General features: G+C 46.6%; 51 protein-coding genes (2 of these 51 cut by a window edge). 17 read left to right on the forward strand and 34 right to left on the reverse strand.

Annotation, left to right across the window (positions count from 1 at the left end; all coding sequences use genetic code 11):
• From V144x_RS05465 to V144x_RS05500, 8 genes are all read left to right on the forward strand, one after another.
• Nucleotides 1-1,393, forward strand: partial view of a PSD1 and planctomycete cytochrome C domain-containing protein gene (locus V144x_RS05465; protein WP_197998772.1) — the 3' end only. The gene continues 1,676 nt to the left of window position 1, outside the view; 1,393 of the gene's 3,069 nt are visible here — the last part of the coding sequence; the start codon falls outside the window, past its left edge; it ends in the stop codon at nt 1,391-1,393.
• A 59-nt stretch (nt 1,394-1,452) separates the two neighbouring features.
• Nucleotides 1,453-2,880: a DUF1501 domain-containing protein gene (locus tag V144x_RS05470; protein ID WP_144982536.1), complete on the forward strand. Its 1,428-nt coding sequence runs from the start codon at nt 1,453-1,455 to the stop codon at nt 2,878-2,880.
• 185 nt (nt 2,881-3,065) lie between these two features.
• Nucleotides 3,066-5,186: a flagellar biosynthesis protein FlhA gene (flhA, locus tag V144x_RS05475; protein WP_232102723.1), complete on the forward strand. Its 2,121-nt coding sequence runs from the start codon at nt 3,066-3,068 to the stop codon at nt 5,184-5,186.
• 110 nt (nt 5,187-5,296) lie between these two features.
• On the forward strand, nt 5,297-6,649 hold the full coding sequence (gene flhF / locus V144x_RS05480) for a flagellar biosynthesis protein FlhF (RefSeq protein WP_144982539.1): 1,353 nt from the start codon (nt 5,297-5,299) through the stop codon (nt 6,647-6,649).
• Nucleotides 6,650-6,742: 93 nt separating this feature from the next.
• Complete coding sequence (locus V144x_RS05485) at nt 6,743-7,726, forward strand: P-loop NTPase (RefSeq protein WP_144982542.1); 984 nt, start codon at nt 6,743-6,745, stop codon at nt 7,724-7,726.
• A 672-nt stretch (nt 7,727-8,398) separates the two neighbouring features.
• Nucleotides 8,399-9,175: a FliA/WhiG family RNA polymerase sigma factor gene (locus tag V144x_RS05490; RefSeq protein WP_144982545.1), complete on the forward strand. Its 777-nt coding sequence runs from the start codon at nt 8,399-8,401 to the stop codon at nt 9,173-9,175.
• 249 nt (nt 9,176-9,424) lie between these two features.
• The gene (locus V144x_RS05495) at nt 9,425-10,384 is read left to right on the forward strand and encodes an AAA family ATPase (protein ID WP_144982548.1); all 960 of its coding nucleotides are present in this window, start codon (nt 9,425-9,427) and stop codon (nt 10,382-10,384) included.
• Complete coding sequence (locus V144x_RS05500; RefSeq protein WP_144982551.1) at nt 10,381-11,691, forward strand: DUF58 domain-containing protein; 1,311 nt, start codon at nt 10,381-10,383, stop codon at nt 11,689-11,691. The genes V144x_RS05495 and V144x_RS05500 overlap by 4 nt, the downstream gene beginning before the upstream one ends.
• Here the strand turns inward: V144x_RS05500 and V144x_RS05505 are convergent.
• Nucleotides 11,688-12,179, reverse strand: a complete 492-nt coding sequence (locus V144x_RS05505) for a YybH family protein (protein WP_144982555.1) — start codon at nt 12,177-12,179, stop codon at nt 11,688-11,690. The genes V144x_RS05500 and V144x_RS05505 overlap by 4 nt on opposite strands.
• 399 nt (nt 12,180-12,578) lie before the next feature.
• On the opposite strand from V144x_RS05505, the gene V144x_RS05510 reads away from it, so the two are divergent.
• Nucleotides 12,579-13,142, forward strand: a complete 564-nt coding sequence (locus V144x_RS05510) for an FHA domain-containing protein (RefSeq protein WP_144982558.1) — start codon at nt 12,579-12,581, stop codon at nt 13,140-13,142.
• A 52-nt stretch (nt 13,143-13,194) separates the two neighbouring features.
• On the opposite strand, the gene V144x_RS05515 is transcribed toward V144x_RS05510, so the two are convergent.
• The 15 genes from V144x_RS05515 to V144x_RS05585 form a co-directional block, all read right to left on the reverse strand.
• Nucleotides 13,195-15,303 (reverse strand): YfhO family protein, encoded by a 2,109-nt coding sequence (locus tag V144x_RS05515; RefSeq protein ID WP_144982561.1) that lies wholly within the window; start codon nt 15,301-15,303, stop codon nt 13,195-13,197.
• Nucleotides 15,304-15,400: 97 nt separating this feature from the next.
• A complete protein-coding gene (locus V144x_RS05520) occupies nt 15,401-16,618 on the reverse strand; it encodes a beta/alpha barrel domain-containing protein (RefSeq protein ID WP_144982564.1) in 1,218 nt (405 codons plus the stop codon).
• Nucleotides 16,619-16,696: 78 nt separating this feature from the next.
• Nucleotides 16,697-17,623 (reverse strand): malate dehydrogenase, encoded by a 927-nt coding sequence (locus V144x_RS05525; protein ID WP_144982567.1) that lies wholly within the window; start codon nt 17,621-17,623, stop codon nt 16,697-16,699.
• 62 nt (nt 17,624-17,685) lie between these two features.
• Nucleotides 17,686-18,576, reverse strand: a complete 891-nt coding sequence (locus tag V144x_RS05530) for a class II aldolase/adducin family protein (protein ID WP_144982570.1) — start codon at nt 18,574-18,576, stop codon at nt 17,686-17,688.
• Nucleotides 18,577-18,631: 55 nt separating this feature from the next.
• Nucleotides 18,632-18,913, reverse strand: coding sequence for a EutN/CcmL family microcompartment protein (locus V144x_RS05535; protein ID WP_144982573.1), 282 nt, complete (start codon nt 18,911-18,913; stop codon nt 18,632-18,634).
• Nucleotides 18,914-18,933: 20 nt separating this feature from the next.
• A complete protein-coding gene (locus V144x_RS05540; protein ID WP_144982576.1) occupies nt 18,934-19,632 on the reverse strand; it encodes a hypothetical protein in 699 nt (232 codons plus the stop codon).
• Nucleotides 19,633-19,657: 25 nt separating this feature from the next.
• The gene (locus tag V144x_RS05545; RefSeq protein ID WP_144982579.1) at nt 19,658-19,915 is read right to left on the reverse strand and encodes a EutN/CcmL family microcompartment protein; all 258 of its coding nucleotides are present in this window, start codon (nt 19,913-19,915) and stop codon (nt 19,658-19,660) included.
• A 68-nt stretch (nt 19,916-19,983) separates the two neighbouring features.
• Complete coding sequence (locus tag V144x_RS05550; RefSeq protein WP_144982583.1) at nt 19,984-21,414, reverse strand: aldehyde dehydrogenase EutE; 1,431 nt, start codon at nt 21,412-21,414, stop codon at nt 19,984-19,986.
• Between the two features lie 71 nt (nt 21,415-21,485).
• Entirely contained in the window at nt 21,486-22,004 is a 519-nt protein-coding gene (locus V144x_RS05555; protein WP_144982586.1) for a hypothetical protein, read from the reverse strand.
• Between the two features lie 24 nt (nt 22,005-22,028).
• Nucleotides 22,029-22,343 carry a EutN/CcmL family microcompartment protein gene (locus V144x_RS05560; RefSeq protein ID WP_144982589.1) on the reverse strand — a complete coding sequence of 105 codons (315 nt, stop codon included), beginning with the start codon at nt 22,341-22,343 and terminating at the stop codon, nt 22,029-22,031.
• Between the two features lie 47 nt (nt 22,344-22,390).
• Complete coding sequence (locus V144x_RS05565) at nt 22,391-23,581, reverse strand: acetate/propionate family kinase (protein ID WP_144990706.1); 1,191 nt, start codon at nt 23,579-23,581, stop codon at nt 22,391-22,393.
• Between the two features lie 99 nt (nt 23,582-23,680).
• Nucleotides 23,681-23,950, reverse strand: coding sequence for a BMC domain-containing protein (locus V144x_RS05570; RefSeq protein ID WP_144990708.1), 270 nt, complete (start codon nt 23,948-23,950; stop codon nt 23,681-23,683).
• 138 nt (nt 23,951-24,088) lie between these two features.
• Entirely contained in the window at nt 24,089-24,385 is a 297-nt protein-coding gene (locus V144x_RS05575) for a BMC domain-containing protein (protein ID WP_144982592.1), read from the reverse strand.
• Nucleotides 24,386-24,520: 135 nt separating this feature from the next.
• Nucleotides 24,521-25,225: a phosphate propanoyltransferase gene (gene pduL, locus V144x_RS05580; RefSeq protein ID WP_144982595.1), complete on the reverse strand. Its 705-nt coding sequence runs from the start codon at nt 25,223-25,225 to the stop codon at nt 24,521-24,523.
• Between the two features lie 57 nt (nt 25,226-25,282).
• The gene (locus tag V144x_RS05585) at nt 25,283-26,044 is read right to left on the reverse strand and encodes a DeoR/GlpR family DNA-binding transcription regulator (protein ID WP_232098895.1); all 762 of its coding nucleotides are present in this window, start codon (nt 26,042-26,044) and stop codon (nt 25,283-25,285) included.
• Between the two features lie 506 nt (nt 26,045-26,550).
• Here V144x_RS05585 and V144x_RS05590 point away from each other — a divergent pair.
• Nucleotides 26,551-28,071 (forward strand): TolC family protein, encoded by a 1,521-nt coding sequence (locus V144x_RS05590; RefSeq protein WP_144982598.1) that lies wholly within the window; start codon nt 26,551-26,553, stop codon nt 28,069-28,071.
• A gap of 58 nt (nt 28,072-28,129) precedes the next feature.
• Nucleotides 28,130-29,497: a multicopper oxidase family protein gene (locus V144x_RS05595; RefSeq protein ID WP_232102725.1), complete on the forward strand. Its 1,368-nt coding sequence runs from the start codon at nt 28,130-28,132 to the stop codon at nt 29,495-29,497.
• A gap of 41 nt (nt 29,498-29,538) precedes the next feature.
• On the opposite strand, the gene purN is transcribed toward V144x_RS05595, so the two are convergent.
• A complete protein-coding gene (gene purN / locus V144x_RS05600) occupies nt 29,539-30,207 on the reverse strand; it encodes a phosphoribosylglycinamide formyltransferase (protein ID WP_144982601.1) in 669 nt (222 codons plus the stop codon).
• A gap of 37 nt (nt 30,208-30,244) precedes the next feature.
• Complete coding sequence (locus V144x_RS05605; protein WP_144982604.1) at nt 30,245-31,138, reverse strand: hypothetical protein; 894 nt, start codon at nt 31,136-31,138, stop codon at nt 30,245-30,247.
• A gap of 385 nt (nt 31,139-31,523) precedes the next feature.
• On the opposite strand from V144x_RS05605, the gene trxA reads away from it, so the two are divergent.
• On the forward strand, nt 31,524-31,850 hold the full coding sequence (trxA, locus tag V144x_RS05610) for a thioredoxin (RefSeq protein ID WP_144982607.1): 327 nt from the start codon (nt 31,524-31,526) through the stop codon (nt 31,848-31,850).
• 191 nt (nt 31,851-32,041) lie between these two features.
• Nucleotides 32,042-34,075 carry a coiled-coil domain-containing protein gene (locus V144x_RS05615; RefSeq protein WP_144982610.1) on the forward strand — a complete coding sequence of 678 codons (2,034 nt, stop codon included), beginning with the start codon at nt 32,042-32,044 and terminating at the stop codon, nt 34,073-34,075.
• Nucleotides 34,076-34,099: 24 nt separating this feature from the next.
• Here the strand turns inward: V144x_RS05615 and V144x_RS05620 are convergent, their stop codons facing one another.
• The 10 genes from V144x_RS05620 to V144x_RS05665 form a co-directional block, all read right to left on the reverse strand.
• Complete coding sequence (locus V144x_RS05620; protein ID WP_144982613.1) at nt 34,100-34,288, reverse strand: hypothetical protein; 189 nt, start codon at nt 34,286-34,288, stop codon at nt 34,100-34,102.
• Between the two features lie 259 nt (nt 34,289-34,547).
• Nucleotides 34,548-34,961, reverse strand: a complete 414-nt coding sequence (locus tag V144x_RS05625) for a VOC family protein (protein ID WP_144982617.1) — start codon at nt 34,959-34,961, stop codon at nt 34,548-34,550.
• Between the two features lie 33 nt (nt 34,962-34,994).
• Nucleotides 34,995-36,140: an aminofutalosine synthase MqnE gene (gene mqnE / locus V144x_RS05630; RefSeq protein ID WP_144982620.1), complete on the reverse strand. Its 1,146-nt coding sequence runs from the start codon at nt 36,138-36,140 to the stop codon at nt 34,995-34,997.
• A gap of 118 nt (nt 36,141-36,258) precedes the next feature.
• The gene (locus V144x_RS05635; protein ID WP_144982623.1) at nt 36,259-37,122 is read right to left on the reverse strand and encodes a UbiA-like polyprenyltransferase; all 864 of its coding nucleotides are present in this window, start codon (nt 37,120-37,122) and stop codon (nt 36,259-36,261) included.
• A 149-nt stretch (nt 37,123-37,271) separates the two neighbouring features.
• On the reverse strand, nt 37,272-38,144 hold the full coding sequence (locus V144x_RS05640; RefSeq protein WP_232098892.1) for a DUF1570 domain-containing protein: 873 nt from the start codon (nt 38,142-38,144) through the stop codon (nt 37,272-37,274).
• A 59-nt stretch (nt 38,145-38,203) separates the two neighbouring features.
• Nucleotides 38,204-38,530: a hypothetical protein gene (locus V144x_RS05645; RefSeq protein ID WP_144982626.1), complete on the reverse strand. Its 327-nt coding sequence runs from the start codon at nt 38,528-38,530 to the stop codon at nt 38,204-38,206.
• Nucleotides 38,531-38,651: 121 nt separating this feature from the next.
• The gene (gene fmt, locus V144x_RS05650) at nt 38,652-39,653 is read right to left on the reverse strand and encodes a methionyl-tRNA formyltransferase (RefSeq protein ID WP_144982629.1); all 1,002 of its coding nucleotides are present in this window, start codon (nt 39,651-39,653) and stop codon (nt 38,652-38,654) included.
• Between the two features lie 137 nt (nt 39,654-39,790).
• A complete protein-coding gene (gene def, locus V144x_RS05655) occupies nt 39,791-40,381 on the reverse strand; it encodes a peptide deformylase (protein ID WP_144982632.1) in 591 nt (196 codons plus the stop codon).
• 290 nt (nt 40,382-40,671) lie between these two features.
• Nucleotides 40,672-40,959 (reverse strand): hypothetical protein, encoded by a 288-nt coding sequence (locus tag V144x_RS05660; protein ID WP_144982635.1) that lies wholly within the window; start codon nt 40,957-40,959, stop codon nt 40,672-40,674.
• Nucleotides 40,960-41,043: 84 nt separating this feature from the next.
• A complete protein-coding gene (locus V144x_RS05665) occupies nt 41,044-42,054 on the reverse strand; it encodes a hypothetical protein (RefSeq protein WP_144982638.1) in 1,011 nt (336 codons plus the stop codon).
• A 635-nt stretch (nt 42,055-42,689) separates the two neighbouring features.
• Between V144x_RS05665 and V144x_RS05670 the strand changes: the two genes are divergently transcribed.
• On the forward strand, nt 42,690-43,634 hold the full coding sequence (locus V144x_RS05670) for a sugar nucleotide-binding protein (protein ID WP_197998773.1): 945 nt from the start codon (nt 42,690-42,692) through the stop codon (nt 43,632-43,634).
• A 71-nt stretch (nt 43,635-43,705) separates the two neighbouring features.
• On the opposite strand, the gene V144x_RS05675 is transcribed toward V144x_RS05670, so the two are convergent.
• Both V144x_RS05675 and V144x_RS05680 read right to left on the reverse strand, forming a co-directional pair.
• On the reverse strand, nt 43,706-45,142 hold the full coding sequence (locus tag V144x_RS05675; protein ID WP_144982644.1) for a DUF1501 domain-containing protein: 1,437 nt from the start codon (nt 45,140-45,142) through the stop codon (nt 43,706-43,708).
• Between the two features lie 70 nt (nt 45,143-45,212).
• On the reverse strand, nt 45,213-48,323 hold the full coding sequence (locus V144x_RS05680) for a PSD1 and planctomycete cytochrome C domain-containing protein (RefSeq protein WP_232102726.1): 3,111 nt from the start codon (nt 48,321-48,323) through the stop codon (nt 45,213-45,215).
• Nucleotides 48,324-49,024: 701 nt separating this feature from the next.
• Between V144x_RS05680 and V144x_RS05685 the strand changes: the two genes are divergently transcribed.
• Nucleotides 49,025-50,182, forward strand: coding sequence for a DUF1559 family PulG-like putative transporter (locus V144x_RS05685; protein ID WP_144982647.1), 1,158 nt, complete (start codon nt 49,025-49,027; stop codon nt 50,180-50,182).
• A gap of 116 nt (nt 50,183-50,298) precedes the next feature.
• Here the strand turns inward: V144x_RS05685 and V144x_RS05690 are convergent, their stop codons facing one another.
• From V144x_RS05690 to V144x_RS05705, 4 genes are all read right to left on the reverse strand, one after another.
• Entirely contained in the window at nt 50,299-51,747 is a 1,449-nt protein-coding gene (locus V144x_RS05690) for a DUF1501 domain-containing protein (RefSeq protein WP_144982650.1), read from the reverse strand.
• 17 nt (nt 51,748-51,764) lie between these two features.
• On the reverse strand, nt 51,765-54,758 hold the full coding sequence (locus tag V144x_RS05695; RefSeq protein WP_197998774.1) for a PSD1 and planctomycete cytochrome C domain-containing protein: 2,994 nt from the start codon (nt 54,756-54,758) through the stop codon (nt 51,765-51,767).
• 121 nt (nt 54,759-54,879) lie between these two features.
• Complete coding sequence (locus V144x_RS05700; RefSeq protein WP_144982656.1) at nt 54,880-55,299, reverse strand: hypothetical protein; 420 nt, start codon at nt 55,297-55,299, stop codon at nt 54,880-54,882.
• Nucleotides 55,300-55,379: 80 nt separating this feature from the next.
• Nucleotides 55,380-56,309 (reverse strand): DUF1559 domain-containing protein, encoded by a 930-nt coding sequence (locus tag V144x_RS05705; RefSeq protein WP_144982659.1) that lies wholly within the window; start codon nt 56,307-56,309, stop codon nt 55,380-55,382.
• A 324-nt stretch (nt 56,310-56,633) separates the two neighbouring features.
• Here V144x_RS05705 and V144x_RS05710 point away from each other — a divergent pair, with 324 nt between their 5' ends.
• Together V144x_RS05710 and V144x_RS05715 are read left to right on the forward strand one after the other, a co-directional pair.
• A complete protein-coding gene (locus tag V144x_RS05710) occupies nt 56,634-57,170 on the forward strand; it encodes a sigma-70 family RNA polymerase sigma factor (RefSeq protein ID WP_144982662.1) in 537 nt (178 codons plus the stop codon).
• On the forward strand, nt 57,170-57,671 hold the 5' end (the start) of the coding sequence (locus V144x_RS05715; protein WP_144982665.1) for a LamG-like jellyroll fold domain-containing protein. The gene runs 1,196 nt beyond the window's last position; only the first 502 of its 1,698 coding nucleotides appear in the window; its start codon is at nt 57,170-57,172; its stop codon lies beyond the right edge, outside the window. The genes V144x_RS05710 and V144x_RS05715 overlap by 1 nt, the downstream gene beginning before the upstream one ends.

The raw sequence follows: 57,671 nt of genomic DNA on the forward strand, positions 1-57,671 counted from the left end.
GAATCGTCATGCCATTATCAGATTGAAAGAGCCATTAACTTCTTCAGGGCCTATGAGACTACGGGTGATGTTAAAACAGACCCGTGATTCGAAATATAATGTTGGTCGTTTTCGTCTGGCAACGACGACAGTGCATCCGCGCGTTTTGAATATTGACACTGCTGTGGCTGCGATCTTGAAGCAGCCGGAAGAAAAATGGAATGCGAAACAGAAGACGACTTTAGAACAAGCATTTTATCAGTCGGATGCCCAATGGTCTGATCTGAATCAACAACTGACAAAGCTAAAATCAGAACAGACGAAGTTGAATAAGAGTATCGTGACAACGATGGTGATGAAGGAGTTACCCAAACCACGCGAAACGTTTATTCTCTTGCGAGGAAATTTCCTGTCGCCGGGAGCACGAGTGACACCTGGCGTTCCTGCCGTATTACCGCCGATGCCTCCGGCTGTAAAATCACCAACGCGCCTTGACTTTGCCAAATGGCTCACCAGTAAGCAGCAACCGCTCACGGCCCGCGTCACTGTGAATCGTTATTGGCAACGTTTCTTTGGTAAGGGACTTGTGGAAACGGAAAATGATTTTGGAACTCAAGGTACAATGCCTTCGCATCCACAGCTTCTCGATTGGTTGGCACATGAATTTATGCGGGCCGATTGGAATGTAAAAGGCTTACATCGGTTGATTGTGACGTCAGCCGCCTATCGTCAGACCTCAGACTTTAATCAAGAATATCAAGAACGAGATCCTCGTAATCTCTTACTATCCAGACAGAATCGATTTCGGCTGGAAGCAGAATCAATTCGAGACCTTTTTCTGGCCAGTAGTGGTTTATTAACCAGGAAAATTGGAGGTCCTAGTGTTTATCCACCGCAACCAGAGGGAATCTATGTTTTAACTCAGAACAAAAAGAGTTGGCCAGAGGAGAAAGGTGTGAATCGATATCGTCGTGGCATGTATACCTATTTTTGGCGATCAAGTCCCTATCCCATGTTGCCAACTTTCGATGCACCTAACAGCAATACGACATGCACACGTCGGGTCCGTTCAAATACCCCTTTGCAGGCCCTCACGTTAGCCAATGATCAATCACTGTTTGAACTGATTCAAGGATTCGCTGTTCGCATACTGCAGGAAGGTCCTGGTTATGATGAAGGCCGACTTCGTCAGGCGTTCCAAATTTGTTTATCGAGAACGCCTACAGATCATGAACTGGAAGTTCTGGTACGATATCTCTCAGAACAGAGAACGTATTTTGAGAAATCAAAACAGGAAGCCGCAGAGGTTGCTGCAAAGAAGTTACCGGAACAGGTGACTGTCGCAGAACTCGCGAGTTGGACGGCTGTGGCACGCGTTTTAATGAATTTGGATGAGTTTATCACTCGAGAATAATTAATTCCTCAGTGTGAATGCGGTTAAGAAAACAGAGATCAGCATTCAAGGAGAATCGGATGAGTTTTAATAACTGGGCATTACGCGACCAGACACGTCGTCACTTTTTTGAAAATTGTGCTGTCGGCGCTGGTGCCATCGGGTTGGCAACTTTAATGCAGTCTGAGCAAAGAGCAGTGGCAAACTCTCCCGCACTGGAAAAAACGCATCACCCAGCCAAAGCCAAGAATGTCATTTATCTCTTTATGGCGGGGGGACCGAGCCAGTTAGAGATGTTCGACTTTAAACCAAAACTGCAAGAGCTGGAAGGCAATGTCATTCCGGAATCTTATGTCGAAGGCAAGCAGTTTGCGTTTCTCAAAAAAGATGCCAAGCTGTTAGGCACCCGTCGTAAATTTAAAAAATATGGCGAATGTGGCGCACAGCTTTCAGATGTTCTACCTCATCTTGCTACGGTCGTTGATGATATCACGATCTTAAAGAGTATGAAGACTGATGTTTTCAATCACGGGCCGGCCAAACTATTTATGAATACGGGGACTCAGCAGTTTGGGCGACCTAGTATGGGGGCTTGGATCACATATGGAATTGGTAGTGAATCGCAAAACTTGCCCGGCTTCGTGGTGCTGCAGTCAGGACCGCGCGGTCCCCGTGGAGGAGCTCCTTTGTGGGGAAGTGGCTTTTTGCCAACAACGTACCAGGGAGTTCCCTTCCTGAACGGTGCTGATCCCATTTTGAACTTGTCGAGTCCCAAAGGCATTAATTCCGAACGTCAGTCGGACTTCATCAACACTGTAAACCAGCTTAATGAACTGCGTTTACAGAAAACGAGAGACCCTGAAATATCAACGCGGATTTCCGCCTATGAAATGGCCTACCGGATGCAATCCAGTGCACCGGAACTGATGGATCTTTCTGGTGAGACCAAAGAGACCCTTGATCTCTATGGCGTTGATCCTGCAAAGCCTTCTTTCGCCCGCAATTGCCTCCTGGCACGACGATTGATCGAAAAAGGTTCTCGTTTCGTTCAACTTTATCATACGGACTGGGATCATCATGGGAATAAGGGCACTGATTTGGAAGAATCACTGGGAGCACGTTGTCTGGAAACAGATCAGGCGTCTGCCGCACTCGTGAAAGATCTGAAGCAGCGTGGACTCCTGGAAGATACACTGGTCATCTGGGGAGGCGAATTTGGGCGTACACCACAAGGTGAGCCCCGCGATCTGATTGGACGTGATCATCACATCGATGCATTCTCAATGTGGGTTGCCGGCGGTGGTTCCAAGCCTGGTGTCACAATAGGTCAAACTGATGAATTAGGATATTATTCGGTCGAAGATACGATTCATGTCCGAGACTTTCACGCAACCGTATTACACCTGCTGGGCATCGATCACCATGAGCTTTCCTATTTTTACCAGGGGCTAGATTTCCGCTTAACAGGCGTCGAAGAAGCACATCTTGTGACGAAAATGCTGGCATGACCGGGAGGTTTCGGCTGCTACTGAAGAAAACTTGAACGAAATATTAAGAAATCCTCTGGACAGAATTTAAAGATTTCATTATCACTCGCCTCACTCTCTCTCACATCTCAGAATCTTAATATTTCACTTCACTACATTTCTGTAATTCCTACTCACATTCAACACTAGATAGCACGGAGGCATGGATGCCACCGGAGTCCAAAACCGGTCTAGCCGGGATGTTTATGCGCAATACCGGACTGATCTTCCCACTAATTATAGTGAGTTCAGTTCTGGTAATCATTGCGCCATTGCCTCCCTTCGTGATGGACTTTTTGTTGTCGTGTAATATTACCGTTTCAGTCGTGATTTTGCTGACGACTATCTATGTCAAACGTCCTCTCGAATTTAGCGTGTTTCCTGCAATTCTACTGGGTACAACATTAGCGCGGCTGGTTCTGAATGTTGCCAGTACACGGCTTATTTTACTGAATGGTGCCAGCGATGGAACTGCTGCCGCAGGGGGCGTGATTGAAGCGTTCGGTCAATTCGTGGCCGGAGGTCATCTGGTTGTGGGTTTAATTCTCTTTGTAATTTTGGTGACCATTCAGTTTATGGTCATTACCAAAGGGGCGACTCGTATCAGTGAAGTTGCTGCTCGTTTTGCCTTGGATAGTATGCCAGGTAAGCAGATGGCAATCGACGCCGATTTGAACGCGGGACTGATCAGTTCTGAAGAAGCCAAAGCCCGTCGTATGGAAGTCACCGAACAAGCGGACTTTTATGGGGCGATGGATGGTGCCAGTAAGTTCGTCCGTGGTGACTCTATTGCCAGTATCATCATTATTCTCATCAATGTCGTTGGTGGTTTATATGTGGGTATGGTTGACCACGGGATGGAAATGGGGAAGGCGGCCTTAGTCTTTACCACACTGACGATTGGCGATGGTCTTGTCACTCAGGTTCCTGGATTCTTGATCTCATTGGCCGCTGGTTTGATCGTCACACGTACTTCAGTCGACAGTGACCTGCCGCGTGATGTTGTGAAGCAATTTTCAGGGCACCCTGAAGCGATGTTTCTGGCATCCACATTCTTGTTTGCTCTGGCATTTACAGGTTTGCCAGCAGGACCAATGATTGCACTGGCTACGGGATGTACGGTTACCGGCATGATGAGAAAAAAAGGACAAGAAATCGCCGAAGTACAAAAACAAACCGAAGCAGAAAAACAACAAACTCAAGACCGTCCGGAGCCGAAGCCGGAAGATCATCTCTTCGTCGATCCCCTCGAATTGGAATTGGGTGTTGGATTACTGCGGTTGGCTGATCCCGCAACAGGTGGCGATTTACTGGACCGGGTTACTCGTATTAGACACAAGATTGCTCAGGAACTCGGCCTCATTCTGCCCAAGGTTCGCATTCGGGATAATATCCGACTGGGACAACGTGATTATCAAATTAAGATTCGCGATGTTGCAGTTGCCTGGGGTTCTCTTCATCCCGATGGGTTACTGGCCATTGATACCGGCGCCGTTAGTGGTGAAATTCCTGGAATCGATACGGTAGAGCCTGCGTTTGGACGACCTGCAAAATGGATCGAGTTTGGACAGAAAGAGCGCGCGGAACTTATGGGGTATAATGTGGTCGAACCTTCGGCTGTTGTGATCACCCATCTCACTGAAGTCGTTCGAGAACACAGCAGTGAATTATTAACGAGAGAGCAGGTACATGCCCTCGTTGAGAATTTGAAAGAAAGCTCTCCTAAAGTCGTCGAAGAACTCATTCCAGATGTCTTGAAAATTTCACAAGTACAGCACGTGCTTTCGAATTTGTTACGTGAACGCGTTCCCATTCGTGATCTGGAAACGATTTTGCAATCATTAGGTGACTATGCAGATCGAACGAAGGAACCAATGATTCTGACCGAGTATGTTCGAAACGGCCTGGCACGTACGATTTGCCAGCATTACCGTGATAGTAAACGGTTAATGCGAGTCGTGACTCTCGATCCCGAATTGGAAGATGTTCTCATGTCGGGTATCGATTACAACGAACATGGTTTAGTCATCAAGTTAGCTCCACAGACAGGCGAAATGATTACACAGGCGATTGCCGATCACATCGAATCTCTGGTTGAAGCAGGCGGACATCCGATTGTTTTATGTAACCCACAAATCAGAGCCGGTTTGAAACAGATCACAGCACCCTTATTACCACGTCTGGTAGTCTTAAGTTTAAATGAAGTAACCCGCGATACCGATGTTGAGGCAATCGGACAAGTTTCCGCGAGCCATCTCAAAACAGAAGCAGCCGTGGGAGCAGCTTGAACAAAGAAATAACACAAACAATAGCGAACGTAATTTAAAACTGAGACTTAGAGTCTAATAATCATAAAACGAGATACGTACTGGTAAGTTAAGTAGAGGAAACGTGAATTATGTCAGATGTTCGCACTTTTAAAGCGGAATCAATGCAGGACGCTTTGAACCTTGTTCGCCAAGAGATGGGCAGTGATGCTGTCATTTTGCAAACCAAACAGATTCCGGGGCGAAAAAGTCTACTGCCCTGGTCAAAATCTAAGGAAGAGTATGAAATCACAGCTGGGCTGGGTATTAATGTGCGGACACCTTCTGCAGTTCAGAAAAAGACGCGCTCTGCTGGAGTACGACACCGGGCATCTAATCTGAAACCGGTACAAAGTCATTCTGAATCAGCTGCGTTACCAGAAACCTCTTATCAGAATACACCCTCTGTCCGCCAGAATGAAACGCCAAATACTCGACATGAGCGTAATAGTTTTGCACCACGCGGGCGGTTTGATCAGCGGGCTCATCAGAATCCAGCGCCTCACAACAAGTTTGAACAGATTCAACAAAGAAAAACAGAACATGAACCCTACGACCCCACAAAACAATTTGAAGAAAAGCTGAATGCAATTCAAGAGATGCTGGAATCATTAGATCGACGTACCCGCTCTCAGCACTCAACAGATGTGCCTACTGAGCTGTTTCATATTTATACAGATCTGATTGATGCAGAAGTTGATGAAACTATTGCCCATCTATTGATTTCAAGACTCAAAGAGAATTCGACTCCTGAACAATTAAAGGATGTATCTGCCAGTAAATCGCTTTTGGCAGCTATGATTGAATCGCAGTTAGCAAGTGCACCACCGATTCGACCTGTTTCCGGTCAACGAAAAGTCGTGGCCTTAGTAGGACCAACGGGAGTCGGCAAAACAACGACGATTGCCAAACTGGCTGCTAATTTTCGGTTACGCGACAATATCAAGATGGGGCTCGTGACCGTAGATACCTATCGGATCGCTGCCGTCGAACAGTTACGTACATACGCTGAGATTATTGATCTTCCGATGAAAGTGGTCAGCAATCCTCAAGAGATGCAGCAAGCTTTGGATGAAATGGTTGGCTTGGATCTGGTTCTTGTAGATACAGCAGGGAGAAGTCCCAGTGATGATCTTAAAATTCAAGAGCTGGAACAATTATTTCGTGAAGTACCTATCGATGAAGTGTCACTGGTAATGAGTATGACCTCGAGTCTCAGAAGCCTGGAAGCCATTGCCAAACGATTTCAAGTTGCCAATCCCACGTCAATGATTCTGACCAAGCTCGATGAAGCCCCTGTGATGGGCGGTCTCCTTACACTAAGCCAGAATACAAAACTACCGATTCGATATCTGACGACAGGACAGGATGTGCCCGATGATATTGAGCCCGCGAATGCTGCCCGAATGGCACGTTTAATTTTGGGAGAAGATCGGTTGTTATGAGGTGCAGACTTTTCGGATTCGGTTTTTAGAAGTTCGACAACAAATCATTTTTAACAGTTATTCAACATGCGTTTAAGATAGAAGGTGAGTCAGATGGCTCCAACCGTCAACGAGTTCAATTTGAATCATGCTGAAATAAGTTCCACTGTCCCGTCAACTGCAGTGCAGCGACAACCTTTCGTATCGCGAGGAGATCAGGCGAATGTTCTGCGCGATTTAATGGATAAACGACAACCGGGGATCATTGAGAATGTGAAAACCAGTGATTGTCGTACGATTGCGGTTTGCAGCGGAAAAGGAGGCGTTGGTAAATCAATTACTTCCTTGAATCTGGCATTAGCATTGGCTCAGTCCGGAGCATCAGTTTGTCTGATGGACGTGAATCTGGCATTGGGTAATATTGATTTACTTTGTCGATTAAACGGTTATTGGAATCTGTCTCATGTTGTGAGTGGAGCGCGTTCTCTCAAAGAAATTCAATTACAAGGCCCATTAGGAATCAGTGTGGTAACAGGGGCCAGTGGACTAACAGATCTCGCGGATTGTTCAGAAGCAGTTCGCAAAGATGTACTGGGACAAATGCAGGAACTTGAGGCCACACACGATTATTTGATTTTAGATAATGGGACGGGTATTCATCGGAGTATTAGAGAGTTTGTCATTTCTGCCGATGATGTGTTGATTGTAACAACTCCTGAGCCAACGGCGATTGCCGATGCTTATGCTACGATCAAATCATTATCCACAATTGAGTCACTGGAAATACAAGCCCTCATCAATCAATGCACTTCTGCTGACCAGGCTGAAAACGTATTCCTACAATTAAAGAAAACAACCGAACTATTTTTACATGCTGGTTTAAGTCTGGCAGGTCAGATTCCCCATGACATGAATGTTGTCCAGTCTGTCTACGATCGGGACCCGTTTATGTTAAGCCATCCAGGTTGTCCTGCAGCAGAAGCAATCAATCGATTGTCCCAACATTTAATCGATCAGAATAAAACAAAAGAACATAAATGCAAACAAGAGTCTTACTTTCCGCGGCTTTGGAGGCGCTTGCTTGGTGAAGCCGCATAATTCTCAGGAAACAAAGACAGAATAAGCAGAAAACAGTCTCTCTCATCTCTCATGTTTTCTTTTATTCTCCATTCCTGAGTCACATCACTTACTAATACCTTAACAATTCATTTTCTATCTGCCGTTAGACGTTTCGTCTGATGAGCGGTAATTCAACTACTGGTAGATCCTATAGTTAGGGCTCTACCACACGGTTCGATTTACGTAGAGTGCAAAATGAAATGTTAGTTTTTAACGATTAATTAAATTGTAGGAGAAAGGTTAAATATTCTGAAGCAGGGAGCCGATATCAAAAGATAGAGAAGCGAAGGTCTCTTCAGAGTGAAGTGAAACTTCGATTGGAAAGCTTTTTCAAACACTATCTGGGATGATTCTGTGGCCCTGCATTATGCATTTCGATTATCGCTAATCGCTTTTGCGACTGAATCAGTCAGAGGGATTTTCTCTCATGCTGATTTTATTAGTGCGATTCAATCCGCATTTTTGGCTGCAGTCATATTTTTTTGTCTTGGTCTGATGTTAGGAGAAGTCGCCACTCGTTTGGTTGAAGAATCATCACGAGCGAGTTTTGAAAAATGGAAAAACAATCTTGATTAAATATTAAAATTTTTAGCAATTATGCTTTTCATTTGAATAGTTTGAAAAGACTGTAAGTTGATCACGGAGGAGTAAATGGCCATCAAAGCCAGTGAAGAAATCGCAGAAATCTGGAAGGTATTCAAGCAGGATCAATCCAACCAGGAGTTGCGTAATAGGCTAATCGAGCAATATGTTCCCTTAGTTCGTTATAATGCAGAGCGAGTATGGGCCAAGCTGCCTGAAGGGGTAGATTTGAACGACTTGATTTCGGCTGGTGTGTTTGGATTGATGGATGCGATTAATGCATTCGATCTGGAACGAGGAGTCAAGTTTGAAACTTACTGCGTGCCTCGAATCCGTGGTGCAATGTTAGACGAATTGCGTACGATGGACTGGGTGCCTCGTCTGGTTCGGAGTAAAGCCAGTAAGCTGGAAGCGGCTCGAAAAGCGGCTGAAGCAGAACATGGTCGTCCCCCGGCAGATGAAGAAATTGCAGGGAAAATGCAATTGTCGCGCAAAGAGTTCGACAAACTCAAAAATGAAGCGAACGCCGTCGGTCTGGTAAGCTTGAATAAAAAATGGTATGAAACCGACAGCTACAAAGATGTCCGTGAAGTGGATATTCTCCAGGATGCGAAGGGCGAAGATCCTACTAAAAGTATCCAGAAACGAGATCTAATGCGTTTGGTCACCAAAGGGTTGAACCGAAACGAACGTTTGATAATCATCCTTTATTACTATGAAGAATTGACGATGAAAGAGATTGGCAGCACTTTGGGGCTCTCTGAATCTCGTGTCAGTCAAATGCATTCCAGCATTGTCAACCGCTTGAAAGAACAGTTGGGTCGAAGACGTCCTGAGTTTGCTTAATACAGCTTGTCAAAATAAAGATACACATCAGGCCTCCATGCGAATGGAGGTCTTTTTTTACGTACACTGTTCTCTCAGGCGAGTTCAATTTCAAAAAACCTGACAGTTATCGACTCTAATACTCGAAATTGGAACCGGATTAGATTTAGAATAAACGGCGTCATTAGACGCCGATTCCGGATTAGCGGTTTTCTAGATCGCTTTTGATTTTACTTACTTCAGATAGACAGTCAGGGCTACGGTTCATTCATGGATGTTTCTCAAATCGAAGATTACTATCATCGCTCACTGACCGAAGTGGGAAAAGCGCTCATGGGTCAGGAAGATTTGGTGGAAGGAGTTTTGATTGCCTTATTTTGTGAAGGAAATGTACTGATCGAGGGTGTCCCCGGACTTGGTAAAACTCTCCTCGTGAACGCCCTCAGTCGTGCTTTATCTTGTCAGTTTAAACGTATTCAGTTCACACCTGATTTAATGCCTTCGGATATTACCGGGCATTCCGTGTACGACATGCATGAGAAAACTTTCACGTTCAACCAGGGGCCCTTGTTTACCAATCTGCTTCTGGCAGATGAAGTCAATCGCGCTCCTGCCAAAACACAGTCTGCGCTTCTGGAAGCGATGCAGGAACGGCAGGTATCCGTCGATGGAAATACATATCAGTTGGAACGTCCTTTTCTGACGATTGCCACTCAGAATCCTTTGGAACAGGAAGGAACGTATCCCCTGCCGGAGGCACAACTGGACCGGTTCATGTTCAAACTCATCGTGGACTATCCGACACAGGACCAGGAAAACGAGATCCTTAATTTGTATGCTAGCGGTAAAGATAATCGCAATCTCGATAGTTTTGGTATCGAGCCAGTTCTTAACATGGAAACAATTTTGGCCATACAGAAACGTGCGACAGAAATTATTGTAGAGCCTTCGATCATTCAATACATCACATCAATTGTCTCGCGTACGAGAGGCTGGCATACAATTGAAGTGGGAGCCAGTCCACGTGCCAGTGTGAACCTGCTGATTGGAACACGTGTGTTGGCTGCGTGCCGGGGACGAGATTTTGTTGTTCCCGATGATGTCAAAGAGCTGTCGTTACCTGTGATTCGCCATCGAATTCGTCTGCATCCCGAAGCGGAAATTGAGGGCATTGATGTCGATGATGTTATCCGGGAAATTCTGGAGAGTGTCGAGGCCCCTCGCCAATGATGCCACGTCTTTCACTTTTGTTTTTGTTTGCGACTGCCATCATCCCGTTTGCACTGGCAACCGTCTGGCCTATGGCAGAGCAAGTGGGCATTTTGATTTGTCTGGGAGCATTCCTGCTGGCATTGGTCGACCTGGTCATCACGCCTTCATTACTGGCAATTGAAGTTCATCGTGATGTCAATGAAGTGCTTAGTGTTGGAACGGCTAACAGTGTGAAGCTCTGGTTTACGAATCGAGGCTCGGTTCCCTTGAAGATTAATGTACACGATGAGCCGCCGACTCCCTGTCATTACACTGATCTGCCATTTGAAATCGAACTGTTTCCGAATAAGCATCAATACAGTATCTATCATGTGGAACCGCATCACAGAGGCAACAATCGGTTTCGTCGCGTTTTTCTGCAAATGAAAAGCCGACTGAAACTATGGACGATTTATGACGAGCGGGATATTCATCAGAACGTCCGCATCTATCCGGATATCAAATCAGTGCATGGTGTTGAGCTATTAGCCCGCCGCAATCGATTGGCGGCAGCAGGAGTGAAACTTTCACGTTTAAGAGGCAGAGGCACCGATTTTGACCGTCTGCGGGAATACCGTCGAGAAGATGAATTTCGTAGCATTGATTGGAAAGCGACCTCGCGCCATCAGCAATTAATAAGTCGTGAATATGTCGTTGAAAAAAATCAGAACATCATTTTTTTGCTCGACTGTGGCCGATCAATGTGTAATGCTGATGAAGGTGTAACACACTTTGATCGCGCCTTAAACGCTGCTATTCTGTTGAGTTATGTGGCACTTCGACAAGGAGACTCCGTTTCACTTTTGGCCTGTTCCAATAAGGTCGAACGTTGGGTTCCTCCAATCAGAGGCGCTGGTTCGATTCAGAAGCTGATCAGGCAGGTTTACGACCTGGAGCCAATCTATGAAGCTTCAGATTATCAACTGATGGCAGAGCAACTCCAAGTGCGCTACCGTAAGCGTTCGCTGGTTGTGGTACTGACACACGCACTTGATGAAGTTCACATGAGTCATCTGGGTGATGCGATTCGACTTATGCGCTGGCCTCATCTGGTACTTGGGGCTTTTTTAAGAAATGTTCCTTTGCAGGAGCGCATGTATTCCATTCCAGAGACAGACCGAGAAGCATTCCAAATTGCGGCAGCCGCCGAGATCGTCTCGACACAATCCTCTCAGATCGCGGCACTGCAACAGTCTGGTTTACTGGTGCTCGATACATTACCCGAAAATCTATCGGTCAATCTCATCAGTCGCTACCTGGATATCAAAGCGCGTCAACTGCTTTAACTTCGAGGTTTTTTCATTAAAAATGGCAGCAGGTCGGTGTGATGTCCGATCATTTTCCATTTGCCGTTCTCTTTACGAAACAAACTTGTCGCGCGAATTTTCACGTTTCGTATCTGTCCTTCTGGTCCTTTGTTTTTACCGATTTCATAGTTGCTCACAATTGCCAGTTCAGGCCCCACAGTGATTCGCATTTCCTGGGGCTCGACTGTTCCCCCCAATTTCATCGCGGCTTGTTTTTCCCAGTCTGCTATGACATGTTTCCAGCCGTGATGAAAGCCTCCATCAGGTCCCATGTAGGTGACATCCTCTTTGTGTGACCATACGTTTTTCATAAGATCTAAGTCTCCGGTAAACATCTGATTGAGGGCAGCATAGAATTGCTTTGCTGCATTACGTACTGCTTTCTTTTCTTGATCCGCAGCAGAGACGGTATTCGCAAAGATGATACTGGTAGCAAAGAATACGATCAGAGCAAGTTGTTTTTTCATTTCAAAATGTCCTCTCTCGTTCAGGCATTGAGTGACTTGTGATCTCTAAAAAGACCTCTTCAGAGCAGATATACATAATATACTATCGTATGTTTTTTATCGAAGATATCAATTACAAGGATTCTAAGTGCTTGGTCTGAATTACAATTGGTGATATTAATTTTGTGAGTATTCTCCCTGTAAATGTGAGATCCAACAGGACTTTATCTTGTGCATATCTATAAATAGCCGATACTTATAAGTACTCACGATTTATAAATTCTCGTGAGACTCAGAATGAGAGCGCCCCGATTTCATTAAGTCTTGTAAGGCCTGCAACTTTTTTCTTTTACTTGGTTCAACACAACGGGTATAATTTAAGTCCGTTGAGTTTATTAAAGCATCTCATTGGAGTTCTCCATGGCAGTCTGTTTAGTCCCCGTAAATCAAGGTCGCCCGATTGTTCTCGACAAGGCGATCATTCTCGTTGGGCGTCATCCAGACTGTGATATCGTCATCTCTGATAGCCCCAAGATTTCTCGAAAACACTGTTGCTTGGCGATTGTGAATGACCGTCCTGTAATTCGTGATTTAGGAAGCATGAATGGGGTTTACGTCAATGGAGAAAAAGTAAACCAGCAGGCGTGGCTTAAACTAAGTGATGAGTTGAAGATTGGCAACGTAACATATCGTCTCGAGAATATTGGCGCAGACGTCCAGAAAAATGATGCCGCTGATAGTGAAAAAAATGGTGATGATGCACCCACGAAAGCACCTTCAGTACAACACTTCAAGAAGCCATCTAAAGACATCGACATTTCGCAACAATTTCCGGTAGCAATTTCCGAGAGTGGCGAGAATGTAAGTATGAACGAAGTTGAGTCCAACGAAAATTTGGAAGGTGAGAAAGAAGCAGACGAAAATTATTCAGACAGCCACAATTTTGAAGGCACTGGCTCAAACGTCGAGTTTATTTCCACTTAGTCTGATACTGTTTCTTGACCGCGGTTCTCCTTTTATCTATCGCGATCTCAACTCAATCAGGTTTTACTTCCATAGTCCTGTTTTTCATTTGAAGTAACAGAGGATGCCAGAACCGGAAGTGGGCAATCATCAATAGAATCAGTAGAGTCACACAACTGATGATCCCTGCAATCAAGAAATACCCCGATTGATAATTCCAGATGACCTGATGTTTTCCAGCAGGAACTTTGACGCCGCGATACATGCCATCAATCAACACAACTTCTGCAGGCTGACCATCGACATATACTTTCCAGCCGGGATAATAGAGATCCGTTAAGATCAAGGTATCCTCAGTGGGAGTTTCCGCTTCGATGATCACTTCATTCGCCCGGTATGTTGAAATACTTGCTGACTGACCTGCTTTCGGTTTAGTCCAGGCGATTCGACCACGGCTACCCTGTAACTCATAAAAATAGAGTGGTTCTTTAAAGCGACCCCAGGCGGGATTGATGACTTTGTCGAAGTCACTCCAGACGGGCTTGACCGGCCATAAATTGAGATCTAGCGGGTGCTGACTGAGAATATGTGTGACTCCTGCTTTCTGCAACCATTCTATCTGATCGGCTGTTGGTCGGTCTTCTTTTTTGAAAGGGAGTGGTTCTGGCATCGCAGTTTGGGGATCGAAATATTGTTCAGGACCAATCCCCAGATAAACGGGTGTCGAAGCAACGCTGATCAAGGTGGGTAAGTTGGCACCAGGGGCAAACAAACGCACGGGTTCACCATACTTCTCACAGATTTTTTTCAGCTCGCTCTGCTCAATCTGATTAATGGGTGGATTGGGAATGATGGCAGCATAAGTGACATAACGACTGACAACCCAGAGATCAGCGATGGTAAATAGACAAACAATGGCAACGGTCAGGAATTTGAGGTTGGTATTCCAGTTTGCCGTCAATCGTTCCAGACTGACCCCTGCAATCACGGCCACGGCGAACGTCGTTACAATTCCATATCGTCCCGGGCCGGTAAAGAAACTGAAACCGGGTAAATGTTTTGTGATTGGCAGGAACCAGCCGGGTGTATAGAGCATAGCCAATAGTCCGATGATGGCCAGCAAAACCAGCCTGGGGTCTCCAGTCCATGCGCGTAGCCACGTTCCGATCACGATCAGAATCACTGCTGCGATTCCGAAATAAAGGTGTGCTTCCACTTGATTGGTCGCATCAGTACCCGGCGCCAACCCCGCATCAAGATTGACTTCATAGGGATACCAGGCCCAGGGCGCAACAATCTGTGAAAAGTACCAGGCAGGAATATGCCCATAACCGGGTTGATGCGATCGTTCACCGACTTCCGCGCGTTGGCTTAATTGTTTTAGCTCCCAGGTTGGCCCCAGTTGCACAGCCGATAGAGCGTATGCTGATATAAAAGCAAGTAGTAGTAAGATGATTGTCCGACGGCGATACGGTTTTAGTTGTTCGGTCGTTTCATCGCGACTGAACCAGATACGCGCCGGGATATAAAAGAGTAACATCAACTGTGTGATGAATGCGAGATTGAAGTGCCCCGGCAAGATCTGCATTGCTAAAGCGAAGCAGAGCAGAATCGGGTAGCGCCAATAACGCGTTTGAAAAAATGATTCCACACACCACAGTGTTAAAGGCAGCCAGGCCCCTCCGATGATGGCCCATTCCAGGCAGATACGTGAGGGAAACCAGCCATAAGTATATACAAGGCCTGCAAACAAAGCCGCGATGAGCGAATATCCCAGACGTTTCACATAGAGTCCCGTAAATACAAACGCCAGGATGTAATGTAGAATCTGGACGAAATTGTAAGCAGTGTTGACGGGCAAAAAACGGTAGGCGAAATAATTGAACGGGTAAAACGCCCCTGTCTGGCTCTCTGCGACTAACGGGAAACCATGTCCGATATTCGAATTCCAGAGCGGGAATTCGCCGGCCTGCAAGCGGTCGGCAAAGAAGGTTTTTTGTGGAAAGAAATAGGTATAGAGATCCCCGCCAATCAAACCACCGCCTGCCCAGAGCCCTTGCCAGAAGATCCATGTCAAACCGACAGCAGAGACTAAAACAACGCCGGCAAACAAAGAGGCACTGGGGGGAGAAGACTTTTCAGGTCGAACCCACTTGGTTTTCTTTTTCGAGGAACGGCTCAAGTGATGGACCTTGTGTAGACGAATCAGAGTGCAGCGAAAATACAAAGAGTATTCTAAGCTGCTTGATATGATGTCTCAATACACAAGGCAGGAGATCTTACTCGCCAAATACGCGATTCAGACGATCTCGGTGATAGGCCAACCGCTGTTCAGAAGTCATAGCAGCAAAGTTGGGCGGTTCATTTGCAGTTTCTGCTGACTTTGTCTGACCCGTTTTGCGGGAAGAGTTTGCAGCGGGTTTGCCATTCTTCTTTTGTGCTGGAAAGCTAAAGGTTTTGCTATCTTCTCCACCATAGCTCATCACGGCGGTCTGGTAGGTCAGATCGACATCTAAGCTGCGTGTCGGCTTGATACCTAGTTCTTGCAGCACGCCATGATAGGCTTTGACGGCTTCAACCGGTTGGATTTTACCTTCAACCAGGTAACGTAAGAACTGGATGAATGCCAATTGGTGCTCAGCCTGGTTGATCTTTCGACCAAATAACGCAACACGCCCGCCATATTTCTGGGCGTCGTGGATGAGTTGGAACGCGTCTAAAGTTGTGCCCGCCGAGCCTCCCAGAATTCCTACAATCAGATGCGGATCGTAGGCCACCAGTTCTTCCATGGCCTGTGGACCATGATACACCATTTTAAGAAAGACAGGACGTCCTGCAGAGGCAACACCTGCCAGGGTCCGGGCAATCAAGTCATTGATAAACCCAGGGGCGACATCAGCCGCGACTGCGTTACTAATATTAGGGTCAAAGATTTCCAGGAAGTGACGGAATTTTTTACGCTCGGCTTCTTCACGAAATTCTTTATAACGTTCAATTGTAGCCAGATCTTCTTCAAGATTATTGTTGAAGGTGACAGAGTATAATCCGAGGTCAGCCCCGTAGGCTCGCTCTTCCGGTTTACAGTCCAGGTGCCCGCATTGAATGTGGTCCAGACTGGCGGAACGGAACGGCTTAGCAGGCGGGATATGTAGTTTTCCACCACGAGGTACATGCACATCAGTGGTATCATTGGCACGTGCCGCGGGTGTGATGGGTGAATTATCAAATAAACGTTCGTCAATCGTCAACTTTTCGCTGGTACTGGCAGACATCAAAACGATGTCCACTACTTCCTGCTGAATCACTTCACGAATCTGTTGTCGATATTCCGCCAGCGTTTTGTATTTGAGTTCCTGATCATGCCGCTCTGGAGACAAGCCGGGTGCACCGATGCCAAACGCCATATCAGCATCTTTGGCATCCGCGATGATAAACTCTTTCGAGCCGCTGGGATCAGCGTGAATCGATTGAAGTTTTCGATCAAGTGATTTTTCCATCAGACAATCATTTCAATGTCAAAACGTAGCTTTAATGGGAACGCAATCAGGATTTAAGAATCATAGACGAGTTGTTGATCAGCCGAGAACTTTATCAACGGTTTCTCTCAACACTTTCCCAGACTGAGTGAGGGCCATTTGTTCTTTCGGCCAAAGTTCAATCTCCAAGTGTTGTACAACTCCGGAGCGTCCCATTACTGTGGGGACGGAAATACAGACATCTCTGAGACCAAAGGCGCCATCCTGAAGTGAAGAAACAGGCAGAATGCGGCGTTGATCAAGGGCAATGCAATGCACGACATCAGCGATGCTGACGCCAACCGCAAACCCGGCTCCCCCTTTTTTCTTAATGACTTCCGCTCCACTACCCCGTGTTTTCTTTTCGACTTCGGCAATCAGAGCAGGGTTAGCTCCAGGGAATTTATCCAGGGGTAATCCACCCACTTGAGCGGCTGACCAGATGGGAACCATGCTGTCACCGTGTTCGCCAAGAATCAGAGTGGAAACCTGAGTCGGAGGAACATCCAGACGTGCAGCCAACATGCTGCGTAGTCGGGTTGTATCTAAAACCGTTCCGAGGCCAATCACCTGTTGAGGTGGCAGTCCCAGTTCTTTCATGGCCAGATAAGTCAGAACATCAACTGGATTTGATACAACAAAGACAATCGCTCCCGGTTTCGTCCCCACACGTTTGACGTCAGCCAGAATGTTTTTGAACAATTCGACGTTTCGGTTGATCAAATCGAGACGGCTTTCATCAGGCTTGCGACGTAAACCAGCGGTGATCACGATCACGTCACTGTCTTTTACAAGCTCAGTACCACCGGCATAAATTTTCTGATCGGCGGTTAAGGAACTACCATGCAATAAGTCGAGTGCCTGACCTTCTACCAGATCCTGATTCACGTCAACTAATGCGATTTCTCGAACGATACCACCGGCCTGTAATGCGAAGGCGGCACAGGAGCCAACGAGACCGCCGCCGCCAATAATACTTACATTCATGATCGATTCTTTTCTTTATGATTATGTGATGTGAGTTCTATCACAGAGTAGTTTAAATAAGATTATTGTCCCAGTGCAGACATGACCTGCTCTGTAATCGCTTTGACCAGTTGCTCAGAGTGGTTGCCATTATTAGTGGGAGTCGGTTGTGTAGATGGTTTCTGCAAGTATCCCGGATAGCTGGGGGCAGGCTCGAATGCCGTTTGCTGTGGGATTCCCTCTTTGTATCCATCGCGAAACGCACTGTTACCACACAAGTCGCAGTCTTCAACGTGGAAACGAGGATCATCGAATCCGAGTTTCTGCTTGAGTTCAAGCAGTTCACGGGTTTCTGTTTCGGTAAAGTAATTGATGCGTCCCATTTGCTTGGACAAGAGTAAGATCTTACAGTAAGCATCCAGAATTTCGGTTTTCCAGTAAGCATCTTCCAGAGATTTACCAAAGGTGACGGTTCCGTGTCCGGTCAGAATAATTGTGTTCGTGCCCCCTTTGAGGAACGGTACAACTGTGTCGGCAAATTTCTGACCGCCGGGTGTTTCGTAAGGCGCCATCGGAACTTCACCCATGAAGACTTCGACTTCGGGAAGTACACATTGTGGAATCGGTTCACGAGCAACAGCAAACGCAGTCGCGTGAGGTGGGTGGCAGTGCACAACGGCTTTGACGTCAGGGCGTTCTTTCATGATTGCCAGGTGTAACAGAATTTCGCTGGTTCGCTTACGTGTTCCGGCAATTTGGTTTCCATCTAAATCGACGGCACAAATATCTTCCGGTTTCATGAAGCCTTTGCAGATCATGGTCGGCGAACAGAGGACTTCATTTTCTCCGACACGTATGGAGATGTTTCCATCATTGGCTGCAGCAAATCCTTTATTATAAACGCGACGTCCGATTTCGCAGATTTCTTCTTTCAGGTTTCGGTCGTGAATTCCACTGTTCCATTGATTTGACATTGTCTCAACTCCAAACGTTAAATAAAAAATTTGTGTTTCAGTAATAGTGATTCGATTAATAAACTTCGATCTGATCCAAAATCGCTGACACATATGCGTCAATCGGTTTTACATCAGGATGAAAAGGAGCCGATGCTTCTGCACCTTCGCTCACAGCAATCTGGCTGCCAGAGGAAGCCCCTAACTCATCGTAAATAACAAAAGGTTCTGTTTTCTTTTTCTTATTTGAGTTGAGTTCATCTGTCTTTAAAGGAGTCGCAATCAGCCATCGGGCACCGTCCAGACTGGGATGCTTGCGTGAAAGCGTCACTTTTCCGATCACTTCTGCGATTTTCATGGTTCATTTCCTTTAGCAGGTTAACTTCCCTCAGTGGGATTGCCTGCGTTGACAAACGTCTTAACTAAATTTCTCAGCTCGATAAACGATTTCTGTTCTGGATTCACACAAATCAGATTTGGGCTCATTTGCGTGATGACGGTTCGTAAATGGTTTACATCCTGAACGGCGGCTGCTCGAATTTTCTGATTTCGATTCGCCAGACAGGCTGCTTTCTCTGCGGCTTCGGCAAACAGAACCACGCCTGTTGCATCGGCTCGACAAATACTGCTGATTGTCTCTTTAACGGCTTCTTCCAGTGAAGAACTCAACTCCTGTGACCAACGTGAATTGGTCTGTTGTTCGATTTTTGCCAGTGCATTCTCAACGACAGCTGAATGAGAGAGCACAATGGCCCGCCATGGTGCGCCCTGCCCTTTTGAGGGAGACACGACCGATGTGGGACGATGGACACTCACTTGAAACTCGCGCAGATAATCTTTCGCAGAAGGAGTCAAAAGTGATCCTGCTGCAATACCAATGGCAGTTTGTCCTTTTGTCTTTTCTGCTAATAAATCTGCAGTGATGACTTTCTCGGTCAAAACAATTGAAGAGTCAGCTATGGAAACAGGTGGTACATTTCCCGTTGCTTGCCTGTCATTGCCCTGCTGGGAAAGGACCGACAAAACATTGTCGACAACCTGATTAACCAACTCTTCAGAAAACTGCATCAGTTTCAAATTAACTCTATTCTTAAATTTTTCATTAACGATCGATGACACCCAGAGTCGCCCAGCGAATGGGGGTGTTCTTCACGCCCACCATCTCTCTGACAGCAGCCCCATCAGAGGTCAGCAGTACGGTATCTCCTTTGCCGCACCCCAGTTCATCGATTACCAACTCAGGAAAACCCTCCGCGTTGCCTTTAATGTCGAGAGTTTGAACCAGCAATAAGCGCCATCCATCCAAACTGGGATGTTTGGATGTTGCGGTTGCTCGTCCGATCACTCGACCTGTCAACATAAGATTTTAATTCCTGAGATCGTTTTGATTTTGATTAACAGAATTTCGATTCTGCTAACGTTGCTCAATTAAATAATTCGTAAGTGTCCCACTGTGGTGGAACGTCGGAAACGAGTGAATGTTAGTGGGTTTGTAACCCCTTCACCGGTGGGAGTGGCAATGCTGAATGAAGCATATCCTTCTCCCCCGTTACCTAAAGCGGCTCCACAAGGACCGTTCTGGACAAACAGTGTAGTGTCCATGATGCGGCCCATCTTCGTAATCACTTCAATGTTTCGTGAATGGATCATACTGGTGTGTCGGAACCCGTGCTCGAATTCTTTGGCCAGTTCAATTCCGTGGTCTGCGTTGCGGCAGCGAACGAATGGTACGAAAGGCATCATTTGCTCTTCCGGTACGAATGGGTTGTTCGTGTCAGTTTCGCCGTAAAGAAGCTCTGTTCCTGCTGGAACACTAACGCCAATCATGCCGGCCAAGACCGAGGCGTCTTTCCCAATCAGATCACGATTGAGAACAGCGTGCCCTCCTGGTTCTTTCGGAGGCGAGAATGCCAGAGCAGTAAGTTGCGCGACCTGCTGGGAATTGAGTTGATAGCCACCATGCCGTCCCATGGCAGACATCAACTCGTTAAAGATGCTCTCAACAGCAAAGACTTCTTTTTCGCCGATGCAAAGTAAATTGTTATCGTAGGCGGCTCCAATGATGATCGATTTCGCAGCATTGTCGAGATCTGCTGTTTCGTCAACAACAACAGGTGGGTTACCAGGTCCGGCAACAATCGCTCGCTTCTTGGCACCCAAAGCAGCACGAGCCACTCCCGGACCACCGGTTACACATAAGAGTGGAATTCCCCGATGGTTAAAGATTTCATCTGCCGTTTCCAGTGTTGGATTTTCCAGGATCGTGACCAGATTTTGCAAACCGGTTGCCTGGTAGATGGCCTTATTAAAACGTCGGACCCCTTCACAGGCAATTTTTGCTCCGCCCGGGTGTGGATTCACAACCAGCGTATTACCTGAAGCAACCATATTGATAAAGTTACAGGCCAGAGTTGGCAAGGAATGCGTGACAGGAGTAATCGCACCAATTACACCAAAGGGAGCGAACTCCGTCAGACTGACTCCGTTATCGCCGGAAACGGATTCGGTCTTCATAAATTCCATGCCGGGAATGTCTTTGATGAGGTGTAGTTTTTCGATCTTATGATCCAGGCGACCAATTTTTGTCTCTTCGAGTTCGAGACGACCCAATTCATCGGCCTGGGTGTCACAAATCTGACGCACAATTTCGAGTGCCTTGGCCCGGTCTTCCAGAGAGGCATTTAACAGTTGTTTTTGTCCTTCGGTTGCCGCGGCGACAGCCTGGTCAACGCAATTGAAGACACCCCAGTCACCATTTTGATGCGCTGCGGGCGAAGCGGAACCGTAACCGCCTCGATTGTTGAGTTGTGATAACACTTCCTGTACGACACTTCGAATGGCATCTTCTGTCGCCTGCATAATAGGTTTCTCCCGGAGCAGATCAGTTTTGAGCTTGAAAACTCAAGACGACTGTCTCAGTTATTAAAATTTCAGTTTTGGTTTTCCAGGTTATAGTTTTCCATCTGGTTGCGAATCCATCCGTCGAGTTTTGATTTCGTTGGTACTGAGGCAATCATTGCCAGTAATAAAATGGCAACCGGCACAAAGCCCAGTGGCTGGTTTTCTGCCATTACGGCGACAAGATTGAGAAAGGCGGCACCTTCCAGTAACGCCATTCCAATTATTAGACGCGTTAAGAATATCTGGTAGAATTTTCCCAGCATCTCTTCTTCATCTTCGTTGCCTTCTGCTTTGGCAGTTTGCATGGCTTGTTTAAACTGGTTACGGGCCATCATGTCTGGTACAAAAAATCTGAGGACCAGCATCAATGCTGCTATGCCTATCCCTCCGTACGTGATGACCGGTAAATCGTCGCCGGGAGCCCCTTTGAGGCCAATCATAATGACCACAATTCCAAATGTAACCACACCCATGATGAGCGCAATCCAGATGACCATCATGGTCATGCGCATTTGCTGCAAATTGGCTTGTGGTAACTGGCTGGACATGGAATGCTTCCGATTCAGATCGTTTTATTTCTCTTTTGAGTTAAAAATTTCATTCGCACCAATGTGGACTTGATCAACAATGCCAACAATGGCGGCATCGATGGGCAGTGTTTTCGTCTCTGGTGTGAAGCGAGCCGATGACCCTTGCACACACAGTACGACTTCACCCTGCCCTGCTCCGACTGTGTCCACAACGACAAACGAGCGTCCCGTTGGAGTCAGATCGCTTTGGTCTTTTTCGTTAACCCGCAACGGTTCGACAATGAACAGCGACTGTCCTACCATTGTCTCAACTTTCTGCGACGAAACGATGCTACCGGTAATTCGTCCTATAAACATCGAACCAACTCCTCAAAATCCTAAAAGGATGGCAGTCCTCTCAGGCGTTACGAACGCCCTTCGATGACTTCCACTGTTTGTCGTCCGACGACAATCTCCTCATTCGTCGGTACCACCCAGATTTGTACGTTACTGTCATCTGCCTGAATGGCCGTTTCATCTGAGGCTGATTTATTCTTTTCAGCATCCAGACGAATTCCCGCCCATTCCAGATTGGCACATACTTTCTCTCGTAAACTCACGCTGTTTTCACCGATTCCACCCGTGAAAACAATCGCATCAGCGCCACCAAGCACCGTCAGGTAAGCTCCCAGGTAATGTCGGATGGCAGAGTGGAACACACTGAGTGCTAACTCTGCTCTGGAATGACCGTTGGCTGCCGCTTCTTCCAGATCGCGACAGTCACCACTCAATCCACTCATTCCTAACAAGCCTCCTTTGCTCGACAGGTCTTCTAAAAGTTCCGCCAGGGGCTTCCCGGTGGCTTTGATTAGAACCGGTAGAGCAAACGGATCAAAATCACCCACACGATTATTATGAGGCAATCCTGTTTGGGGACTCATTCCCAGACTGTTGGCTTGTGAGACACCACCTCGCATGGCACACAACGAACTACTTCCTCCCAAGTGGCAAGAGATTAACCGCAGGTCATCTCTGCCAGTCAACTCGGCCATACGAGTGCCGATATAACGGTGACTGGCACCATGAAAGCCCCAACGTTGAACTTCGTATTCTTCCTGCCAATGATGTGGAATGGCATAGGTACGATTTTCTGCAGGGATGGTTTCATGGAACGCCGTTTCCAATGCAGCAACCAACGGGATTTCAGGAAACGCCTGACGCAGTTGTCGCATCGCTCGGGCATACGGAGGATTGTGAGCAGGAGCAATATCTGCTAACGCCTCCATCTTGGTCAGTAATTCTTCGTCTACCAGACGCACGCCACTTAAGTTTCCAGCAAAGACTGCTTTAAAGCCAATTCCCGCGACTTCGTCGGCTGAACTGAGACAACCCCATTCGGCGTTGGTCAATTGAGACAGACACAAGTTGACGGCGGCTGCATGGTCGGGCACATGGTCTGTGTTTTCTTCCCGATGCGAACCAATTTCCACAAAGCAATTGCTTTGTTCTTCACCGATACGATCAATGCCACCGCGTGCAAGTTGCACTTCAGCGGGCATATCGAACAGGCGATACTTGAAACTGGTTGAACCTAAATTAGCAACTAGAACTTTCATTGCAGGAATCCATTCTGTGACAAAAGACTGGTGTTTCAACATCCTGTTCCCCGATCATCACAATTTATGAATCCCGGGAAGAACCAACAGTACGTTTGATTAAATAAAGTGTGACAATAAACTTTCGGCAGGACGTGCTATCACGTGGGCGCCAACCAGTTCTCCTACTTGAGAAGCAGAGGCAGCACCAGCGTCAACCGCAGCACGAACCGATCCGATATCTCCTTGTATGACTGTTGTCACGAAAGCACCACCAATTTGAATCTGGTCAACCAGAGTCACGTTGGCAGCTTTCAGCATGGCATCGGATGCTTCAATTTGAGCAACCAAACCTTTTGTTTCAATAAGACCAATGGCTTCAGAACTCATTTTGTCCTCTTTATATTTAGTTGTGATGGGTTTGGCTGAAGGACCTGCTGACTCATACCAGTTGAACGTCAACTGGTTTTCATCATCGATACGATCGGATTCAGGAGTTTCAGCCGTCAATGTTGGTAACCCGTTATGTTATTTCTTGGCAGCAGTTTTATTTGGCAGAATGCTGGCAAGTTCTTCGTGAGGACGTGGAATCACTTGAACGCTGACAACTTCGCCTACTTTGCTGGCAGAAGCAGCACCGGCATCGACGGCAGCTTTGACAGCAGCGACGTCACCGACAACAAATGCAGTGACCAGTCCACTACCCACTTTTTCCCAGCCAACCATTTGTACGTTGGCAGATTTCAACATTGCATCGGCGGCTTCAATCAGGCTGATAAGCCCTTTTGTTTCCACCATTCCCAGGGCTTCCATTGCTTTCGCCATGAGTTAGTTCTCCTTTTAGAGATAGTTAAGAAAAAACAGTTCGTCATTTTAATCAGAACCAAAGTCGGTTCTTCAACAATATTAAAGAGATTCTTCTAACTTGATTGTCAGAGGAATTTACTTCTCATTTCAAAATTAGCTGTGTTTGCATTTACAGCCTTCAGGAACAAACAGCTTGACTGAAGTGGCGTGATCCAGATCAACGGCGTTCCCTTCATCAGTATCAATGTGTACTTCCAGTTTCACTTCCGGGTTTTCGCGTACGACGACGTCTTCCAGAACTGTCGTGCAGCCATTTGATTCGATCCTCAGGTGCAATTTGTCACCATTGGCACAACCATAATGAGCACAATCTGCGGGCGACATATGTACGTGGCGTGCGGCACGAATTACTCCCTTATCCAGTTCGACGACTCCTTTGGGGCCCATCAATACACAACCGGGCGTATTTTCCAGGTCACCACTGATACGAATGGGGACTTCCAGGCCAAGCGAGATCGTGTCGGTAAAGGCCAGTTCTACTTGGGTATCACCACGGCAAGGGCCTAAAACACGCACATTGGGAATCATGCGACGACGTGGACCCACGATGGCGACGGTCTGTGTGGCGGCGAAGTAGCCTTCCTGGTAGAGGTCTTTTTGTACTTCTAATTGAGCACCTTTACCAAACAGTACTTCGAGGTGTTCTTGTGAAAGGTGAATGTGCCGAGCAGAGATATTGACAACGAGCGGGTTCGGAGCAGAAGAGGGTGCTGCCGCACTTCCAAGTTGCTGCCCTAAGGCCTGACGAACCAGTTGCTCAATCTGGGAACGTGATATGGAGTTTGTAAGCTGTGTCATAATATCGGGTCTCAATTTCTTGAATTGGATAAGTTATCTGTTTTTGTATGGGGTGTTTTATGTTTCAACGACCGTTAACTCGATCCCTGCATCCTGGATCACTGACTTCCATTTCTCTGAAATTCCATCATCAACAACGATGTGGTCCACCGCACTGAGGGGGCATAAATGGGCCAGTGCCGAATGACCAAATTTGGTACTGTCTGTGACAACAATGACTTCTTCTGCAGCTGCAAACATTTGTTGTTCGGTTTCCACTAAGAGCATGTTGCTGTTGTAAAGTCCATCCTCTGTAATACCGCCTACACTGATAATTAAACGTCGAACATTGACGCTCTTGAGTGATTCGACTGCTGTCTTGCCTAGTGCGACGCCTGTTTTGGGGAACAGAAATCCTCCGATTAACATCAAATCGATATTGGGTTGATTGACCAACAAGTTGGCAATCGGTAGTGAATTCGTAACGACCTGTAGTTGTTTTCCCGCCAGTTGGCGGGCCACTTCCAAAGTGGTTGTGCCTCCATCCATAAGCACTGCTTCTCCGGGAGAGATCATGTTGGCTACAGTTTGTGCGATTAGCCTTTTTTGCCCAGAGGACATAAAAGACCGATCTTCAAATGTAGCTAATGATTCTCCACTGTAAGCGGCCCCACCTCGGGTCCGTCGAATCTGACCGATTCCGTCAAGATACTCCAAATCCCTTCGAATGGTCGATTCAGAAGCACCCACAGAATCCATCAAATCCACAAGGGACACAAAACCCTTGTTTTCAACAATCTTTAGGATGCTTTCCCGTCTTTCGTCAAGCAACATTGACATGCAAACTCCTCCTGAGACGATATAATTCCCTAAAGAATATGCCTTCCAAAGTGCTTCATTTCAATCATTATTTGCAAAATAACATCAAATTCTTTCAAAATCAATCATTATCTGTCAGTTGTTTTGAATTTTCCTAAAGACTTCATCTTTCCTAAAGCAAATATTCATTTTGAACCGGAATTCAGTAAAGTTTAGTAAAACAACCTGTTTTGAACTCTGCTCAAAGTCCCAGTTTCGTTTTGCTTTCGCTCCTGCTGTACGTTTCAGGAAGGATTTAAAACAGGCTAAGATCAAGTGCCGTTTCAGCTTTCAACGTTTACATATGAAAGAGTCTTCTTATTCGAGTGTAACGGTTGTTCTTATTTGACCGATTTTGCGTGTTCAAATCATCTCTGCTGATTAGATTCGAATGAAACGATGACACATCCGAGTCCGTTGATGTCGATCTAAGTTGTTAGGGCTGCGCACAAGGACTGTGCGTTGAATAACTGTCAGGGAGGATCACGGTGAAACGAGCTATTCAAATTGCCGTATCAATTGCAATAGTCATGGCGAGTGGTTGTGCCACTGGACCGGAGCGTCATCTCTCAAAACTGAAGAGCGCGAAACCGGGTGTGAGCCGCGCTTTAGATCTGGAAGAGCCTCCCTATGTTCTCGCGCTAGACGATGATACTTTCTCAGAGCCTGCTAAAAACGTTTCTCAGTCAATGACACGGCAGGTAGCCCATGAGCAAGAGATTCACTTACCTGTCGAGAAAACGGAATCTCTCCTATTGCCTGCCCCTGATGGAGTTGTCAACGAACAACCTATGATGTTGACGTTGGAAACGCTGGAAGAAATGGCGTTGTCCAACAATCCTACTTTAGTCCAGGCGATGGCACAGGTTGATGCAGCCTCTGGTTCTGCTTATCAGGCAGGTCTCTATCCGAATCCCGTAGTGGGATATGCCAGTGATCAAATTGGTATTGCAGGCACTGCTGGCGAATTACAGGGTGGTTACGTTTCACAGGAGTTTGTGACGGGCGGTAAATTGCAACTGAGTCGTGCGAAATGGTCGCAGGCAGCACGGATTGCAGAAACGAATCGGTCTGCTCAATATGATCGCGTGTTGAACGACGTTCGCATGCATTTCTACAAGACACTTGCAGCACAGCAGCTTGTGGAAGTTCAAAAGCAACTGGTTGCGAATGCAAAAGATAATGTCCAGACTCATAAAGAGATGCTGAATCTCGGACAAACAAATACGCCGGGTCTTCTGCAATCAGAAATCAACTTGCGACAGAATCAACTGAACTTGCAAACGGCCGAGAATGATCTTGAGCAAGCGTGGCGAAATCTGGTTGCGATGGTAGGCACGCCTGAATTATCTCGTACTACGTTACATGGTACTCTTGAACCAACTGAAGAAAAGTTAGATTGGGAATCAGCGTTTCATCATCTTTTGCAAAATAGTCCTGAATTGGTGGCAGCCTGGGAAAAAGTTTGCCATGACGAGATCACGGTGGAGCGAGAACGAGTTCAGCCGATTCCCAATATTCTGGTCAATGTGGATTTTGGTCACAATTTTGAAACGGATAATTCTGTCGCGGGGGTGACTGCCGGTGTTCCTCTTCCCATTTTCGACGATAACAGTGGTACCATTGACCAGGCAATGGCCGATCTCAACCGATCGCGGGCGGACGTGAAGCGGCTGGAGTTAACTTTGAGTGCAGCGCTTGCTGACCAATATCGAAATTATCAAACCAACTGGCAACACATTCAAGCTTACCAGAGTGAGATGTTGCCGAAGGCCAAACAGGTTTACGAACTGTTGCATAAAAGTTATATCATGCGGCGAGCGACCTGGCCCCAGGTACTCATGGCACAAAAAAACTATCTTGATTTGCAGGCTCAGTACATTGACGCATTGTTAGCGTACCGTGAAACGGATATCTCTATTCGCGGGATGTTATTGACGGGTGGGTTAACCGAACCTCAGGCGCCGCTGAGCGGTGGTCATATCGACTCCGTTCCCAAGCCACGGTAACAAAAATTTTATTAACAAGAATAATCAAACTCTCAACAACACGACGATTCGTTATTTGATGAAAGGCCTTCCTATGGGCACTCCCAAAGATCGCAGAAACTTTCTTGTGCAAGGAGCGGCAGCCACAGCCGGACTATTCGCCGCGGGTTCGGTCATAGGGCAACAGCCAGAAGAGGTCTCTCATACTGATGAATACAATGGTCAAGGTGGAGAATTTCCTCGTACGCACTCCGGTCGAGGTGGCCCAGTTGGTAGTCCGACTGATCGCGGCAAGCTGGTACCCGGGCTTCGAAAACCAGGGCTCCCACCTGTCAGAGTCACTGCACCTGACTTGGAAAAGCAGAGTGGAAAAATTGTAAATGGTGTCAGGGAGTTTCACCTGCAGGCGACTCCCGTACGTCGCGAATTGTTACCTGGTATCTGGATGGATGCCTATGGATATAATGGTCAATTTCCAGGGCCTGTATTGGAATTGTACCAAGGCGAGCGAGTGCGAATTGTATTTCGCAACGATTTGCCGGAACCAACCACGCTGCATTCGCATGGCCTCGAATTACCGGTTTATATGGATGGCATTCCGGCGGTGACGCAAAATTTAGTCAAACCCGGTCAAACATTTGTGTATGAATATGACGTGCACCAGGAGGGCAGCTGCTTTTTGCATCCCCATGTCGCGATGCAGGAAGCCATCGGCATGGTTGTTCCCTTCGTCATTCATCCCAAGGTTGCCTACGAACCGGTGGTGGACCGTGATTTTGTACTGGTCACCCAACAATTCTCTATATTGCCCAACGCAGAGATTCCCAACACTCAGTCGATGGATTGGAACTTTGTCACGATTAACGGGCGGTGTGGACCTTATACAACACCTCTGGTATGCAAGTTAGGGGAACGTGTGCGTATTCGATTTATGAACTTTAGCACGTTACACCAGCATCCGATGCACCTGCACGGCCACACTTACTGGGTGACTGGAACAGAGGGCGGCCGCATACCTGAATCGGCCTGGGTACCCGGCAATACTGTAATCCTTGGTGTGGCACAGTCACGGGATGTGGAATTCATCGCCAACAATCCGGGCGACTGGGTACTACATTGTCACATGTTCCACCATATGATGAACCACATGGTTTCCCAGGTAGGTCCAATCATTCGTAAAAAGAAAAATGATCCCGGTTTTGATGTTCCCGGATATCCACAGATGATGTCCAGCGCGAAGTGGACGAAGGAAGACTTGCATAAACTAACGAGTCGCCGCGAAACACAGGGGATGCGCGAGGGTTGGTTTCATGGTGTCAAAGGCCTCTTCACAGTGCTTCGCGTTCTCCCGCCTGAATTGTACGATAAAGTCATGCTGACCAATGATCCGATTCCTCCGAATTCGAGTTCACCACTTAATCCACCACCGGGAAGTCAGTCGATTTGAGAGGATCTTGTTGAATCTGAATTGTTGTGGGAGCAATCAGATCACAAGTGGTTGACTTGCTCTTCGATGACAACACGCCGATCAATAATTTTGATTTTGCCGGCAGCGAAGAGTCGAATCATGCGGGGGTAGAGTTCACATTCAGACTGGAACACATTGGCTGCTACCTGGTCTGGTGTGTCAGTCCCTTTGACGGGAACCGCTGACTGGCCGATGATGGGACCATGATCGTATTCGTTATCGGCAAAGTGAACGGTGCAACCACTGACTTTGACTCCGCGTTCGACGACAGCTTCATGAACTTTATGGCCGTAATAACCCTTACCGCAAAATGCGGGAATGAGTGCCGGATGAATATTCATGACTTTGTACTGGAAATCATCGGGAATATGAATCAGGGAAAGCCAGCCAGCCAGTGCGACCAGATCTACTTCTGCACTGCGACAAAGATGAAAAATTGCTTCGCTAAAATCATTCATGTTTTTGTAGTCACGTCGACAGATCACTTCACAGCGAAGGCCCGCGGCTTTCGCTTTGTCAACGCCACCACAGTCGGGACGACTGGCAATGACTAAAGGTATTTCAATTTTGAGTTCGCCAGCAGCCTCTTTTTCGAGAAAATTGGTCAGGGTTGTTCCACCACCGGAAATTAATACGGCCAGTTTCAAGGGGCGATTCAGGATGGGAGACAGAGTGCGATCCGCGTTCATGTTTGTGATACAATACTCTTAAATAGTAAGATTCATTTTAACTTTGATGATCGGACTTTGATTCCGGATTTGACTCTGCTTTTGAAGGTTCCGATTGTGATTCAAGCCGGTCAAAGCTAACCTGGTCCTGATTTGCCTGTAAACGTTTTTCTTTGAACTGCTTATCTTTTTGCATTGTTTTCCACATCACAATCGCAACTCCCGCTATGAGGATGATAAAAGCACCAGCCATGAGTTGCAAAAACGCCTGGCTCCCTTTTTCATCGGTGATGGCAGGAGACCATTCTAGTTGCCTTGCTAAAATTAAGGGAGCGACACGCGTCGTGTCTTGTGCATTATAGGCATACATTTTAAAGAGGTAGCCAGTCACCGTTACATTATCGATGACATCAGTGCCTGCTGGCAGACCATTTTGTAATGCCTCTGGTACTTCTGTGCAAACCACTACTGTCGGATTCTGTTGGGAGTCGTCGGTAAACAGCCAGGCTTCATAAAGCGTCTGAATACCATACTCATTTTTTTCTGCCGGATAATGCATCAATTTACGAACCCGGCCCTTCAGCATGACCAATCTGCCTTTATAACGACTGCTGTTTTTGAAGATATCTCGAAATAGTGGCAGTGTGAGTTCAGGATGTTCTTGAAAGGTTTTCAGTTCTGCCCGTCTTTGTTGTAGATTAAATTCTGCAGCCTGTTTTTGATCTTTCAAACTGGTTTCGCGCAGATGCTTGAGCACGTAGTAATACAGTGCTTTTTCTTCGGGAATGATGCCTCGAAAGTCACGATCCTGAACTTCGTTAAACAAAGAAGGGGCGAGTTGATCCGGGAACGGCTTAAATGGATCCGTGGCTGTTTCTTGAGCAATCACAAATAAGGGGGGAAACGTTCCAACAAGTCCGGTCAAAATCAGGATTTTGAGATAAGACTGCATGATTCGCCCTCTTACTTTTGATTCATTAAGTTGTTTTATAGAAATCAATTATGACAATTGACAGATCACTCTATTTTGTCGGAAGTGTAATGATTTGTCGAGCTTAAAAAAAATCAGGCTTGAGTCAATCTTCATGGCGCAATCCCTTATTTGATAAGAACTTTTGTCGATTACATCTTCTGAGAGAGCATTGACACAAAATAGAGGATCTCTATAATTCTCTTGAAATACAGGACGAAGTAAATCCAAGTTTTTCTTGTATTTCTTAGGGGTTAGAGCGATCTCCCCATTTAGAGACGATGTCAATATCTGGGCACTCGAAGTATATTTCTCTACTTCAAGTTTAAATATTAATCGAATTCAATTGTAATGGAGACAACCAGTAATGGCTGAAAATGTATTGGAATTTACTGATGCAAACTTCCAGTCTGAAGTTTTGGAAGCATCTGAACCTGTATTAGTAGATTTCTGGGCGCCTTGGTGTGGTCCTTGCAAAATGATGATGCCAACCATTGAAGAAATCGCCAATGATTACTCAGGTCGTATTCGCGTTGGAAAACTGAATACAGATGAAAATCCAGGCATCGCTTCTTCAAGCAACATCAGTGCGATTCCTACTGTTAAACTTTATAAAAATGGTGAAGTGGTTGAAACGTTCGTAGGTGTGACTCCCAAAGATCGATTTGCGACTTCATTGGATAGCCAAATATAATCGTAGTGGAAACCTGCGGTATTATTTCATAGTGGGCAGAGAGGATGGTAACTTTATCCTCTTCTGCCCTTTTTGTCGTTTTACTGATTTGCGTTACCGACTGTTCAAAGTGATTAATAAGAAACGGATTTCTGTACTTTGAACTTGATAGGGTTATAGGGTGAAACGCCGTTTGGGAAAGGAATCCCGGCATGAGTGATGGTGCCAAGTCTGACCAGAAACCACAGTCTCCCCCTCCCTTTGCTGGGTTCAAACCAACGAGCCATGAGCAAGCAGATTCGCTTCCATTGCCTGGTCCAGGTGGAGTTGAACGTCGGGCGGATCAGCCCCATTCATCGGCTGAATCTGATAAGGTAGAAGCGACTTCTTTTTTCAGCGATCAGAAACAAGCCGAACTGGAAAAAAGTTTTGCCTATGCAGCGACCGCTGAGAATTTACAGAGTGCAGGGGCAGAAGAAGCAGGTGCTTCTCTGACGGGGGCCGAGCTGTTATCGCAAGCTGGTGACATCGCTAACTATCTAAAATCACAGTTTGTGGAAATCAATCGGCGCGAACAGACTCTTAATAGTCAACTAGGAGAAATCGACAATGAGCGTCGCAAGATTCGCATGTGGATCAGCCAGATTGAAGAACAATATGACGAGCGTGAAGCAAGTATTCGCGACAAAGAAACGGAATTGATTCGTAAAGCCGTCGAATGTGAAAAACTGGCCAAAACCTTGCAACATGAACAGGAAAAGCTCTTCGAGTCTCAGGATATCCTGGAGCAGGAACGTTCAGAAATGCGTGACCAGATCCTGATGGAGTTTGCGCAGCAAAGAGAAAGTTTGGAGCGTGATCGGCTGGATTTGATTAATGAACGCAATCGCATTCATGAACAGGTTCTCGAAACACTTTCCAGTCAGCGTAGCGATTTAGAACGCGATCGAGATGAATGGCAGGGAGTGAAACAGACTGAACTGGATCACCTGAAAAAAGAGCGAGAATTTCATGAGCAGACGATAAAAAAAGTCGAAACAGAATTAGCTTCTCGAAAAGAGAAATTTGAGCTTGAGCAGAAAACATTACAGGCAGAATGGCAATCACAAAAACAGACCGATGAAGCGGAATTGGAGTCTCGCAAAAGAGATTTTGTGATTCGTTCAGAAGAAATTGAGCACCAACTCAAAATACAACGTGAAGATCTGCAGCGCGAATACGCTTCACGCGAAGATGCTTTCGAACAAAAACGAACTCTAATCGAAAACCGAATTAAGTTTCAGGAAAATCATTTGTTGCGTTTGCGAAGTCAGATTGAACAGGATCAGCATGATTTCCAGCGCCAACAGCAAGTTCAACAACAGCAACACGAACAGAACGAGCGGATTCATATCTTAAGAATGAAGCAGCTTGATCGGTTTCGTGATTTGTTGCAACAGCGTGAGCAGTCCCTTGAGAAAGAGCGGGCTTTGCACATCGAACTTCGTCGCTCGGTCGAACGTTATGAGCAGACCCAGAAACAGAGAATGACAGAAGAGCACGAGCTCTGGCAAAAAGAACGAGAAGCACAACAAGTAGAATTACGTCGTCAACAGGATATGCTGGCACTCCATGCGGAAAATCTGGAACGCCGCCGCGAGAGGTTAGATACCTTACGAGCGGAAGTGGAAGAAACCCATCGTGGAACGTTGGAAATGCGCCTGGCGTTGGAAGAAGGTTGGGCTCAATTAACACAGACAGAAGGGGAAGATGCCGCCCGCGAACGGTTGGAAAAAGCTAGAGAGGCGCTTGCCACGCACTATCGCCAATTACGAGAATCATTATCAGTAGAACGACAGGAACTCGATCATTCTCAAGAGTTATTTCATCGACACCGCGATGAATTTCGTCAGGAACGACAGAATGTTTCAGATTGGATCGCAGAACGTGATGAGCAGATCAGACAGAGAAGCGAACAATTGCGTTTCGAAGCAGAAAAACTGGCGATTCGAGATGCGACCTGGGATCAGAAACGAGAAGTCTGGCTTCAAGAAAAAATACAGGCCGAACAGATCATTCGTGATTTGTTACAGCAGCTAACCGATTTGACGGGAATAGAAGGAACACTAGAAGAAGGGGTCGCGTTTTCGAAAACGAAAGCGACAGACCTGCTCGAAGAAGAATTACCTGAAACGAAGCTTGATGAGCCAGTTGATCAACTGACGGAAGCAGGTGACGATGAAGCGGAGCTTGATCGGTTGGATTAAGCTCTCCGCCTTGTCAGGGGAAAGTTAACGCAGGTCTTTCCAGGCATCCCAGCAGAGAAATAATACGAGACCGGCAGAGATGAGGAACATGATGTCCATCACGGTACTGCCGCGAAAGGGCATGCCAATAATCATGTCAACCAGAGCGAGTACCGCCACTAGTCCGGAGGCGGCCATTGAGCCTATGATCATTTTCTTGGGTGCATCCGTCATTGAGACTTTCATTCCTCTCTACTTTATTCTGTCGCTCTATCATATTTATCTGGAGGCCAACCGGTTCTTCTGTTTTCTTTCTGTTCTCTGAAACAGGATTTATAGAACTCTGATTTGCGTCCTTGTTTCAGTATACCGTACTGATCGAGGGAATTTCCAGTCGATTCTTGGCCTGAGTCATTTCTAAACTTTATGTTGTGTGCTGAACGAACACCTGAAAAACCGTTAAAACTCTAATATTCGGTTTGAGGAATGAGTCTCAGGAGAGCGAGCAGAGTTCGATAATATGGCCATCAGGATCATTCAGGAATGTTTGAGTCGCTCCATCGGGCCGCGATTTGGGAGGCGAAACAATGGGAATACCCTGGCTGACCGCCTTATCATAGGCTTGTTTTGCATCATTGACCTGAAATGCAAAATGGTGGGTGCGTGTGTTTTGATCGGGGTCAAGTTGCCCTGCCTTGCCTGACTGATCGTGTTCGAGAATCAAATGAATTTGCTGATTTCCAATTTGGAACCAGTGCCCTTCAAAAGAGAACGCAGGTCGCGGAACGTGCTCCATACCTAAAAAGTCAACGTAAAACTGACGGGATGCTTCCAGATCTTTTACGACAAGCGTAATGTGATCGAATGATTGAACGCAAACCTTATCTGAAACAACAGAATCACTCATAGGTCAATATTTCTCCTGATTGATAGTGGTGGTTTACGAAGCAGCAGAAGTCAGGATGGGTTCTCCCACACTCCAGGTAGCTCCCTCCCTCACAACGTGTCGATAAAGTGTATCACGTTCGACGGGAATCCGACCGGCCTCTTCAATCAGTCGGTGTAGTTGTTCTACAGTCAGGCCTTCTGGTGTTTTGGCACCGGCATCGTGATAAATCAGTTCATGGACAACAGTGCCATCCAGATCGTCTGCTCCAAAACTCAATGCTGTTTGTGCGGTTTTCTCGCCTAACATAATCCAGTAGGCTTTGATGTGGTCAAAATTGTCCAGCATGATTCGCGACAGCGCAACGACTTTGAGATCCATCATGCCGGAAGCTTTTCGGATTTCTGACATGCCTGTATTTTCAGGATGGAAGGCCAAAGGAATAAAAGTCTGAAAGCCTCCTGTTTCATCCTGCAAGTCTCGGAGACGGCACAAGTGGTCGATGCGGTGTCTGGCTTGCTCGTAGTGGCCGTATAGAATCGTGGCATTGCTTCTTAAGCCGAGACCATGTGCTTCGCGATGAATGTTCAGCCAACTTTCGGCATCAGCTTTGTGCTCACAAATTTGTTCGCGGACTTCAGGATGGAAAATTTCAGCCCCGCCACCAGGCATACTGGAAAGCCCTGCTTCCATCATCTGCTCTAAAACCCAGCGTGTTGGCTTTTTTGTCAAAAAACTAAACCAGTTGATTTCCACGGGAGTCCAGGCTTTAATATGCAGTTCCGGATATTCTTCTCGAATCACACGTACCACATTTAAATACCAGTCAAATTTTTTCTGATGATGTAATCCGCCGACGACGTGAATTTCGGTGGCTCCGGTAGCTCGTGCTTCCTGAACACGCTCGCGAATCATCTCGTCTGTGAACGTGTAACCGCGGGGTGATTTCAGATCGGACCGGAATGCACAGAACTTACAACGATAGACACATACATTTGTGGGATTCAAATGTATGTTCGTATTATAAAATGCAAAGTTGCCGTTCTTACGTTCGCGAACCTGATTAGCGAGTTGCCCCAGTGTGAGAATATCCACTTTCTCATCCAGAAAAACCCCTTCATCGAAGCTGATTCGTTCTCCGGCTTCTACTTTGCGGGTAATGACTTGTAACTGTTCCTGTTCGTTTTGATTTAAATTCATCAGACTGACTGTTGATTTTTTAAGTAATACTTTTGCTTTGCAGCTCTGTATAAAACATGCGAGCTAACCCTGTTAATTGCTCTCTATAAGCGCTTCTATTATGACGATTCAGACAGTCTTATGCGAGCCAGACGTCAATCAATCCCACAAAGAACAAACCAATACTGATCAGAGCATTGACATGAAAAAATGCCAGATTGACGCGTCCCAGATCTTCTGGATTTACAAGCAGATGCTCGTACACCAGCAGACCGGATACGACAAGAATTCCCAGTAAAAAAGGGATTCCCAGAGCGGCTACATACCACAGACTGAAAAGGCAGACAATGGTCATGAAGTGACTGAGCATGGCAAAGCGGAGTGCTTTTTTGATGCCCCATCGGGAAGGGATGCTGGAAAGTCGCTTTGCCTGGTCAAATTGCACATCCTGGCAGGCGTAAATGATGTCAAAGCCTCCCACCCAGAAAAATACAACGGCCCCCAACAGCAGTGGTTCAATCGAAAGGCTGCCTCGAATGGCAATCCAGGCGGCAATGGGAGAGAGCATGAGAGCCGTGGAGAGCCAGTAATGACACCAGATGGTAAATCGTTTGGCATAAGAATAACCAAGCAAGAAGAGCAGAACAGGGACCGACAGATAAAGGGGCCAGCGATTGGGAAGAAAGAGGAGTGTCGATGCAATGAACGCCAGCGACGTGATCAGAGTAAAGAGAAATACCGCACGCACACTAATCAACCCAGCGGGGAGGTGGCGGCCTTGAGTGCGCGGATTTTGTGCGTCAATTTCGCGATCAACGAGTCTGTTAAATGCCATCGCCGCTGAGCGTGCAAACAGCATACATAACAGAATTCCTACTAACTGCTGCCAGCGAACTTCGTGTCCGCGCCAGGCCAGCACTGCTGAGAGTAGCGCAAAAGGGAGTGCAAAAATGGTATGGCTGAAGCGAATTAATTCCAGCAGCAGACGCAGTCGGGCCAACATTTTTAAGTCCAGAAATGGGGTTTGTCTTCAGACACACAAGGTTATGAATGCATATTTGCTGTGGTTTATCTTAGCTGATTGCGAGACGGCTCCCAAGTCAGCCGGCCGCGAAACTGAGTGCAAGGCCAGGGAAATCTATATTTCTTAGATTACCTCGATGGGAAAGTGTTGAGCGAAGCGACATAGTTCAGAAAACGCTCATCGACTCCAGGGATATCGCGTGGGAGACGCGCACTTAATACTTCAGGTTGATCGTCTGTTTTCAGTTCTGCCAGATAGTCCAGTAGCGTGGCGCGTGCATCGGGGTTACTGTTAAGCATGAAATGAACCCAGGCCCAGGCTTCCTGATAGTCTACCCGCTGCATCTGCGAGACTTTTTCAAGCTGTTCCAGCCGTTTCATATCGGGCTTCCAGCCATTATCAAGTGCTGCCGTTAAACGTGATGCATGATCGCGGTTGATTTGCCCTGGTGTATTACCAGCAACTTCAAAATATTCCGCAAGTCCTTCATCCAACCAGAGCGGTACTGTTTTCAGGCTGGCATGTAGTAGTCCATGCGTAAATTCATGTCGCAAATCTTCCTGAATACGCTCGCCCCAAAACGTATACACGGCTAATTCTTTGGGCGTTCCGACAAAGTAGGCGCGGCGCGGAGGCAAACCCGGGTAGGTGAGATCCAGATAGTTGCGATATTCTTCTTCGTTCGAGAAGAGATACACGGTCACTTGCTCGCTGTTAAGCGGGATGTTTAATGTCTCGGCGACATCTTCACGCAGTTGAATTAAGTCCTGAAACAGTTCATGGTCCTGGCCCAGTTTAAAATCACTCAAGACAATTAATTGTTCTGCACTGACGCTGTGTCGGGCTGGCAGATGGACGGTTTGATTTTTTGCCGCACTATGACATCCTTCAGTCAGAAGCAGGCAGAAAGTCAGACAAACACTCAAAGCCATTGATTTGAGTGCTGTCAGACAATGCGTGTCTGAAATGTTACCAAAACTAGTGAGTGATTGTGGTTTCACGATGGGTGGGTATTATCTCATTGAGCAGTAAGTGGATCAAAACCTGGGGCTATGGTTTATTAAAGTTTAACGGAACTCTCTTCTTTCTCAGCAGAACGTTTCTTGTTTGGCAGTTGGAACACCCCATCAAGCAGTCCATTTGAGGCTGATTGAATGATGAGATTTCCTTTACCGTCATCAATCAATGACTGCGCCAATCTTGGGTGCTCTTTCCAGTTCGCTGCACGCCATTCTCTGATGTCGACATAAGCATCGCGGAGCCCGGCTTGTGATTTGGGGACCACTAACCAACCTTCTTTCGATTGTATTAAATGATATTCAAAAGCGGCGTACATGCCTCCGGCTCCAATCAGCATGAAGAGCAGAGACGCTATAATTCGGCGCATCTTAGCACAGTTCCTTGTATTAAATAGTAGTCCATCGTCTTAGATCAGGGGCGGGATCATCTCAGAAACAGGGAAATGCAGCAAGAGTGAACTTGTGGTCTCAATACAAATTTGTATTCATTTATACATTATGAGGGTCTGGTGGATTGAAGTAGTCACCCGGACTGATTTTTTTGCCACACAGGAACTGATCGATCTGCATGGCGCGTTTCCCCTGTGGTTGTACCTGTTTCAGCTCCAGGAACCCATCACCCGATCTGATTATCACCCGTTTTGTATTGGCAAAAACGACTGTCCCGGGAGACGAATCTTGTTGTCCTTGATTGACATTAAGTGAGTTCAGCTCGTCTGTTGTGACATTTTCGACATCCAGAACGAGCAATCTTAACGGTTCTTGTCCGGATTGGTGTAAAAATGAGAATGGGCTTGGCCAGGGTTGCATGGCTCTGACATGACACCCGATTTGAAAGGTGCTTTGATTCCAGTCGATGGCACCTTCCCCTTTATCCAGAGTGGGGGCTAACGTTGCTTCTTCATGATTTTGAGGAGTTTCCACCAGCGTACCCTGCTCAATGCTATCGAGCACTTGCATCGCGAGTGGGGCAGCAAGTGCCGCCAGTCGTTCTTGAACTTCGCCTGTGGTTTCTTTGGGGCCGATTGGCGTTTCGACCATGGCAGCCACAGGACCGGAGTCAAGAGAACGCTCGATCCGAAACAGGGAAACACCAGTTTTGGTTTCTCCATTCCGAATCGCATATAAAATTGGGGCCGCCCCACGGTATTGAGGCAACAGTGAGGCATGTAGATTGAAAGCCCCCTGCTTCGGAATGTCCAACAGCTTTTGTGAGAGAATCTGACCATAAGCGGCCACCAGGAAAACATCTGCCTTTAGGCTTCGTAATTCATCGAGCGATTCTGATTGGTTAATTTTGGGAGGTTGAAAGACTGGAATCTCGTGCTCGAGCGCTAATTCTTTCATTGGATTTTTGTGCCGATGATGCCCACGGCCGGTGCGGTCAGGCTGAGTATACAAGCCGAGAACCTGATGATCGGAATCGATGAGCGCCTGAAATGCGGGGATGGCAAACGTCCCGGTTCCCATCATCACAACTTTTAATGGCACTGGTATTTCTCCTCAATCTAGACTAACAATCAATCATTTCTAAGCTGAAAACCACTCAATTGCGATCAGGTTTCCTGAAAAACCTCGTATCGATTTCGACAATGCGCGAACAAACTTCAGGAGTTGACTGATGTTTTTTAGCCCAGATCGAGTTCCAATTGAGATAGTTGTTTGCGAATTTCCTCATCAGACGGGTATTCGCCTTGTTGCTGTTTATGCAGGAATTCAGATTCAAAATCTGCAATTTGCGCTTCCAGCTCTTCGCGCTTTGCTTCAACCATTCGATCGGGAAACAAAATTCCTTCCAGATGATCATGCTCATGCTGCACAGCACGGGCGGCCAGATCATCCAGAGTGATTTCAAACAATTGACCATCCAGATCATAGGCTTCGACCGTGATTTCTTCCGATCGTTTGACATCTCCATAAAGCTGCGGAAGACTTAAACAGCCTTCTTCGCCTTCAGTGGTTCCTTTGCGTTTTGTGATTTCCGGATTAATGAATACAAATTCTTCTTCTGTTTCATTGGGATCCGATGTCAGGTTGATCACAAACAGACGATACGGAAGTGCCACCTGATTGGCAGCTAAGCCGATTCCCCGTGCCTCATACATCAGATCAAACATCGTTCGCACCGTATCACGTAAATCTGGTGATATGCTTTTGATGGGCTTCGAAACCCAGCGGAGAGCAGGGTGGGGATAGTTCACGATTTGTAGAGCAGCCATAACTATTGATGTTACCCCTGGCAGGGTATTTATACAGTGGGAGTTCTCATAAAAGTCTCATTTATCCCGGCGAACGCTATGCGCAGGCGAGCCGATAAATGACATAACTACCTGTATATCAAGGCTGAAAGCGAGATACAATCCATATGTCCGCGAACAAATGCATTGTTGCAGTTTTTTTGTACAATGCTTCCTGCCCTCATGGCAGGAAACGATTGATAGATCCTGCCCTTCGGCCTGAATCAGGCCGAGTTGACAAGACTGCAGTGAATCACTTCTTTGTATTTGGCTTAATACATGGGAAGTGGATCAAGTGGTGCATAGGCTGTTGTAGGAACTGTTCCTTGAATCACTGGTGCACCAGCCGTCGATTGATAGGTATTGTAGCTGTTATAAGCTCCCTGTGGTGCGTATGTGGGAGCACCAAGGCCAGTTCCACAATTACCTGATGAGCATCCACCACCTCCACCGAAGGGGGCCGTTGGACCATAGTAGCCACCACAACGTGATCCGCAGTGACAGCCTGTCGTCATGGTAATTAATGCAAGACCCAGAAACATAAATCCAAAACGTTTCATTAGAGTAATCCTTTTCTTCAACAATGACGCGATAAAAAGTTTATCGCTGATCTTCAATTTGTGATGTGGAATAGTATCAATAGGTTATGAAGCAACCGAAGTTGCCGATTTGTTTAAGTTGATGGGAACTTGACTGGAATTCAAACCAGCCCAGTGTGCGGTAAATCCACCAGGATGCCGCTGTGGATTTGTAACAAAAGCAATTGATTCGTCTCGGATTTCATTGACTCCTTCGGTTAATGAGACCGTGGCGGAGTGCTGTCCCCTCCAAATTTGGAGACCGGGTCCAAACCCTTGAAACTGACCGGAGATTACGGTTTCCCAACCAGATGAAATTCGACTGATGCTGACACCAAGCTGACGCCGTAAATTCCACCAGCGAAAAAACGTTTCCAGGGAGGTGACCCAGACAAGCGGTATTTGCTTTCGATCCAGGTTGATATTTTGTAATAACAGGTCGAGTTCTTTCCGCGATGGAACTGAAGGGAGCGATACAGGCAACCCTTGTCGATATCGACTTATCAAATCCACACGGAACTTACGTTGAACTTGAGTGTCGAACTTGCCATGCCAGTCGTATTCTGATTTCAAATGCAACAACTCCAGGGGAACCGGTAAGGGGCTCATCACATTTGAGAACTCGCGGAATTCTTTTCCCAAAGCAGATTCGCCGTAGCAAATCACACCCTGATAAGGGTAGGGATAGTCGGCTAATCTGATCCAGGCGCCTCCCGTTTGTTGTAAACGTTCTTTGAGTTGAATAACAAACTGGGAATGAAACTGTTCGACTTCAACATCGGCTTGTTTACCCAGTTCACTCTTCTGGCGACCAGTGGCAGAGGGGCTGGCAAATTCAGAAAGGTCAATCAATGGAATATTACAGTGAGAGAGAATCTGCAAGTCATGCTCATTGAAAGTTTTCTGAGATCCTACCAGTAACAGGTTCCACCGCGATGGCTGGTAACCTGAAAGCTGAGCCAGGTCATCCTGAAGTTCGATGACCGAGAGTCCCATTTCGCGCAAGCCCTCTCTGACAGAAGCGGAAACCCCTGCAAGAAGAATTGGGTATTCTGGTAAATGACGCGAAACGGACATGGATTAAGTTATCTTTATATGTGAAACAAAAAGTGTTGGTGCATCGTTCAATTTCATTGGAAATAAAACAATACAACTTGATATGAAAGGTAATCAGTGAATCAATTGATGGGTAATCAGTGTGGGAGGTGAGTGACAGGCCCATAGAACAGGCGCAAGAATCACTAATGTGAGGCGGGAAGATATTGCTTTTTGGAAGTCAGGTCAATACGAATGCAAAGAATGAAATAAGAAAGTACAAAAACCTTTAACCTTTTTTCTGATTTGGTCATTTTTTACCAAAAATATTTCTGAATTCTGATTCTTGCCGGATGGAATTCGACTCCTTGGAAGGATTGACAGCAGAGATATTTCATACGAGTTAGATCAAAAATCATCTGAAATTTGTGGTTCACAAAGGGAATTTCAGAGCCAATTTACGATTTTCAAATTCCCTTAAAAATTGGGGTTGGTGAAAATCATGAATCCCAACTATACTCCCCCTCTCGCGAAACAGATGGATTGGTTTGTGAGAATGATTTTCGAAAATTTGAAGAGGAAGCAATTCTTAAAAATAAGAAGCTTCTTTCAATATTGAGCGAAGATCAAAGTACTGACTGATATTATACAACAACGTCATAGCATGGAGGCGCGGCGTGGAAACAGTTCTGGTTGTTGGACTTGATACGGTTGCCGGAGCAAATATCGCAACCTGTTTATCCAATCGATATCGGGTTATCGGATTAACTTCATCGACACCGGTTTTCATCCAGGGATGTGAAACTCATACTTATCTGGAAGATGACGTAGAGACCGCCGAACATTGGCTCTCAACAATTCGTCCACAGTGGGTCGTCTATTGTGGCGTTGCCGCTCACTCTGCCTGGTCTGTTGATCCGGCGAAATTCACCTCGAACGATCCTGTATTGGCAGTCCGTAACTGGGTGAATGCATCGGAGTTGCACTGTGCACGCTTTACACATATTTCATCCGACGCCGTTTTCACGGGACCTTGGATGTTTCACGAAGAAGACTGTCAGGGCGTGTGTGAAAGCCAGGAGGCAGATTTAATTCGTGCTATCGAACGTGAAGTCAGCCTTTGTGATAATACTCTGATTATTAGAACGAACGTGTTTGGCTGGTCACCGACTGCTAATGGTACAGGTAGCATCGAAGAAATCGTACAGACATTGGAGGCAGGTACATTTTCTCAAAATAATTGTTATCGGCATGCAACACCTTTATTAGCAACCGACCTGGCTGCAATTATCGAACATGCTTATCAGGAACGTTTGACAGGAATTTTTCACGTCGCAGGTGGCGAACGAATCAGTCCTGCAGATTTCATTCAACGACTCGCAAAAACATTTGGACTTTCGGAACCGGCATTTCCCCGGGCTGAAGTGTTGAATGAAAGACCCACTGGTTTCGCCAATGGAGAAACGTCACTTCATACTCAAAAAATTCGTCGTCAGTTGAGTATTTCAATGCCCATGCTTGACGATGGTTTGAAACGACTTTATGACCAACAGCATAATGGTTTTCTCAATCGTTTGAATAATGAGCCAGCCAGGCAGTTCGAACAGGAAATTGCTGCTTAGGCAAGATAAGATAACCGAAATCAAACCCTCGCTAAAAGCGAGGGTTTTTTATTGATTGGCTGATCGATGTTTTAAGCCAGGATTTTCTTGACGACCTTGGCTTGATTGACCCCAATCAAACGCTGATCCAATCCCTGGAAGCGGTAAGAGAGTCGTTCGGGATTCAGTCCCAGAAGATGCAAAATCGTGGCGTGTAAATCATATACGGGGACTTCATCTTCAATCACGTTGAAGCCGAAATCATCGGAGCGTCCGATCGTAGTTCCCCCTTTGATGCCACCTCCTGCCAGCCACATGGTAAACGCATTGGGGTGATGGTCACGTCCGTCATTTCCCCCCTGCACCATGGGAGTACGACCGAATTCTCCTCCCCAAATGACGAGGGTATCTTTTAATAAACCACGCTGTTTGAGATCTTTAATCAAAGCTGCTGCGCCTTGGTCGGTGGCTTTACAGTTATTTTTCAAACCACCTACGAGACCGCCATGCTGGTCCCAGGATTCATGGAACAATTGCACGCAACGCACACCTCGCTCAACGAGTCTGCGGGCGAGAAGACAGTTATTCGCAAACGAGGTTTTGCCGGGTTCGGCACCGTACATTTTGAGCGTCTCTTTGGTTTCCTGGGCGATGTTCATGACATCAGGGGCACTGGATTGCATACGGTACGCCATTTCAAACGAATTGATGCGTGTGGCAATTTCCGGATCGCCTACTAGATTCAAGCGATTTTGATTCAAGGCCTTTAACGTATCGAGCGAGTCACGTTGTAATTGCTCAGAGACTCCTGGTGGATTTTTTAAGTAGAGTACGGGTTCCTGTCCGCCACGGAACATGACCCCCTGATGAACTGTCGGGAGAAAACCGCTGCCCCAGCACGAATTTCCACCGCTGGGTCCTTTGTTACCGGAACTGAAAACAACGAAACCGGGTAGATTTTTTGACTCACTCCCTAATCCATAGAGCGTCCACGCCCCCAGACTTGGTTTTCCGAAAAGTTGTGAACCAGTGAGTGCCTGAATTTGAGCGGGTGCATGATTGAAGGCATCGGTTTTCATACTTTTGATGATCGCAATGTCGTCGGCGACTTCTGCCAGATGCGGTAGCAGTTCAGAGAGTTCCGCTCCCGATTCACCATGTTTCGCAAATTTGAATTTCGGACCTAAAAATTTTGATTTGGGGTCGATAAACGCGGCGCGATATCCCTTCAATAAATCTTCAGGAGGGAGTTTTCCGTCAAATTTCCCTAATACGGGTTTGTTATCAAACAATTCCAGATGACTGGGACCACCACCCATGAACAGAAAAATGATATTTTTCGCTTTGGGAGGATGATGCGGTTGTTTGGTTGCCAACGGGTCCTGAGCCACGATGTTATTTTTGGGGGCGGCATAACCAGATTCCAGCAAGAGTTGATTCACTGCGATGGCACCCAGGCCGACTCCGCACTGTTCCAGAAACCAGCGTCGTGCGATGTGTTGTGATGTATGAACGGGATGATTATTCATAAGTATTACCTGTTTTGATAAAAAAGAGCCGCTTGTCAGTTCTGTTCAGTACGTAGCTGGTAAACTTCGGTTATTCTTTTGTAATTGTTTCATCCATATTGAGTAGTACGCGTGATAAAGCTACCCAGGCTGCAAATTCGGTATTGGGAATCTTTGTTTTTGGGGTAGCAGCAATCTGTTTTGCTTCATCTGAATGTTTGGCAAAATAGTTGCGTTGTTTTGTCAGGAACTGGGTGAGTAGTTGTTTCTCTGAATCAGAAGGTCGGCGTGAAACACAACGACGAAATGCGGTTTCAATTCGTCCTTCATCTGTATTTTCCTGCTGGGTCAAGATGATCTCCGCTAGGCCAGTCGCACATTCTAAAAAGAGTGTTTCGTTGAGTGTGGTCAGTGCCTGTGAAGGTGTATTCGATCGAGAACGTCTGACTGTCGAAATATCGCCATTGGGGGCATCAAAGGCTTGTAGCATGGGATAAGGGACCGAACGGAAACGGAACGTATAAATGGCGCGACGATAGCGATCCTGGTCTTTGTCTTCATTCCAGGTTTTGGGACCGTAACTGGCCGGTTTCTGAAACAGAAACGCGGGTGCCGGTGGATAAACAGAAGGGCCGCCGATTTCTGTATTTAAAAGCCCTCCAGCTTTTAAGGCGATATCTCTCACAATCTCCGCATCCACTCGATAGCGGGGGCCACGGACGAAGAGCCGATTATAAGGATCTTTTTCATAAAGTTTTGGACTGACTTGTGATGATTGCTGATAGGTTCGTGAAGTGACGATCAGCGTATGCAGTTTCTTCAAGTCCCAGCCTTCGTCCATAAACCAGACTGCCATCCAGTCCAACAGTTTACGGTGTGTCGGTGCTTCACCTTGTGAACCGAGGTCTTCGCTGGTACTGACGAAACCTTTTCCAAAGTAGGCCTGCCAGACTCGATTCACGATCGCGCGGGCTGTGGTTGGAGATTTACGATCCACGAGCCAGCGTGCAAATGTCAGTCGATTGATTGGTGTCCCTTGAGGCAAGGCATGCAGAAAATCAGGAACTCCAGGATCGACGACTTGTTTTTTCTTAAGAAAGTCGCCGCGATCCAGTAAGTGAGTTTTTCGTGTGGCAGGACGCTCTTGATAAACCAACTGTGTTGTGCCTCGAGGGTGTTGCTTCCAGAGGGATTCAATCTGAGCAACCTCTGTTTTCCATTCAGGGACCGTTGTGATCCAGTAGCTGAAAACCTGATTTTGTTGTTCTGCTGTTCTTTTTGCTGTTGGAATTAGCAGTATCTGTCTGACATGATCGGGAACAGGATCTGCCTTGGCATTTTCGGAAGTCGTGCAAGAAATACGAAAACGTCCCAGATTCATACTTTGATTGTCATCACTGTTCCAGCCTCCATGCATTTGCACCAGACTTACTTTGAACCTGGTTCCTTCCGGATAACCAAACGGTTTTTCGGCGCGAAATACGGCTTCGCGAGGTTGATTGCATCGTCCCGGACCGGCATCAATGCCCCAGGCAGTAGTGTTGTCTCCATCGATTGCGTAAGAGACTGGTCCGATGAAACCGCGCACTCCCTTTTTATCTCCATATTTCGGGGACAATTCCTGACGTTCATTACTGAAGTCTGCGGTGACTTCGGAAAATTTCACATTCGTTTTCTGTTTCGGATCTTTTACATTTTCCACCGTAAGTTTGAGATCTGTCAAAGCACAGAGCCCTTCGATGGATCTTCCCGGCCCTCCGGCGGGTAGATTGGGGTGATTCAACAATTCCAGTTTGATCGCATTGATTTCTGAAGCATCAACTGTCGCTCCAAAATTGGAAGTGAATTTAGAAGGAGCATACCCCTGTGCCAGTACTGATTGGTCTTCCTGTTCAAAGTAGCGTTGGGAGTTACTGTCTAAGTTGGTGAGTTTTAACACTGTCCATTGAGGTTGGTTTTGTTGGACCAATTGTTCCCAGGCTGCCATTTTTGTCGACCAGTCCGGGGTCTTTGCTTTGAGAGTCTTTTCAATGGCTCTGATTTTCTGAAAAAGCTTTTCCCGTTGTTGTTGTTCTTCGTCCGTGTAGCCGCGGATGCTGGCTTCATAAGAATTGTTGATGCAGGCAAAAATCTGATAATAGTTTTCCTGTGTTAAAGGATCGTATTTATGAGTATGGCATTGACCACATTGTAATGTGAGCCCCATCACGCTTTTACCAATGGTATCCATGCGGTCAAACATGGCAGCCATCCGAAATTCTTCTGGATCTATGCCACCCTCTTCGTTCAACATCGAATTACGCATGAAACCAGTTGCCACTATTTGATCTTGTGTTGCATTTGGCAGCAGGTCACCGGCGATCTGTTCGATGATAAATTGATTATAAGGCATGTTCTGATTCAGTGCGTCAATCACCCAGTCACGATAAAGCCACACGTTGCGTGGGGCATCTTTTTCGTAGCCGTTTGAATCGGCATAGCGGGCTGCATCAAGCCAGATACGTCCCCAACGCTCACCATAGTGTGGTGAAGCAAGTAGTCGTTGAACCTGTTTTTCATAAGCATCGGGGCGTTTGTCACTCAGAAACTGATCGACTTCTTCAATACTGGGAGGCAACCCAATGAGGTCCAGACTCAGACGCCGCAGTAGCGTCGTACGGTCGGCTTTGGGGGAGAAAGAAAGCTTCTCCTTTTCCAGTTTTTCCAAAATAAAAGCATCAATAGGATTTTGCACCAGATGTTGTTCACTCACCTGTGGCAGTGTTGCTTTTTCGGGAGGACTAAAAGCCCAATGCGAAGCCCAGGGGGCGCCTGCTTCAATCCATTTTCGCACTTTTTCAATGTCGGACGGAGACAGTTTTTTGCCCGAGTCAACAGGCGGCATGCGTTCGTCTTCGTTAGTAGAAATGATGCGTTGATAAAGCAAGCTTTCCAATGGTTTGCCGGGAACGATTAAAGCATGACCATCGTGTGAACCAAAGGCGGTTTCTTTTAAGTCTAACCGTAAATCTGCTTCGCGGTGTTCGTCATCGGGACCGTGACAGGAGAAACAACCATCAGAAAGCAGAGGGCGGATAACTGTGGCAAAATCCAATTCGGTCTGTGCTGAATTTTTTGTTTCTGCAAAGCTAAACTGAAACAGTGATACTACGAATATTCCGCAGCAGAGAGACAATAATGCGAGCGTTCGAACGACCATCATGATTCTTTCGGTTAACCTATGAAGTTTGGAAATCAAGGTGATTAGAAGAAAGATGCGGGGCACATTTTGACTGACTGTTAAGACTCGTCAGTAAATTTGCAAACACGGATTTTTCTGTTAATCGGATTGATTTTCAAACTTCAAAACCAAACACGAGTGAATACCGGTCCGCCACTTTACCCAAAAGTGGGGTAGCTCAATAGTTTCTAAAACCAAACGAGCAGGTGACTTAAGGCTAGGCAAGGTGGGCTGATGACCTGAAGTCTATACGTCTTATTATAGGGGACGACGGGTGGGAAATTCAAGTTTTGTCTCTTGGGGTCTCTTCAAATTGAGACACATAATTATGAAGACACACGCGAATTCATTGCTGTATTTTCATTAAACGTTAACAAAAGGCGCGATTTGATCAATTTTGCTACGCATTTTTCATTTCTTCTTAACATGTCTTAAGGAAATATCTTCACATTCACTCGATATCGTACTCCCAATTGAGACTTTCAGCCGGCAAGTAAAGTTTCAAGAGAAAAGTTAAGGTTGAATTCAATCTAAGAGTGAGTCGAGGGGGGCAGATCATATTCAAACATCAATTGCCTAACTGATGGGGATGAACTGTTCTAATTGAGAAAAGTAAATTGTTCTAAGCCTTCTATGTACACGAAATCTAACTGTCAAACTATTTTTGAAAAACAGGAAACAACATGAAAAAATCACGTGCTCTTACTGTCAAACGATCAGGTTTTACTCTGATCGAACTTTTGGTGGTGATTTCGATCATCGCTTTGTTAGCTGCTCTGCTGATTCCAGCAGTCTTCGCAGCACGAGAATCTGCACGTTCTTCTCAATGTAAAAGCAATCTTCGTCAGTTTGGTATTTCCATGCACTCTTTCGCTTCTACAGATCCCAGCGGAAGATACTGCACAGGAGCCTACGATTTCCGTCGTGACGGATGTCCTGACACTTGGGGTTGGGTGGCAGATATGGTTAACAGTGGATCCGGTCTTCCACAGAAAATGCTGTGCCCCTCATCTACATTGCTCGGGTCTGAAAAGCTGAACGACATGATTGGTGTTGCAAACACCAGTAATAAAGACTCAGCTCCACTCAGCCGCCTGAGTGAAGGAGTTTGTGCAACCTGGACTTCAGGTACAGAAGGTACTCCTGCTCGAATTCTTCAAGTAGCTAAATTGCTGGAAGATGGATATGGAACGAACTATGCTTCTAGCTGGTTTTTGGTTCGCTCCGGGGCAAAAACCAACGCCGGTGTGACTTCATCTGGTTTGAAAGGATTTGCTGGCAGCTTAGGTCCTCTAACCATTCGTCGTCTGGATTCTTCTCGGGTTTCTTCTTCCGCAGTCTCATTCATGGGATGTGGTGCTCCCGGGGATGCCAGTGAAGCGGTATTGACTGATACAATTCCAGGATTTCTGGAAGCTGGTAACCGATTGGCAGAATCATTTAATGATGGTCCTGGCTTTTGGAATCCTGCAGCGGGAACTGGCGGAGCGATCGACTTGATGCCTGCTGGTACCAATGTGGTGGGAGCGATTCCTACTGAACTTCCCGACCAAAACCGTGCTGGAACAGCTGGTCCTGACGGAACGCTCTGGTTACAGGATTCTCGTGACTGGTTTGCATGGCACGGTCGTGGTCGTAACAAAATCGTCAATATTCTGATGGCTGATGGTAGCGTAAAAGCTATCGTGGACTTGAATGGCGATGGGTTCCTGAACCCAGGCTTCACTGGTTCTGCATCAGGTGGATCTGGTCACACAGATGCGACTGTTGAATTATCACCTTCTGAAGTCTTCTCCGGCCCCTGGTTGGATGCTCAGTTGACCAAAGGTAACTTCGAATAATCGTAATCTGCTATCTAAAAGCTGATTCCATTGCGAGTGGCTGGTTTTTAACCGGCCACTCGTTTTTTTGTAGGGAGTCTGATCAGAGAGTTAGGAGTCGTCTTTATTGACATCGATTATGAAATGATATCCTTTATAACATGACCGTGTACGTCGGTTAAACGACGATCAATGCCGTTATGTCGGAAAGTCAGCTTTTCATGATCAATTCCCAATTGGTGTAAAATCGTGGCGTGCACGTCATAACACATCGTTGGATTGGCTGGGTCAGCCGGTTTGAATGACCATTGATCCGACTCTCCGTAAGTGGTGCCACCTTTGATACCACCTCCAGCGAGCCAATTGGTAAACACAAATGGATTATGATCGCGGCCTTTGCTTCCCTGGCTACAGGGCATTCTCCCAAATTCGGTGGTCCATAAAATAATCGTATCATCCAGCATGCCGCGCTGTTTGAGGTCTTTAATCAAGGCAGCCGCGCCGATGGACATGCCGCGTCCTAACGGCCAGTGATCGCGTTTGATATCTTCATGCGAATCCCAGTTGCGACGCGGAAAACCGTTGTCAGCACCCGACCAGATTTGCACAAACCGGACCCCCTGTTCTAACATGCGCCTTGCCACCAGACAGTTTCGTCCAAAGTAAGCAATTTCAGCCTGCTCGCTAATCCCCTCTTGTACTTCAAAGTCAACTGAATCGAGCCCGTACATGTTGAGCGTACTTTTGGTTTCGTTCGAGAGGTCAAGTACCTTCGGAGCCTGCAATTGCATCTTAGCAGCCAGCTCATACGATTGAATGCGGGCATTCAATCGAGAATCGCCTGCACGTTCCTGTTCATGACGGCGATTCAACTGCTTTAAGGCGGCTTGCACATCACGATCGCTCTGGCGAGTAATAAAATCATTTGACGCGGGGAATAAATTAGAGATCGGTGTCTGGGAATTAGGACGAATGATTGTCCCTTGGTTACTGGCAGGTAGAAAGCCGGCAGACCAGTTGGCAGCACCATTAGGGGCAAAACCGCGTGGGTCAGGCAACACGACAAAGGTCGGCAGATTATCGGTCATGCTGCCTAGTCCATAACTGATCCAGGCACCCATGCCGGGAAATCCAGGCAGAATGAAACCGGTGGCCTGCATAAAGGTGGCTGGTCCATGGACGTTCGACTTGCTGACCATGTTATGAATGAAAGCCATATCATCCGCGCATTCCCCCAGTGGAGCAACGCATTCATTGAGCCACTTTCCAGAATCACCGTACTGCTTCCATTTCCATGGGGCCTGCATTGTATTGCCTGGTGAGGACTGAAACAATTTCACTTCTTCGCCGGGAGTCCAGGGTTTACCATGTTCTTTAATCAGTGCAGGTTTATAGTCAAACGTATCACATTGACTGGCGGCACCCGACATATAAAGTTGGACCACACGTTTGGCGTGAGGCGGATGGTGTAACGTTTGCGTATTTGTTTGTGGTGCTGCTAACAGTTGATCGTTCTTCAACAGTGAAGCCAGGGCAATTCCCCCCAGTCCGCCTCCCGTTGACATCAGAAACTCTCGACGATCCATAAGACCACTTTCTCTATTTAGTCGATGAAGATAAATTCATTACTGTTAAAAATCAGTCGACAGACATTTTCAATGCCATGTTGAGCGCCAATGTTTTGCAAGATGCCCAGTTCTTCCTGTCTTGGAGATCTGCCTAAGGCCACTTCAAATGCGAGTTTAATTTGTGATGTCTGGTCTGCTGATGCCGCTTTGATTTTTTGAGCATAAAACGAAGCCATACTGACCATGAAGTGATCATTTAAAAGTGACAGGGCCTGTAATGCCGTTAAGGTTTCAATGCGTTTCGGAGTGATCTGCGAAGGATCAGCACAATCTAACGATTCCATGAACGGGTCAGGTACCGAACGCACAATAAAGCGGTAGATCGAACGTCGGTGGCTTTTCTCAGTCGTGGGATCGTATTTTTGATAGAGATAGTGTGGTGAATGCTGTGGTTTTTCGAGCGCGAATAAACGGTCTCCCGGGCCATACATGCGTAGATCCAGTTTTCCACTGACTTGTAACACCGAGTCGCGTATTGCTTCAGCTTCCAGCTTGCGGCGGTTCATGCGCCACAACAAACGATTGTCTCCGTCAATTTGATTTCCTCTTTGATGAGTCAGAGAGGATTGTTGATAGGCGGTACTCAATACCAGCATGCGGTGTAGTGCTTTCAACGATTGTCCTTCATCTCGAAAGCGAACGGCCAGATAATCCAGTAACCTGGGATGCGTGGGCAGTGAACCCATTTTTCCAAAGTCATTTGGCGTATCCACAATTGCCTGCCCAAAATGATATTGCCAGACACGGTTCACAACCGAGCGCCAGGTAAGTGGGTTTTTGTGATGTGTGATCCAACGCGCGAGGGCAAGTCGGCGGGACGCTTCGTTCTCAGGTTTTTCAAGTTGAAACGCTCCCTTGAGATCGGAAATAAAATTCAATGTGGCAGGCTGAACTTCTTTGACGGGAGCTTTTTCGCTTCCTCGGCTGAGTAAATAAACGGGACGCGGCTTCCCCTCTGTCGGTGTAAAATTACCCTGTCGTCTGAAATGTGTGGTTGCGGCAAACACTTTTTGCTGTTGAGGCAGTTGACTCAGTTCTTTTCTCAGCCGTGATAATTCCAGCGAAATAGTTTTGAGTGAGGTCTTTTCTTCAGACGTTGTGAGACCTGCAAAAATCTGGTCGCGTTCCGATTTCAGTTTTGCCAGATCGAGATTCGAATCGGCTGATTCATAATGTTTGTCATCGATTAAATTTTTACGAGACCAGCGGGGAGCGTTTTCGATTGAATCGAGAGTTTCTACAACCGCCTGTTTGGCAATATTCTGACCGCGGGGGTCGAGGATTTTGATTTCTCCCAGAGCGAATATGAAATCATTCTCCCGGGGGGCAAGCTGTGTTGCTGTCATTCTCAAATATTGAAAACTAAGTCCCTGTAGATCGAATTCAACAGGTTTAGTACGGGGATTAGGGAACTCCTGCTGACTGTGATCGGCGATGATTGTCTGCGCTGATGCAAAGTCGCCTGTGTCAGAAACTTCCAGCTTGAAGCGTCGTGGAAATCCGAAACCGGCTCCAATATTATTAAAATTGTCAAAAGCGGCGAACAGAATAATTTTCTCTGCTGTTACCGGTTGCTTAAATTTAAGTTGCACCCATTTGTTGACTTTATCTGACTTTTCGATGAGGCTGTGAAATCCATAAGCGGATGTCTGACCCTGTTTTTGGTTCTCAGCTTTGGAGATCCGGGTTTCCAGTTGAGACAGTCTCTCTCCACCGCGGGCGCGAATCTTCGCTTCAATTTTCTGTTTTAGTTTCAGATTACTTTGTTGGGCAGCCATGAGCGTTTTGCGTTTGTTTGCCGTTTGAGGATTGGGGTCATAATCGCGGTCTGCACGATCGATACCGGCAAAGACCGCCTGTAGTCCGTAGTAATCTTCCTGGGCGATCGGATCAAATTTGTGATTATGGCAGCGTGCACATTGTACGGTCAGGCTGACGGTTGTATTCATGACTGTCGAAACCATATCGTCCCGGTCCAGATTGCGTGTGATTTTTTTCTCGGGAAGATCCTCTCTGATTTCGATCTGCCCTACCCAATCAAAAGGACCGGCAACCAGAAACCCGGTCGCTGGTATACCGTCCTGCGAATGGGGCTTCAGGAAATCACCAGCCATCTGTTCCAGAATAAAATCCGTATACGGTTTGTCGGCATTCAATGCTCGAATCACATAATCCCGATACGGCCATGCATGGTTTCGCAGTTTATCTTTGTCGTAACCGTGTGTGTCAGCATAATGCACAATATCCAGCCAGTGCCGCGCCCAACGTTCTCCATAACGGAGTGATGCCAAAAGTTGGTCGGCCAGTTTTGCATAGGCGTTTGGATCTGGGTCATTAATAAACTTCTTGATTTCAGCTGGAGAGGGAGGCAGTCCTGTCAAATCAAAATAAAGTCGGCGAATAAGGGTTCGGCGGTCTGCAACGGGAGAAAAAGAGAGTCCCTGCTTGCGTAGTTTAGCGAGGAGAAAAGCATCAATGGGGGTACGTATCAGTTTTGAATCTTCTGCTGAGAGCTGTGGTACCTGTGGAAGCTTCAAGGGTTGAAACGACCACCAGTCTGTGTTTGAAAGCTGAGCTTCGCGAATCTGATATCCTGTGGGCCATACCGCTCCTGATTTGATCCACTGATTCAGAATTTCAACTTCTGCCTTGCTTAAAGGAGTTCCTTTTTTGGGCATTTCCGGTTCTGGACCGGTGACGTAATCCAGCAGCAGACTTTCTGTGGGCGAACCTGCGACCAGCACCCGGCCATTCTCACCTCCCTTTTGCAAGCCATCAACGGTTTCCAGTGAAAGGCCTCCATCCTTGGTGCTGGCATTGTGACAGTGGATGCAGTGCTTTTGTAGAATGGGGGCGACTTGTTTTTCAAACGTCGAATCTGCGGCATACGTGGTCGACAGTATCAACAGACAGCAGATCGGCATAAGAAAGTTTATGAGTTTTAAATTCAGCTTGGTGAAAAAAGACATATTCGCTTTTCGATTCCTCTCAGAGGGAAGTATCACTCGGCAGAACATTGTTTGTCCCTGGTCTGGGTTTCAGTCGATTATAACTGACAATTTCTATCGTGGTTGGTTTGTTTCACAAAAACTAGTCTGTTTCCAGATCAAACAGATGTTGATTATTGCCTGTTTTCAGTGTGACTGTCAGTTCAGTGAGGCGATTGAATTTGGGAGGAATGGAATTTTCAAATTCGTCCTCCATCGTTTCTCCATCGGTAGACAGAATCTGTTTTCCCGTTGGGACACTGGAATCGATTTCCACTCGATAATCGCCGGGGCTGGGGCCGTTTTGTTTGGGGATTATGAACTTACCCGATTCGATCTTCGCACCGGCAGAGGCTCCTTTACCTGCAGGAATGAACGTGATGACTCCCTTCTCGATCGGGTTACCATTGAGTGTCACCATGCCTTCAACCTGAGTTCGCTCGAAAGTCTTTTCTTTGGTACAACCAAAGAAACAGACAACTGAGCAGCAGAATATTAATATGCTTAACTCATGATTCTTCACTTGACTGGCCCTTCCTCTAAAATGACTGAGCTTTCTCCGGAAAGTGCTACAAAAACAATTTGAGTATCCAGAAAACAGATTTAAAATTCGCCGATGACTTCTTCTCCGGCCATGCTACTCAGAGCTTGCCAGGTAGCGAGGTCAATATTTTCTGACACAAATCGTACAGAGCCATCACACAATAAGGCATGCACGCCTCCTACATGCATGCTTCGCGATGCATTACTGCGGCCGCTTCCAGAAACAGAGCCTGTGCATGGGAGGCGCGTTCCTTCAGAGACGCAAAGGACTACCAGATCGGGAGAGGAGCTGTTTGGACCGACACGTGTCATTACTACTGTCTCCGGTTCATCGTTCCAGATCCAGGCCCGATAGTCATTGGCACCAGTTGCCGGTTTTAACATTTCCATCATCGCCAGCGTGTTACTTGATCCATCGGTAATATCTCGGAACTTAGCACCAAAGGAATTGTTAAAGGGAGCAGCTTTTCCCTGCGCGCCAAAGGTGCCTTGTCCCCAGTTGACAGCGTAGTTTCCACGAATGCTTCCGTCAGGATTAGATGTCCAGATGGCTTCACGATCAGAGGGGCATTGCCATACAGGGATCGGTACGAGTCGCACGCCGTTTCCTGCGGGCTGAGGATCATGCACTGTTGCATGCCAGTTTTGATCATGGTCATACATGTTATAAATATTTGCCATATCAATATAAGGTAGCAAAAACACGCAAAATGGAGTCCGTTTCCCATTGGGACCAGGAGAAGAGGGAGTTGCAACGCGATAAATCATGCCGGGAGGAAAACGGCTATGGGCATCGTGATAGTTATGAAGTGCTAACCCAAGTTGTTTGAAGTTATTTTTGCAGGTACTCCTACGAGCCGCTTCGCGCGCCTGTTGAACTGCGGGTAGTAGAAGTGCTATTAAAATCGCAATGATGGCAATCACCACCAGTAATTCAATCAATGTAAATGCGTAGCGTTTTTGTCTGGCATGGATTTGAGCGACTAACATGAGGTCTCCTTGGCCTAACATTGAATAGAACAGATGGAAATAAAGAAAAAATTCCCCGGTGATTATGAATGTATAACTCAACTTGATTGCAGTGGAGGGAAATCATGGCTGAACCAAAGTCTGCCCTCTGAATGTATATGGCGCGCCGATTTTCGATTTAGTACAGGAAGTTTTGTTATTTTGTACAAAATTTGGTGAATCGTACTTTTTTTGGTACCAATCAGAACAATTTCGCGCCACATACTATAGCGGGAACGCAGAGTGGTTCCTGCTGCGCACTTTGATTTCCTCCAACGCCTTATTCCTGCTAGACTTATCTTCGACATGAGTGAGCCTCTGAATAATCCGGTCATGAGCGAAGAATTCTTCCGTCTGTTTTCACGGGATGACCGCAAGGTTTATGGCTATATCCTGGCGCTGGTATTGGATGTCACGGCTGCGGAAGACATTTTTCAGGAGACCTGTGTGATTCTGTGGAAAGAGTTTCCTCAGTATGACCACGATCGTAGTTTTTTAAACTGGGCCAATGGGATCGCATTTAACCAGGTCAGGAAGTATCGCCGGAAGTATCAGAACAAGCGACTGGTCTTCAGCGACAGTCTGGTAACCGAGTTGGCGGAAGATGTTTCGTCGATGGTGGAAGATTTAAGCCAGCGTCAATTGGCACTAACTCAGTGTCTACAAAAATTAACCTCCCGTGAACGTGAACTCATTGATGCCTACTACGGAAATCAGGAAACCGCGGCCACGGTGGCAGACCGTTGGAAATGTTCCTCGCATGCCATTTATAAAACGATCAAAAAAATTCGGAAAGCATTATTTGATTGTGTGAATCGTCGTCTTTCCAGTGAGATATCGTAATGACTGAACCAAAACAAACTCTGTCTGAGCAGATATTAGAACTGGCCGATGCGCAATGTTCGGGAACCATCACCGAATCCGAGATGGAAACGTTGGAACGCTTACTGACGGATCATTCGGAGTGTCGCCGGGAATATCTCGATTATGTTTTCCTGCATGTCAGTCTGACAGGCGTTGCGACTTCAGGAGAACTACTTTCTGTTGAGGCGATTGAAAAATCAATTCTTCCCCGCGATACATCCCGTACAACTCCCCCAAAACCGTTACACCTGTGGTTCACGCAAACACTCTGTATTTTAGTTTGTTTGTTTTCGATCGGTTTTTTCTTATTTTTTTCAAAGGATGAGCAAGCTGATGTTCCACCTCAAGTTGTAGATAAGACTTCCCAATATTACTTCGACGAAAATACGACTCCCCCTGAAGAGGTCGCTACATTGTCAGAGACGGTGCAAGCCACTTGGGAGTTGTTAGGAAAGCATCCCGCAATAACAAAACACTTTC

It is taken from the genome of Gimesia aquarii (assembly GCF_007748195.1).
Lineage (GTDB): Bacteria > Planctomycetota > Planctomycetia > Planctomycetales > Planctomycetaceae > Gimesia > Gimesia aquarii.

Excerpts from the sequence above, each read along its gene's own strand:
- V144x_RS05665 (WP_144982638.1), bottom strand. The coding sequence starts at position 42,054 with ATGTCCGTTTCGCGTCATTTACCAGAATACCCAATTCTTCTTGCAGGG.
- V144x_RS05645 (WP_144982626.1), bottom strand. The coding sequence starts at position 38,530 with ATGCGCCGAATTATAGCGTCTCTGCTCTTCATGCTGATTGGAGCCGGA.
- V144x_RS05705 (WP_144982659.1), bottom strand. The coding sequence starts at position 56,309 with ATGTTAGTCGCTCAAATCCATGCCAGACAAAAACGCTACGCATTTACA.
- V144x_RS05545 (WP_144982579.1), bottom strand. The coding sequence starts at position 19,915 with ATGTTGACAGGTCGAGTGATCGGACGAGCAACCGCAACATCCAAACAT.
- V144x_RS05620 (WP_144982613.1), bottom strand. The coding sequence starts at position 34,288 with ATGACGGATGCACCCAAGAAAATGATCATAGGCTCAATGGCCGCCTCC.
- V144x_RS05565 (WP_144990706.1), bottom strand. The coding sequence starts at position 23,581 with ATGAAAGTTCTAGTTGCTAATTTAGGTTCAACCAGTTTCAAGTATCGC.
- V144x_RS05520 (WP_144982564.1), bottom strand. The coding sequence starts at position 16,618 with ATGGAAAAATCACTTGATCGAAAACTTCAATCGATTCACGCTGATCCC.
- V144x_RS05635 (WP_144982623.1), bottom strand. The coding sequence starts at position 37,122 with ATGTTGGCCCGACTGCGTCTGCTGCTGGAATTAATTCGCTTCAGCCAT.
- V144x_RS05560 (WP_144982589.1), bottom strand. The coding sequence starts at position 22,343 with ATGTTTATAGGACGAATTACCGGTAGCATCGTTTCGTCGCAGAAAGTT.
- V144x_RS05485 (WP_144982542.1), top strand. The coding sequence starts at position 6,743 with ATGGCTCCAACCGTCAACGAGTTCAATTTGAATCATGCTGAAATAAGT.
- V144x_RS05575 (WP_144982592.1), bottom strand. The coding sequence starts at position 24,385 with ATGGCGAAAGCAATGGAAGCCCTGGGAATGGTGGAAACAAAAGGGCTT.
- def (WP_144982632.1), bottom strand. The coding sequence starts at position 40,381 with ATGGCTGCTCTACAAATCGTGAACTATCCCCACCCTGCTCTCCGCTGG.
- V144x_RS05625 (WP_144982617.1), bottom strand. The coding sequence starts at position 34,961 with ATGAGTGATTCTGTTGTTTCAGATAAGGTTTGCGTTCAATCATTCGAT.
- V144x_RS05555 (WP_144982586.1), bottom strand. The coding sequence starts at position 22,004 with ATGTCCAGCCAGTTACCACAAGCCAATTTGCAGCAAATGCGCATGACC.
- V144x_RS05525 (WP_144982567.1), bottom strand. The coding sequence starts at position 17,623 with ATGAATGTAAGTATTATTGGCGGCGGCGGTCTCGTTGGCTCCTGTGCC.
- V144x_RS05605 (WP_144982604.1), bottom strand. The coding sequence starts at position 31,138 with ATGCAGTCTTATCTCAAAATCCTGATTTTGACCGGACTTGTTGGAACG.
- V144x_RS05680 (WP_232102726.1), bottom strand. The coding sequence starts at position 48,323 with ATGATGGTCGTTCGAACGCTCGCATTATTGTCTCTCTGCTGCGGAATA.
- V144x_RS05535 (WP_144982573.1), bottom strand. The coding sequence starts at position 18,913 with ATGAAAATCGCAGAAGTGATCGGAAAAGTGACGCTTTCACGCAAGCAT.
- flhF (WP_144982539.1), top strand. The coding sequence starts at position 5,297 with ATGTCAGATGTTCGCACTTTTAAAGCGGAATCAATGCAGGACGCTTTG.
- V144x_RS05490 (WP_144982545.1), top strand. The coding sequence starts at position 8,399 with ATGGCCATCAAAGCCAGTGAAGAAATCGCAGAAATCTGGAAGGTATTC.
- V144x_RS05570 (WP_144990708.1), bottom strand. The coding sequence starts at position 23,950 with ATGAGTTCTGAAGCCATTGGTCTTATTGAAACAAAAGGTTTGGTTGCT.
- V144x_RS05710 (WP_144982662.1), top strand. The coding sequence starts at position 56,634 with ATGAGTGAGCCTCTGAATAATCCGGTCATGAGCGAAGAATTCTTCCGT.
- trxA (WP_144982607.1), top strand. The coding sequence starts at position 31,524 with ATGGCTGAAAATGTATTGGAATTTACTGATGCAAACTTCCAGTCTGAA.
- V144x_RS05690 (WP_144982650.1), bottom strand. The coding sequence starts at position 51,747 with ATGGATCGTCGAGAGTTTCTGATGTCAACGGGAGGCGGACTGGGGGGA.
- V144x_RS05550 (WP_144982583.1), bottom strand. The coding sequence starts at position 21,414 with ATGCAGGCGACAGAAGATGCCATTCGAAGTGTCGTACAGGAAGTGTTA.
- V144x_RS05495 (WP_144982548.1), top strand. The coding sequence starts at position 9,425 with ATGGATGTTTCTCAAATCGAAGATTACTATCATCGCTCACTGACCGAA.
- V144x_RS05500 (WP_144982551.1), top strand. The coding sequence starts at position 10,381 with ATGATGCCACGTCTTTCACTTTTGTTTTTGTTTGCGACTGCCATCATC.
- V144x_RS05585 (WP_232098895.1), bottom strand. The coding sequence starts at position 26,044 with ATGTCAATGTTGCTTGACGAAAGACGGGAAAGCATCCTAAAGATTGTT.
- flhA (WP_232102723.1), top strand. The coding sequence starts at position 3,066 with ATGCCACCGGAGTCCAAAACCGGTCTAGCCGGGATGTTTATGCGCAAT.
- pduL (WP_144982595.1), bottom strand. The coding sequence starts at position 25,225 with ATGACACAGCTTACAAACTCCATATCACGTTCCCAGATTGAGCAACTG.
- V144x_RS05530 (WP_144982570.1), bottom strand. The coding sequence starts at position 18,576 with ATGTCAAATCAATGGAACAGTGGAATTCACGACCGAAACCTGAAAGAA.
- purN (WP_144982601.1), bottom strand. The coding sequence starts at position 30,207 with ATGAACGCGGATCGCACTCTGTCTCCCATCCTGAATCGCCCCTTGAAA.
- V144x_RS05470 (WP_144982536.1), top strand. The coding sequence starts at position 1,453 with ATGAGTTTTAATAACTGGGCATTACGCGACCAGACACGTCGTCACTTT.
- V144x_RS05505 (WP_144982555.1), bottom strand. The coding sequence starts at position 12,179 with ATGAAAAAACAACTTGCTCTGATCGTATTCTTTGCTACCAGTATCATC.
- V144x_RS05695 (WP_197998774.1), bottom strand. The coding sequence starts at position 54,758 with ATGTCTTTTTTCACCAAGCTGAATTTAAAACTCATAAACTTTCTTATG.
- mqnE (WP_144982620.1), bottom strand. The coding sequence starts at position 36,140 with ATGAATTTAAATCAAAACGAACAGGAACAGTTACAAGTCATTACCCGC.
- V144x_RS05685 (WP_144982647.1), top strand. The coding sequence starts at position 49,025 with ATGAAAAAATCACGTGCTCTTACTGTCAAACGATCAGGTTTTACTCTG.
- V144x_RS05675 (WP_144982644.1), bottom strand. The coding sequence starts at position 45,142 with ATGAATAATCATCCCGTTCATACATCACAACACATCGCACGACGCTGG.
- V144x_RS05510 (WP_144982558.1), top strand. The coding sequence starts at position 12,579 with ATGGCAGTCTGTTTAGTCCCCGTAAATCAAGGTCGCCCGATTGTTCTC.
- V144x_RS05595 (WP_232102725.1), top strand. The coding sequence starts at position 28,130 with ATGAAAGGCCTTCCTATGGGCACTCCCAAAGATCGCAGAAACTTTCTT.
- V144x_RS05615 (WP_144982610.1), top strand. The coding sequence starts at position 32,042 with ATGAGTGATGGTGCCAAGTCTGACCAGAAACCACAGTCTCCCCCTCCC.
- V144x_RS05660 (WP_144982635.1), bottom strand. The coding sequence starts at position 40,959 with ATGAAACGTTTTGGATTTATGTTTCTGGGTCTTGCATTAATTACCATG.